Origin of the sequence: Streptomyces sp. NPDC086519, assembly GCF_040686075.1 — a bacterium.
GTDB lineage: Bacteria > Actinomycetota > Actinomycetes > Streptomycetales > Streptomycetaceae > Streptomyces > Streptomyces shenzhenensis.
The window spans coordinates 1-54678 of sequence record NZ_JBFBJL010000008.1 but is presented as its reverse complement, the minus strand read 5'-3'; the positions used below and the strand labels follow the sequence as shown (position 1 = coordinate 54678).

Here is a 54678-nt window from a genome sequence, read left to right as displayed (position 1 = left end):
CACCGATCCGGCGTCGCGCCCCGACGACTCCGATCTCACCGTCACCCTCCCGCCGGCGGAACCGGCCGCGACGCTTCACCTCCCGTCACCGTCTTCGGCGGCGGGAACGGGAACGGGAACGGCAGCGGGAGCGGCCGAGGGGGAGACCCGTTTCGGGCCGGGGGTACCCGGCGCGTCCGGCACGGCCGACGACCGCGCGACGGAGATCTGGCGGGGCACGCTCACCCCGGACGGCTCGTCCGGGGTGCCCGCCCGCCGCCGTCGGCCGTGGTGGCGGCGCGAGCTGCCGTCCCTGCTGGTGGTGGTCGCCGTCGTCGTGGCCGTCGTACTGGGCATGCGCTCCTGCGCGGCGGCCCGGTCACCGCTGCACGTGGTGGGCGCCACGGTCACCGCGCCCGAGGTCGGCCGCTGTGCGAGGACGGTCCTCGTCACCGGCGTCCTCAGGACCGACGGCAACCCCGGCACCGTCGACTACCGCTGGAAGCGCAGTGACGGCACGGCCTCCGCCGTCCTCCACCAGGAGGTCGGCGAGAACGTCAGGAGCTCCGAGGTCGTCCTGCGCTGGAGCTTCGACGGCCACGGCACCATGAAGGCCACCGCCACGCTCGAAGTGCTGTCGCCGGACCCGGTGACGGCGTCGGCCGTCTTCACGTACGACTGCTCCTGATCACCGGCTTCACACGGGGCTGCTACCGGTCGCAGCCGTGCCGTCCGTGCCGTCCGTGCCGTCCGTGCCGTCCGTGCCGTCCGTGCCGTCCATGGCGGCCACCAGGCCCGCCGCCCCGCACTCCCGCGCGATGGACCGGCCCCGGCTCAGCAGGGCGTCGGCCTCCTCCCGGGGCGCGTGGCCGGCGAGCGCGTACAGCGCGCGGGCGTACTCCAGCCGCGCCGGACCGGGCGCCAGCAGGGCGACCGCCGCACGGAGTTCGGGCTCGCCCTCGGGCCCGCGCAGCTGCCCGACGACCCGCAGCACCCGCCCCACCGTGCTGGGCGCCCCCCACCCGCGGGCGACCGTCAGCTGCTCCATGGCCAGGGCCAGCGCCTCGGTCCGCCGGCCGGCGCCCGCGAGCGCCCGCACCCGCAGCAGCGACCAGGGCCACCACGCCGGGTTGGCCACGGCGGGCTGGAGGTGCCGTACGTCGTCGAGGGCGGCCAGCGCCTCCTCGTACCGCTCCTCCGCGTTCAGCACCCGCGCCTCGCTCTCCCCGAGCAGTCGCCGGCCCTCCGCGCCCCGGATCCAGCCGCGCATCCGCTCCAGGCAGGCGCGAGCCCCGGCGGTGTCGCCCAGGTCCAGCAGGACGGCGGTCAGGAAGGTACGGCCCTGGGGGGCGCCCGGGGCGAGGCCCCAGGTCTCCGACTGCCCGACCGCGGTCTCCAGTGACCGCCGTGCCGCGTGAAGGTCTCCGTGGTGCCACTGGGTGAAGCCGCGCCACAGGTGCGTGGCGAGCACGGAGAACAGCGAGCCGCGCTCCACGGCGCGGGCCACCGCCGCGTCCCAGAGCTCGCCGACCTCCTCGTCGGCGAGGTGCAGCACGATGCCCGCGGTGTACCAGAGCATCTCCTCGCCGGCCGCCTGAAGCACGCCGTCGGCGACGGCGAAGCGGGCGAGCGCGACGGCCCGGGGCCGGTCGCTGCCGTCCGAGGCCGCCTCCCGGGCGAGGTTGGCGGCGAGCATCCGGGCGCCGGGCCCCTCGCCCTCGACGACGGGGTCCTCGACGGTCCGCCACAGCTTCTGGTCCAGGCCGTGCATGAACCCGCTGATGCGCTCCAGTGCCAGCAGTCCCTGCCGTTCGTCGCTCAGCCCGGCGGGCAGTTCCGCCGCCGCCCGGCGGGCGAACTCGGTCGCCTGGCCGTGGCCGCCGGCGAAGACCAGGATCCGGGCGAGCAGCAGGGCGGCGGCCGCCCTGCGACTCGGGTCGGCCAGGGTGTCGTACGCCTGGCGCAGGTGCTCCACGGCGGCCGGTCCGTTGCCGAACGTCTCGGCGCGCCCGAGGTCGAGCAGTATCCCGGGGCGGCGTTCGGGGGCGGGCGGTTCGTCGAGCACGCGGGTGAGGTACGTGGCGGCGGCGTCGGGGGCGCCCCGGCCCGCGGCCTCCCGGGCCGCCGCGCAGAGGATGTCCACCACGTCCGGGTCGCCCCGGTGCGGGGCGAGCAGCAGCTGGGCCGCCGTACGCTCGGGCGGCGCGCCGGCGGCGGACAGCGCGCGGGCCGCCCGTTCGTGACGCAACTGCCGCTCTCCAGGGGGCAGTTCGCGGTAGACGGCATCCCCGACGAGGGGGTGCACGAAGGCGTAGGGGTGGCCCTCGCGCAGGATCTCGGCCTGTACGAGCGGCACGATCGCCTGCGCCGCCTCCGCCTCCGGCCGCGCCATGAGCGCCGCCACCTCGGCGAGCGTCGCCGCCCCGTCCCCGAGCACGGCCACGGCCTGCGCAGCCTCCCGTGCCTGCGCGGGCAGCAGCGCCATCCGGCCCAGCACCAGCCCGGACACCGCCCGCGACCCGGCCTGTGCGACCTCGCCGCTGTGCGCGGCGTCGGGCCGGGTCCCGCGCGCGTGCAGCGCCCGCAGCAACTGGCGCAGCAGCAGCGGGTTCCCGGCCGTGGCGCGATGGCAGGCCGCCGTGAACTCCTCCTGCGGCTCCTCGCCGAGCGTCCGGCGTACGAGACCGGCGACCCCGCCCGCCGTCAGCGGGGTGGGCCTGATCCGCACCACCGAGGGGTCCGTCGTCAACGCCTTGGGCAACTCCTCGCCCTGCTGCGGCTCCCCGGTGCGCAGGGTGACGGCGATGAGCACCGGCAGGCCTTCCAGCCGGCCCGCCAGATACGCCAGGTAGCGCACCGAGCCGCTGTCGCACCACTGGAGGTCGTCCACGGCCAGCACCAGCGGTCCCGCCGCCCGCACCAGCTTCCGGGTCAGCTCGTACAACCCGTTCAGCACCGCGAAACTCTGCGGCTGCGGCCCGCGCACCGTTCCGAAGACCGCGCCCGCCGCGACGGCGGCCCCGGCCAGCAGCGACTCCTCGCGGTCGCGCACCACCCGCTCGAACAACTGGCGTACGGCGCCGTAGCCGTAGTCCTTCTCCCGCCGGCTGCCCGTCGCGGTCAGGGTGGTCACCCGTTCGCCGGCCGCCAGCTCGGCCACCTCACCCAGCAGGCGGCTCTTGCCGATGCCGGCCGGGCCCTCGATGAGCACCACGCGGGGCCTGCCGTCCAGGGCCGAGCGCAGGCTGTCGCGCAGCTCGGCGAGCTGGGGCCCGCGGTCCACGAGCACGTCGGCCCGAGGGGCGGGGCGGGGCACCGGACCCGCCGGTCCGCCGGGTCCGTCGGGTTCGCCGGACCCGCCGGGGCTTTCGGGGCGTGCGGGGCTTTCGGGGCCTGAGGGTTCCGATCCGGGGACGGCGGACGCTCCGGCAGGCGTGGGGGAGGCGTGCGGCCCCCGGCGGGCAGGGGCGTCGAGGGCAGGGTCCTGGGCCAGGATCGCGGCCTCCAGATCACGCAGGGCGGCCCCCGGGACGGGACCGGAGCCGGCGGACAGCAGGGGCCTCGCGCGGCGGAGCGCGTCCAGCGCGTCGGCCTGGCGATGGGCACGGTAGAGGGCCAGGGCGAAAAGACGCCAGCGTTCTTCGCGGAGCGGGTCCTCGGAGACCAGGGACTCGAGTTCGGGCACGAGGACGGCGTCCTCGCCCCGGGCGAGGCGGGCCGCGAGCAGCTGTTCGCGGGCGAGTTCGCGCAGTTCGGCGAGGCGGGCCGACTCCCGGTGGGCCCAGGGTTCGGCGGCGTACTCCGCGTAGGCCGGGCCCCGCCACAGCGCGAGCCCGGACTCCAGGACGGCCACGGCCTTCGACGGCCGGCCCTCGTCGGCGTGCGCGGCGGCGGACCGCAGCGCCTCCTCGAACCGCCAGGCGTCCACCGCGTCGGCCGCCAGCCGCAGCGCGTACCCCGCTCCCTCGCTGACGATGACGCCCCCGCGCGCCCTCGCCTCCCGCTCCGGCTCCAGACAGCGCCTCAGGTGGGAGACATGGGAGTGCAGTGCGGCGGTGGCGCGGCGCGGCGGCGTGCCGCCCCAGACCCCTTCGACCAGCCGGTCCCGGGTGACGACCGAGCCCCGGGCGACGACCAGCAGGGCGAGTACGGCCCGTTGCCGTCGTCCGCCCAGCTCCAGAGGCCGGGCCCGGAACGCGGCCCCGACCTCACCGAGCACCGACATGCGCAGTTCGTGTGGCGACACACAACGCATCAAACCAGAACATCCGTTCGCCGATGCCGCACCTGCCGCACGGGGGACCGGCTCTCCGGCGCCGGGAGAGCGCAGCGGGCAGCGTCAACCGGGCCGTTACCGTCCGTCCCCGCCTGAAGAACGGTGGCCGGGGCCGGATCCGCCGACGGTCTCCTTGGTGCCGCCTCGCCGGGAGGCGGCGTGGTGGTTCAGCACCTTCATGATCTCCGAAGCCAGCACATCCGCCAGAGCGGGCGCGAGGGATTCTGCCAGTGCGGTCGCGAGCGTCTGCGCGAGCAGCACCCGTTCCAGTTCCGAGGAACGGGAGGACGGCTGGGAAAGGAATGCCACGGCGGCTTCCATCAGGGCTCCCGCCAGTGGGTCCTTTCCGTGCTTGACGCCCATGCCGGTATGGGTAATTCCGGCATCGCGCACGATTTCCTCGAAGATCTCGTCGACGAAGTTCCCCAAGGGGTCCCGTTCCGATTTGTCGCCGGACTCAGCTGCCATTGTGTTTCCTCAGGTCTTCGGTTGCGTACGGGACCTGCCCCCCGATGCCGGCGACCGCCGGGACCGGGGGGCAGGGTGGCGCTGTCTCCTGTCAGCGGCCCATGAGCGCCGCAAGCAGCAGGGGGTGCTGGATCAGCGACTCGCCGCGCTCCTCGCGGCGGCGGCCCATGAGCGCGGCAAGGAGCAGCGGGTGCTGGATGATCGAGTCCTCGCCCCGCTCTTCACGGCGGCGGCGCATGAGCGCCGCGAGCAGGAGGGGGTGCTGGATGATCGAGTCCTCGCCCCGCTCTTCACGGCGGCGACGCATGAGCGCCGCGAGGAGCAGCGGGTTCTCGATGATCGACTCCTCGCCGCGCTCCTCGCGGCGGCGCCCCATGAGCGCCGCGAGCAGGAGGGGATGCTGGATGATCGACTCCTCACCGCCCTCCTCGCCGCGGCGCGCAAGCGCGGCAAGGAGCAGCGGGTGCTCGATGATCGACTCCTCGCCGCGCTCCTCACGCCGGGCGAGCAACGCTGCCAGCAGAAGCGGACCGAAGGCGGATTCTTCGCCGAACTCTTCCTGGCCTGCTCCGGCCTTTTCACGAGTGGGAGTCTCCGTCGCTGCCGTCATGGTTTCCTCTTTCTTCGACGCATGACTCGGCGAAGCGCTCGGCTGACACAGGCAGCCCAAGTGCTCCGCCCTACAGTGCAATCGTCAAGGGGCGTGAGGCCGACCGCATTTCGATCATGATCCATGCGGCCGCGGAATTCAGGCTCCTCGGGTTCACTGCCGACATGGCTGTCCCGGCTCCCGCGACGTCCTCGCCCACTCGAATCGTGGTGGGCGCCCGAGTGGATGGGTGCGGGGGCTCGTCGTACTCCTTGCGGACGGTGTCCCCCGCCTGAGCAGACGGACCGGCCGGCGACCTGCCGGCCGGCACGCCGTTCGACTGCCCGTGCGTACTTGTGCCGCCATCCGAGTGGTCACCCCTGACGGCCTCCGCGAGGCCGTGAGGATGAACGGCTGAAATGAACGCCGTCCACACAGGGGGGTCGCACGGCCGGTACTGGCCCAGTTCGTCACCCGCGCGGGTGCGGGCCTACGACCGGCCGCAGTTAAGGAGACATTGGATGCGCGTACCGCGCAAGATCGCAGAGAGCGTGCTGCTGTCGCTCCTGCTGATCGGCATCTCGCCCGCCACCGCCCAGGCCGCACAGGCCCAGAGCCGAAGCGGCGCCTCATGCCCGACCCACCATCGGGACACCTCGCAGACCACGGCGCCGTACCCGCAGTTGGAGGCCTACCACGACGGCGACTGGCGGCTCGGCCCCAAGAGACTCCCCAGCACCGGGCCCGTCGGAAGAATGCTGCGCGGCTACCACCCGGCGGGCAGCACATCGCGGTACTGGTTCCTTGGGTGCTACTGGCAGACGAATCCGCAGAACCAGCCGACGCAGCAGGTCGGCGGCTGGTGGTTCCCGGACAACAACGGGTTCGTGCTCCGGAACGGCCGCCCGGTGGAACGGCCGGTGACGCTCCGGAAGGGGCAGCGGGTGGACCTCTTCGGCAGAGGTGACTCGGGCCACTTCCTCGCGCCGGAAGGCACGCCGTACGCCAAGCGCGCGATCCCGCCGAGCAACCTGGATGAGTACAGCTCCGCGAGCCCGCCCTTCAACTACCACCTCTACGAGGTGATCGCGCCGCTCACCATCGAGGCCGGGCCGGCCAGACCCTGGTTCGCCCAGCCCGGGTTGGGCACCCAGTACTACACGAGCGCCACCGTCGGGGCGCTGATCCAGTCCCAGAAGCTGAGAGAGATCACCGTCCCATGACGTCATGAGGCAGTGCCGGTGACGTCCTCGGTGTCCTTGGTGTCCTTGGTGTCCTTGGTGTCCTCGGTGTCCTCGGTGTCGTCCGTGTCCTCGGTGTCCGAGGTGTCTTCGACGAGGTCGTCGATGCGGCTGACCGCCTCGGCCGGACGGCCGGAGGCGCAGCCGCATCTCGGCCTGTACATCGAGGAGTTCCAGGAAGCCGGTTGTGCGGGTCGCCCCTGACGACAGCCGGATCCCGGCGCTGCCGGGCCTCTCCTCCCGGTGCACAGGGCGTCCAAGCCGGGCCCCGCCGGCCATGGGGCGTTTGCGTGGTCTCCCCGGTGCTGTTCACGGGTGACGCACCTCTGTTCTACCGGCGTCGTTCGTTCGACGCGGCGGCGCGACGAAACGGGCAACGCTTCGCCGCCACGAAGGCCGCCACGTGGAGAAGGAGTTCTCGTGCCTCCCCTCTTGCTAGGCACCGACCGGCTGTCGCCACGCTGGCCCTCGTCTCAGGGCGGCGTCTCGTACGCGGACCCGGCCGACAGCGCGCGCCGCTGCTACTCCTTCGACAGCAGCCAGGGCGAGACCAACCTCGGCTGGCTGGTGGCGGACCGGCCCAACCGGCAGCCCACGTACCAGCCCGGCGGCGTCGGGCTCCAGGACCTGTACGCGCAGAGGGCGAACCACCAGTTGTGGACGGTCTCCTCGCGGACCGTCACTGTGCGGTCCAGCCGGAGACCAGATGGACTCCGGCGAGCGCGACGACGAGGCCCGCGCCGAGTGCCAGCGCCAGCAGTGACCAGCGCCCGGCGCGCCGGGGAGCGGGCGTCCCGTGACGGGCCGGGCGGCGGCGCAGGTCGGCGCCGATCAGGCGCGGCAGGCGCCACAGGTAGGCGAGGACGTGCACGGACATCACGGCGATCCAGCAGACGAAGGAGGCCTTGTGCAGCAGGAGCACCGGAACCGGGCCGGTGTCCGGTCCGAGCAGGGCCAGCGCCACCCCCGTACCGAGGACGGCGACGCTCGTGGCGACGACCAGGGGACCCAGCACGCGCAGCAGCGGTGCGGGCGGCCCCTTGCGGCGGTAGGCGGGCGCGCCCGTGTAGTAGCGCAGGAACCGGTAGCCGGTCGAGCCGATCTTCAGGACGACCGGGCCGGTCAGCAGCAGCCCGATGAAGAAGTGCAGGGTGAGGAGCCGGCCGAGGAAGAGGATGGTCACGCCCTCGGCGGCGAACAGGAGCAGCAGCACCGCACCGGTCGCCGCGGTCAGCCGCTCGTTGCCCTCCGGGCCGCCGGCCGCCCGGCCGTCCGGCTCGGTCGTGTCGTGGGCCGGTGTCCTGCCGTCGATCACGGTCACTTGTCCGTCCTCCTGATGATCAGGCCCCGCCCGGCCCGGATGGCGGCGCTGTCCCGCCCGCTCCCACGCTGCGCGCCGGAGCGGCAGGAGTATGTCCGACCTGGGGTTAAGAAATCGTTCACGACCGTGGCGCCGGCCGCCGGTCCGGGGCGGGACCGGGCGGCCGGTCCAGGCGCAGCGCCAGTACCGGGCACGCGGCCACGGCACGCCGCGCGTGCCCGAGGGCCTTTCCGGTGAGAGGGGCCGATCCCATGATCGGGTAGCCCCACTCGTCCAGGTCGACGAGTTCCGGGAGGAGTTCGGCGCACAGGCCGTAGCCGTCGCAGGCGATGCGGTCGATTCCGAGGGAGTGAGCGCCGGCCATGCCGGTCACCTCCATTCCTGGTCGTCCGGTGCCGGTGTGTCCCCCACCGGCAGTACGGGTTCGTCGCCCGCGGCTGCGCACGGGCCGAGGCCCAGGTGGTGCCGTACGTCGCCGGCGAAGACCCGCAGGGCGGTCGCGGCGAAGCGGGACGCGCCGTCCGGGTGCCGGCAGGCACCGCGCCCGGCGAGCAGCGCCGCCCGGCTCTCCAGGCGCCGTACCGCCTCCGGGGTGGGACGCCCCCAGGCGAGGTCCGCGAAGTCCGCGGCGACGGCCGGCAGCCCGAACCGGCACGGTCCGCACTGGCGCGCGCTCTGCGCCGCGAGGTGGCCGAGCACCCTCGCCGCCTCGGCCAGACCGCAGGTCCGGGCGGGCAGCGCCACGATCACCCCGGCGCCGGGTCCCGCGCCGAGCGCGGCCAGGTCCTGTTTGGCGAACGGGACGCGCACCGCCTGCTCGGCCGGCAGCCAGCTGCCGAAGAAGCCGCCCAGCAGCACGGAGCCGAGCGGCTCCGTGGGCCCGCCGGCGATGTCCAGCACCTGGCCGAGCGGCAGGCCCATCTCCACTTCGTAGACGCCCGGCGTGCGCAGCGCACCGGAGAGGGTCACGAGCGTGGTGCCCGCGGCGTCGGGACGTCCGGCGCCGCGGAACCAGCCGGGACCGTAGCGCGCGATCAGTGCGAGGTGGGCGAGGGTCTCGACGTTGTCGATCAGGGTGGGGCGCCGGCCGACACCCTTCTCGAAGGGGCGCGGCGGGGTCGCCAGGGGGCGGGCGTCGCCACCGTTCAGCCAGCTCACCAGCGATGTCTCCTCGCTGGAGACGTAGTGGTGGGGCAGTTCGTGCACCAGCACCGGCACCGGGGCGAGGCCCAGCCGCCGGCGTTCCTCCACGGCCTCGCGCAGCGCCTGTGCCTGGTCCTGCCTGGTGCGGGGCAGACACAGGTGCGCCACGTCGGCGCCGACCGCGGCGGCGGCCAGTGTGATGCCGTCCAGCACCAGGTGCGGGGCGAGGGCCAGCAGGGTCTCGTCCTTGCGGCTGGCCGGTTCGCTCTCCATGCCGTTGGCGACCACCACGGCGGTGCCCCGGCCGCCCGCGACGGTGCGCAGCTTGCGTCCGGTGGGGAAGGCGGCGCCGCCCCGGCCGGTCAGTCCCGCGTCCTCCACCGCCCGCACCAGCCGGTCGGCCGCGTCAGCGGTACGGGGAAAGGGCGGCGGGCCGTACCGGCGCAGGTGCTCGTCCAGCCCGGCCGCGCGGCCGGTGTCGTACCAGCCGTGGAGCAGCCGGGAGCCGTACGGGCCCAGCATGCCGTCCCGGCCGTCACCGGCCTGAAGGGCCGTCAGGGCCGTCAGGTCCATCGGGGTGGTCGTCCCGCCGGTCATCGCGTCGGTCATTCGTCGCCTCCCTCGTCGTCGTCGGCCCTCGGCGCAGGCGCCGGGTGGACGGTGCTCGGGCCCGTGGGCGTGCCGGTGCCCGTGCCGGTACTCGTACTCGTGGCGGTGGTGCCGCCCGCTCGGTGCGCCCAGCCCGGTTGCAGCGGACCTGAGTTCACGAACGCGGCCAGCACCACGGGCATCGCCGCCGCGGCGACCCCTGCCCAGAGCCGTGCCGCGCTCCGGCCGGGCCCTGCCCGGTACAGCCGCCACCAGACGGCGGCGACCACGAGGGCGACGCATCCGGTGTACAGGGCGAGTTGCAGCGTGAGCCGGGTGTCGGTGCCGGTCCCGGCGGCGTGGAAGAGCGCCACCGGCCAGGCCGCGTAGGCCAGCCAGTGCACGGCCTTCCAGCGCCGCTGCCCCATGCGCAGCCGTACCGCGCTGGTGGCCGCGACCGCGAGCAGCAGGTCGAACGCGACCGTGCCCAGCCCCATCCAGAGCGGCCGGTACGACGCGGTGAACGGCACCACCGTCACCAGCCAGCCCAGGTGGACGAAGGTGTCGAGGACCGCGGTGACGATGTGCAGGGCCAGGAAGGCCAGGGTCAGCACCGACAGGTTGCGGTGCAGCGCGCTCACCTCGAAACGGGCGAACCGGCGCGGTGTGTAGCGGCCGCCGACGGCGATGCCGAGCGCGACGGTCGTGGTGAGCAGTACCAGGGCGACGGTGCCGCCCGCCCGGGTCGCGTACCAGAGCGGGCTGGGGCCGGCCGCTGCCAGGGTGGCCAGTCCGGTCACAGGGCACCTCCTTCGGTGTGTTCCGCGAACGGGTCCGCGGGCCAGCCGCAGACCCGTTCGACGGTTCCGTCCACCCGGACCAGCCGCGCCGGCAGCCCCGCCCGGCGCAGTCGGCCGAGGGCTTGTTCGCCGAGCACCACGGCCTCGGTGCTCGCGGTGTTGGCGGCCACGCAGCTGACGGCCGCCACGCTGACGGTCCGCCAGACCGGTGCGGGAACGTCACCGGTGACGGGATCGACGATGTGGTGCACCTGCCGTTCCCCACGGCGCCAGTTCCGCACGGTGGTGCCGGAGGTGGCGAGTCCGCCCCCGGTGATGCTCACCGTGGGCCGGCCCGCCGTGTCGGGGGCCGCGTGGTCGTCGGCGACGGCCACCCGCCAGCCCCCCGGCGGCGGATCACCCGCGGCCGAGAGGTCACCGCCGAGGTTGACCAGGACGCCATGGCCCGTCACCTCGGCCGCGCGGTCGGCGGCCCGGTCGGCGGCGAGGGCCTTGGCCGTCGCACCGAGGTCGAGCGCGATGCCCCGGGGCAGCCGCAGCCGCCGGGAGGCCCGGTCCCACTCCACCGCCCGCCAGCCCGCGGACGGTCCGGCGACGCGCAGGGGGCCCAGGTCCTGCGGGCGCAGCGCGGCGAACGTGACGTCGTAGCCGAGCGCGCGCACCGCGGTTCCGACGGTGGGATCGACGACGCCGTCGGTGACCTCCGCCGCGTACAGCGCCACGTCCAGCGCCTCGGCGAACAGGGCGCTCACGTGCACGGCGGCCCCCGCCGCCGCGTTGGCGCGGGACAGTTCCGAGTCGGGCCGGAAGCGGCTGCACGCCGCGTCGACGGCGGCGAGTTCCGCGTCGAGCACCCGGCGTGCCGCGGTCAGGGCGACAGGGTCGGTGACGAGCAGCGAGGCGGTGGTGCCCAGCGCGCGGAAGGAGACCGAGGCCGGATGCACGGCGGCGGGGGTCATGAGGCACCCGACGTGGTGTGCGCGGGCTGCGGGGCCGGTGCCGGGGGTGTGGTGGGGGCGGTGGAGCGGGCCGCCGGGTGGGTGGCCGAGGCCGTCCGGTGCGGCGCGGTGGTGGCCCGGGAGGCCGATCCGGTGGTCGGCTCGGCGGTTCTGGACGGGGCCGCCGAGTGCGACGGCTCTCGCGAGCCGTCGGGGGTGCCCGGCGCGGGAGCCGACGGGTTCGAGGTGTTCCCGGGCGTGGGCGAGGACTTCCCGGGCAGGGCGTGCGCGTATCCGGTGGCGAGCACGACGGAGCCGGCCGCCGCGGCGGCGGCCACCCACCGGGTGGTGCTGCCGACCCGGCGCAGGCCGCGTTCACGGCGTCGGGCGGCACCGGCCGACGTGGGGTGGTCGGGGTGGGACATGGTTCCTCCTCGGCCGCGGGTGTGCCCCGGGAAGCGCTCGGCACCGTGCGGCCACGCCTGTGACTGTCCGGTCTCCAGCCTGCGCAGGCGTCTGTCGGGATCCGGTTCAGGAATCCTTCACAACCCGCAAAGATCGGCGAACCCGCTGGTCACAGCGGTGAGATCACATGTCCTGGAGGGGAAGGGGCCGGGGGACAGGTCAGGTCCGGTACGACCCGCGAGAGCGCCGGGTGCTGCTCCTCCGGGGGAGTCCCGGCTGCGGCCCTGGAGGGGTTCAGGCGCCGGTCGTCCCGGTACCGCCGGAACCGGGCTCCCCGCTCCGCTCGCGCCGGCGCCGTGCCGCGGGCAGCGACAGCGCCACGGTCAGCCCGCCACCGGGCGAGTCCAGCAACTCGGCGGTGCCGCCGTTGGCGGTGATCAGCCGGTGGACGATGGCCAGGCCCAGCCCGGTACCGCTCGCCTCGGGGTTGCCGAACCTGCGGAACGCGTTCTCCCGTGCGGCGCGGCCCATCCCGGGACCGTTGTCGGCGACCCGCAGCCGGACGGTGCCGCCCTGCCGCTTGCCGGTGATCAGCACCAGGCCGCCCGGCTGGACCACGTCGAGGGCGTTGGCGATCAGGTTGTCGAGCACCTGCTCCAGATCGCCCGCCCCGAGGAAGGCGGTCAGCCCGGGGGCGCAGTCGGCGGCGAGCCGGACCTGGCCCGCGTCGGCGACCGGCTCCCAGGCGGCGACGCGGTCGGCCACCAGGCGGTCCACCCGGACCGCGACCGGCCGCGGTACCGCGTGCTCGGCGCGCGCCACCGCCAGCATGCCGTCCACCAGCCGGGACAGGCGGGCGATCTCGCCCTGCGCGTCGGCCAGCTCGGCGGCGGTTTCCCCGTCGGCGTCGGCGGCGAGCAGGTCGAGGCGCAGCCGGAGCGCCGCGAGCGGGGTGCGCAGCTGGTGCGACACGTCCGCGACCACGGCGCGGTGGCCGTGCACCAGGGCCTCGGTGCGCGCGGCCATCGTGTTGAACGTCGCCGCGAGACGCCGTACCTCCTGCGGGCCCGCCTCGGCCGGCGCCCGCGCGTCCAGCGCTCCCTCGCCCAGCCGCCCCGCCGCCTCGTCCAGCACCCGCAGCGGGCGGCCGACCCAGCGGGCCAGCAGGACCGACATCAGCACGGCCGCGCCGAGGCCGCCGACGGCGATCAGCGTGAGCCAGCCCCACATCACCAGGATCCGGTCGTGCAGCGGATCGGCGGAGCGGCTGAGGACGGCGACCCCGACGGCGTCCGAGGCGTCGCCGATCGGCACGGCGGTGATCAGCCACTGATCGTCCTGGTGCACCCGGGTGGCGGGGTGGGCGAGCACGGCCGAGGCCAGCTCCGCGGAGTCGTCCCCGGCCGCGCCGGAGCACCCGGCCGAGAGCACCACCCGGCCCGCGTTGTCGTAGACGGCCGCGCACTCGCCCTTGCGACGAGCCTCCTCGGCGAGGCGGCGCGCCGGTGCGTCCGACTTGCGGTCGGACAGGTACTCCTCGGCGGCGGAGGCGATCGACCTGGTGTTCGCGGCCGCCTCGGCCCGGAACGAGGTCTGCTCGCGCTGCGTCATCAGCAGTCCGAGCGGCACCACCGCCAGCACCAGGACCGCGGTGATCAGGGCGATGACGCTGAGCGCGATGCGGCGGGTCACGGTGGCTCAGCCGACTTCGCCGAGGCGGAAACCGCGGCCGTAGACGGTCTCGACCAGTCCGGGAACACCCAGTTTGCGGCGCAGCGCGGCCATGTGGACGTCCAGGACCTTCGTGGGCCCGTACCAGTGGGCGTCCCAGGCGCGTTCCAGGATCTCCTGGCGCGTCACGACCCGGCCCGGATCGGCGGCGAGGCACTGGAGGATGTCGAACTCCTTGGGGGTCAGCGCGACTTCCGCCCCGCCGACGGTCACCTTGCGGGTGCGCGGGTCGACGACGAGCGGTCCGTGGGCCAGCAGTTCGGGCCCGGACGGCCGCACGCGCCGCAGTACGGCCCTGATCCGTGCCAGCAGCTCCGCCAGCCCGAAGGGTTTGACCAGGTAGTCGTCGGCGCCCTCGTCGAGCGCGGCGACCCGGTCGCCCTCCTCGCCGCGGGCGGTCACCACGATGATCGCCACGTCCGACCGGCGGCGCAGCGCGCGGCAGACGTCGACACCGTCCATGTCCGGCAGGCCGAGGTCGAGCAGGACCACGTCGGGCGGCGGTACGTGGGTGAGCGCGCCGCGTCCGGTCCCGACGCCGGTCGTCCGGTACCCGGCTCGCTCCAGGCCGCGCACCAGCGACCCGGCGAGCCCGGGGTCGTCCTCGACGACCAGCACGGTGAGCGCTTCGGGCACGGCGTGGGAGCCGGTTTCCTGTTCCACGGCATCCAGCGTAGGGCGACGTGGACGGATCTCGGACCGCCCGCGGACGGCGCAGCGCACAGCGGCCGTTGTGGTGACCGACCGGCTTTGCCGCATCTGAAGCTTTCCCGAACGGCTCTCCGACGCGGCACGGCGCAAGCTGGTGACACGGCGCCCGCGAGCCGACCGACCGCCTCGCGGTACCGCCTTCGCCCGAAGGAGGCCGACCCATGCCCCTGCCCGGACCCGCACAAGACCCCGAACCCGTGCGGCGGCGCGAACGCGGCCTGCGGCGGGTGGGCGCCACGACCCGCCTGACCGCCATCGCCGCGACGGGCGCCGCCCTGCTGCTCGGAACCGGCTATGCCCACGCCCTGCCGGGCATCTCCGCCCTGGCGTCCCGCGCCGTCGAACACTCCGACACCGGCGAGCACCCGCAGCCCTCGACCGGAGCTCCGGTGCCCACCACGCAGCCGGCGCAGACGACGACCGGCGCGTCCTGACCCGCGCCCGCCCGTTGTGGACCAGTGCCCCACCGTCCGGCCGATCCTCGTCGATCCGGCCGGCGGCCACGGCGGCGGCTGCGTCGGCATCTGCGGACACATACCCCCCGCGGTATCTTGTAACCGTGGGCCCCGCCCTCAGGGGCGGGGCATCGAGTGCCCTGCTACCCCCCAGGGGTAATGTGGTGATCGGTCGACACGGCGACAGGTGGAGCGTATGACGATCCGGGCAGCTCGCGGCGGCACAGCCGTCCGCTGGACGTACGGGGTGTTCCTCACCCTCTGCGTCGTGCTGGCCGTGCTCGTCCACCACGAGATGCCCGCGATGGACGCTTCCGCCATGCCGCGCGCGGCGCACCCGGACCACGCGATGGCCCACGCGATGTCCGACAGCACGGCGCCCTCCGTCCCCGGCGCCACCGCGCACAGCCGCTCCGGCGCCACCGCGCACAGCGCCGACAGCGTCTGCGCCATGCCGGGCATGCAGCACTGCGGCGCGGCCGGCGTCGACTCCCTCCAGCTGGCCGCACCCCACCGGACGGCGTTCGACCCGCTGGCGAAGCCGTTGCAGGCCGCGGCCGGGCGGGCACCCGGCGCCGCGGCGACCGACCGCGCCCCGCCCGACCTGTCCGTCCTCTCCCAGCTGCGTATCTAGGCCGCGCCGGACGGCGCGCGATGTGCCGTCCCTCCGCGACCACATCGGCTTTTCGCAGCAGAGGACACAACCCCATGAACACCATCGACCGTCGCTCCGTCCTGCTCGCCGGGCTTGGCGTCGCGGGCGCCGGCGCGCTCGCCGCCTGCCGCAGCGATTCCGGTTCCGGCTCCGGTTCCGGCTCCGGCGACGCCCTCGTCGACCCGTCCGGCCCGGCCGTCGCCGCCGCCGAGAAGAAGCGCCACAGCACCGGACGGGAGCGGAAACTCACGCTGACCGCGGCACCCGCCACGATCGATCTCGGCGCCGGTGTCCGGCCCAGGACCTGGGCCTTCGACGGCCGTACTCCGGGCAGGGAGGTCCGGCTGTCGGTGGGCGACACGCTGGTCGCCGAGCTGTCCAACCAGCTGCCGGGCAAGACCACCACGTCCGTCCACTGGCACGGCATCGCCCTGCGCAACGACATGGACGGCGTGCCGCCCACCACCCAGAGCGCCGTCCGGGCCGGTTCCACGTTCACGTACCGCTTCGTCGCGGACACCCCGGGCACGTACTTCTTCCACCCGCACATCGGCGTCCAGCTCGACCGCGGCCTGTACGCCCCCCTGATCGTCGAGGACCCCAGGGAAACCCTCGCCTACGACGACGAGTGGGTCGTCCTCCTCGACGACTGGGTCGACGGTGTCACCGGAACCCCCGACGAGGTCTACGCCGAACTCGGCCACGGCATGGCCGGCATGGGCATGGGAACCAGCACCGGCTCGGGCTCAGGCGGCACGGACGGTCACGGCATGGGCGGCATGAGCGGGATGGACATGGGCGGCTCCGGTTCCCCGTCCCCCACGGCCGCGGCCTCCGCCGGCGGCGGGTCGGCGACGTTCATGCTCATGGGCGCCACCAGCGAGCTGCTCGGCGGCGACGCCGGGGACGTGAAGTACCCGTACCACCTGATCAACGGCCGGGTGGCCGCCGACCCGGACGTCTACACCGGCAAGCCGGGCAGGAAGGTCCGGCTGCGGATCGTCAACGCGGGCTCGGACACCGCCTACCGCGTGGCCCTCGGCGGCCACACCCTGACCATCACCCACACCGACGGCTTCCCCGTCCGGCACCAGCAGGTGGACGCCCTGCTGGTCGGCATGGGGGAGCGCTACGACGTCCTCGTCACCCTCGGCGACGGCGTCTTCCCGCTCGTCGCCCTGGCCGAGGGCAAGAACGCGAACGGTCTGGCCCTGGTGCGCACGGGCTCGGGGAGCAGGCCGGCGGCGACCGTCCGGCCGAGGGAACTCGACGGCATGATCATGACCGCGTCCCAGCTGCGCGCCGCCGACGAGGTGCGCCTGAAGCCGGCCCGGACCGACATCACGCACCAGATCCGACTGACCGGCGGCATGATGAGGTACGACTGGGCCGTCAACGGCACCCCGTTCGACATGAAGAACCCGGGGGCGAACCCGATCCTCGTCGAGCAGGGCCGGCGCGTACGGTTCGACTTCGTCAACGACACCGACATGTGGCATCCGATGCACCTGCACGGCCACACCTACCAACTCGGCGCCTCGGGACCGCGCAAGGACACCGCGATCGTGCTGCCCAGGAGGAAGCTCTCCGTCTTCTTCGACGCCGACAACCCCGGCCAGTGGATGCTGCACTGCCACAACGCGTACCACGGCCAGGCCGGGATGATGGCCGACGTCGCCTATCGCGCCTGATCCCGCACGGGCACGCCCGGGCCGACCCCGGTCCGGGCGTGCCCGTGCGGCACGAGCCCGGGATGCGACAGGACGGCGGCGACGGCCGGCGGCGGGAAGGATCCCGGGGCGGCGGGCGGCTGCCGCCGGTATGGCGGCAGTCCTCGTGCGCCACGACGCGCCGGGTTCCGCTACCGGGCCCGTGCCGCGCAGTTGCCGGATCGTGCCGCCGAGCTTGTCGCGGAACCCGTCCAGCATCTGCGGCCGGGCGCTGACGATCCACCGGGTGCCGAACAGGTACTTGCCGCCGCACGCGGAGGCGGAGTCCAGCCAGGTCTCCTTGACCGCGTCGCTGGGGAAGACGGTGACGAGCCGCCGTGGCGGCTACCTGACGTGGCGGGCCGGCTGGGTGGCCCTGTGCAGCAGGTACTCCAGGGGCCCGCGCCGGAACAGGCGAGTCCAGACCACGGCCAGCAGCGTCGCCGTGCCGATGAAGCCGAGAAGTACCGGCAGCCCCCCGTGCAGGGACTCGTCGTCGATCGCCGGCACGCGCCAGACGTCGCTGAGGAACCAGAGGGCAAGGATGTGCAGGACGTACACCGTCAGCGCCATCGTGCCGACCGCCGCGACCGGCCTGGCCAGGGCCGTCAGGCGCGGCATCCGTTCGGCGACGGCCAGGCACCCGGCCACCACCGCGAGCGCGACGCCCGTGTTGCCGAGGACGGAGAAGGCCGTCTGACTGTGCGGCGCCGCCACCAGCAGCCAGGCGGACGGGGGGTGGGCCACGGGATCGCCGACGGTGTCCGACCACCAGGCGGACGACGCCGAACCGCCGTCCGTGGCGGCCGCGACGGTGGACAGCGCGTGCGGGACCAGACGCAGGGCCAGCCAGGAACCGCCGTAGCCGAGCACGGCGAGCCCTCCGCCGGCCAGGGCGAGCCGGGACCGGATGCCGGGCCGGGTGAGGTCGAGCCGGGCCACCGCCATGCCCGCGACCATGAACGGCATCCAGGTGAGCACCGGGTACTCACCGGTGAACAGCAGTTCCACGAAGCCGTCCGTGCCGGTGACGCGGGCCAGCGGATCCCGCGCGGTGACGGCGTCCGCCCAGCCCCCTGGCTGGATCGAGCTTCTGATCGCGTAGAGCAGCAGGGGCATGACCAGCGCACCCGTGGCGGCGATCAGCGCGAGCGTGGCCGCCCGCAGCCGGTACAGCGGGAGGACGGTCAGGAAGAGCAGCCCGTAGAAGCTGAGGATCACGGCCACGTCGGTGTCCAGGGCGGTCAGGGCGTAGCCGAGCGCCGCCAGGACCACGGCGCGGATCACGATCCGCGCCACGGCCTGACGGCCGGCGCGCCCGGTCCGCGGACGCGGCCGGCCGGTGATGATGACCAGCGAGAAGCCGGCCAGCAGCGCGAAGAGGGCGGAGGAGCGTCCCCGTGCCGCCTCCAGCAGGAATCCCACCGGGCCGCCCACCGTCACGTCGGGGCCGACGTGCGCGGAGTACATCCCGAAGACCGCGAGGCCGCGGGCGAGATCGATGCCGACGAGTCGTCCCGTGGACGGGGTACCGACCGAGAGGGCGCGGGCCGCGGCGGAGGGGCCGGACGGGTGGGTACGGGCGGCGGGGGAGGAGCGTGCCCCGGCGCGCGCCTCCGGCACCTCCACCGGCACCCCCGACGGTGTTTTCAGCGTCATGCCTTGATGGTTCACCGTCGGGCCTCCCGATCCAGCCCGGCGTGTTTCCTGAGGTACCCCGCCGACCGGCTGATGTCACCCCCGCCAACCGGCGGGAATCGCGACCGGCCAGGCGGCGGGCGGCTCCCCGGTGGTACGGATCCACCGGTGGTGGTGCGATGAGCGGAGCGCGGGTGATCCGGGTCCTGGTGGTCGACGACGAAGCCCTGGTCCGCATGGGCTTCTCGCACATTCTCAACGCGGCGGACGGCATCGAGGTCACGGCGGCGGTACCCGGCGGCGAGGCCGTGCGGACGGTGCGGGAGCTGAAGCCCGACGTGGTGCTGCTGGACATCCGGATGCCGGACGTCGACGGGCTCACCGTCCTGGCACAACTCCGCCGGCTGCCGGACCCGCCGGTGGTGGCCGTCCTCACCACCTTCGACACCGACGAATACGTGGCCACCGCCCTGCGCTCGGGCGCCGCGGGGTTCCTGCTCAAGGACACCGACCCCGAGGAGCTCCCGCACCTGGTGCGCACGCTGGCCGAAGGCGGCACCGCGCTGTCGTCCAAGGTCACCCGCACGGTGGTGGACGGCTACCTGGACGCCGGCGGGCGCGAGCCCTCCGCCGTACGCCTCGCCGGCCGGCTGACCGAGCGGGAGCGCGCCGTTCTCGTGCTCATGGCCGAGGGACTGGCCAACAACGACATCGGCGAACGGCTCCATCTGAGCACCGGCACCGTGAAGGGCCACGTCAGCGCGGTGTTCGGCAAGCTGGAGGTCAGCAGTCGCGTCCAGGCCGCGCTGATCGCCGAGCGCGCGGGCCTGCTCGTGTCACCGGACGACGGGGGCGCCGGATGACCGCCCCGAAACCGTCGGCCGTGGTCCTGGACGTCGCACTGGCCGCGGTGGCACTGGCGGACACCTGGGTGCACGTGGACAGCGGCGACCGGCCCGCCGTGGCCCTGTCGCTGCTCGCCGCCGGAGCACTCACGCTGCGTCGCCGGCTCCCGCTGACGACCTTCCTCCTCACGCTGCCCGCCGCCCTGGTCTCCGACGCGATGTTCGCCATCACGGTCGCGCTGTACACGCTCGCCTCGGTCAGCCGCCATCGTCTCCTGCTGGCCGGGTGCGCGCTGCTCTTCACCGTCGGCGACTACCTCGCCTGGCCGCCGTGGTCGTCCCTGAGGGCGACCCAGCTCACCGGGGCCGACGGCCTCCTCCACCTCACCTACACCCTGGCCACCGCGGCCGCCCCCGTCTTCCTGGGCCAGCTCGTCCAGGCCCGGCGTGACCTGTCCCTCAGGCTCGCCGAGATCTCCGAGGCCCGCGAGTACGAGCGGCTGCTGACCGCGCAGAGCGTCCTCGCGAAGGAACGCGCCCAACTCGCCCGGGAGATGCACGACGTGGTCTCCCACCAGGTCAGTCTCATCGCCGTACAGGCCGGAGCACTCCAGGTCGCCGGCCGGGACACCGAGACCAGACGGGCCGCGGCCACCATCCGGCAGCTCAGCGTGCAGACCCTCGACGAACTCAGACACATGGTCAGCGTGCTGCGCGCCTCCGGCAGCAGCCCCACGGAGCTCACTCCCCAGCCCTCCCTCGCCGACCTGCGCCACCTGGTCGACACCAGCTGCATCAAGACGAAACTCGAGACGGACCTGCCGGAGGACCTCCCGCCCACCGTCCAGCGCGCCGTCTACCGCACCGTGCAGGAAGCCCTCACCAACGTCCGCAAGCACGCCCCCGGTGCCACCGCCAGCATCCACATCCACCACCGGGACGGCACCCTGCGCACCACCGTCACCAACACCGCCCCCACCCACCTCCCGCTCACCCTGCCCAGCGCCCACCACGGCCTCGCCGGTCTGCGGCAACGCGCGGAACTCCTCGGCGGCACGGTCACCTCCGGCCCCACCCCCGACGGCGGCTACGAACTCCTTCTGGAACTGCCCACGGAGCCGACCCGGTGACGGGCAGCGGCTTCCGGAACCGTCCGCGGGTCTGCGAGGATCCCGCGGTGATCAGCACTGACGACACCACCCGCGGCACGCTCGTCCGCCGCGGCTTCGCCCTGGAGTACGCCACCCTCGGCTGGAACGTGATCGGCATCGTGGTGCTCGCCGGCGCCGCGGTCGCGGCGAGATCCGTGGCGCTGGCCGGGTTCGGCCTGGACTCCCTGATCGAGATCGGCGCCTCCGCCGTGGTGATCTGGGAGCTGTCCGGTACCGGCGAGGACCGCAGGCGCCGTGCGCTGCGGCTGATCGGTGCCGGCTTCGCGCTGCTGGCGGTGTACCTCCTGGTGCAGTCCACCTGGGTGCTGGCCGCCGGCTTCCGGCCCCACCACTCGTCGCTGGGCATCGGCTGGACCGCGGTGACGGCCGCGGCGATGTTCGCGCTCGCCGCGGGCAAGGCACGCACGGGCGCCGCGCTGGACAACCCGGTGCTCAGGGCCGAGGGCCGGGTCACCCTGATCGACGGCCTGCTGGCCACCGCCGTGCTGACCGGTCTCCTGCTGAACTCCCTGGCCGGCCTGTGGTGGGCGGACCCGGCCGCGGGGTACGTGCTGGTCTGCTACGCGCTGCGCGAGGCCAGGGAGATCTTCCCCGGCACGCGCTGACACGGGGTCCGGCGGACTCGGCCGGACCCCGCGCACGGGCGGCGGGTTCAGGCGGGGACCCGCGGCGGACGGTCCTCGCCGGCCGTCTCCGTGCCCGCCGGTGCCCGCAGGCTGCCGTAGCGCTCCATGCGCTGCCACCGCAGCCGTGAGCCCGACACGGCGGTGAAGACGGACTGGACGACCACCAGGTACATCAGCTGGCGGTAGACGAACTGCTGTAGCGGCAGGCTCCACAGCGGCCCCGGGCGTTCGCCGTCCAGGCGGAACGCGTACAGGCCCATCAGCAGTTGCAGGAGCAGGAAGGCGAGCCACAGGGCGGTGATCCGCAGGGGGTCGAGGAAGACCAGGCCGTAGAGGGCGAAGACGTCGACCACGGGCGCGAGCAGCGGCAGCAGGACCTGGAAGAGGAGGAGGTAGGCCAGACCGCGGCGGCCGAGCTTGCCGGCGGAACCGCGTTGCGCCAGCGCGCCGCGGTGCTTCCACATCGCCTGGAGGGTGCCGTAGCACCAGCGGTAGCGCTGCCGCCACAGGGCGCCGAGCGACGCGGGCGCCTCGGTCCAGGCGACCGCCCCCTCCTCGTACACCACGCGCCAGCCCGCGCGGCACAGGGCCATGGTGAGGTCGGTGTCCTCGGCGAGGGTGACGTCGCTGACCCCGCCGAGGGCGAGCAGGGCCCGGCGGCGGAACGCCCCGACCGCTCCGGGCACGGTCGGCATGCACTCGGCGAGGTCGAACAGACGGCGGTCGAGGTTGAAGCCGACCACGTACTCGATGTGCTGCCAACGGCCCAGCAGACCGCCGCGGTTGACCACTTTGGCGTTGCCGGACACGGCGCCCGTGCGCGGGTCGGCGAAGGGCTGCACGATCGTGCGGACGGCGTCGGGTTCGAAGACGGTGTCGCCGTCGACCATGACGACCAGCTCGCAGCCGGCCGCGGCCAGGCCGGTGTTGAGCGCGGCGGGCTTGCCGGCGTTGCGCTGCCGGATCACCCGCACACCCGGCAGCCCCAGGGACTCGACGAGATCGGCGGTGCCGTCGGTGGAACCGTCGTCCACCACGATGATCTCCACCGGATGGTCCGAGGCGACCAGGGAGCGTACGGCCGCCTCGATCCCGGCGCTCTCGTTGTACGCCGGGACGATGACGCTGACCCGTTCGGTCACCGGCGGCCCCCAGGGCCTGGCCCGGCGCCCCGTGCGCAGGCGGCGGTGGCGGCGGGCCGCGACCAGCACGACCGCCGCGCGCAGCACGCTGACCGCTCCGGCCGCGTACATCAGCACGCCGAGCAGCCGGATCGCCCAGTCGCCGAGCTGAAGCATCTTGATGAGGGCGATGCCCTGGAGGTGGTCGCCCGCTCCGGCGGGCCGGACGGGACCGGCCATGCCGACCGCGGCGCCGACCGTCGAGAACCGGAAGCCCTGTGCCTTCAGCCGGGGGATCAGGGTGCTCAGGGCGGCGACGGTCTGGGAACGGTCACCGCCGGCGTCGTGCATCAGCAGGATCTGCCCGGCCGTGCCGTGCGGTGTCGCGTTCGCGAGGACACGGGCCGTGCCGGGGCGCTGCCAGTCCTCGGCGTCCAGGGTGGAGAGGACGGTGACGTACCCGGCCGCGTCGGCCTGCTTCAGGACGGACCAGTCGGCGTCGTCCAGCGCGTCGTTCTGCGAGGAGTACGGCGGTCTGAGCAGCCCGGTGGTGACGTCGGCGGCGCCGGCCACCGCCAGCTGGGTCTCGCGCAGTTCCAGGGACCGCTGCCAGGGGGCGAGGCGGGCGAGGTCGGGGTGGGTGAAGGTGTGGATGCCGATCTGGTGGCCCTCGGCGACGATCCGGCGGACCAGTTCCGGGTGGGCCACGACCTGGGTGCCGACGACGAAGAACGTCGCGTGCACGTGGTTGCGGCGCAGCACGTCCAGGATGCGCGGCGTCCAGACCGGGTCGGGGCCGTCGTCGAAGGTGAGGGCGATGGTGCGGGCCTTCGGGCGGGCGGTGTGCGGGGAGCCGGCGGCGCCCGCGATCACCGGGCCGCCGCGGGCCACCTGGCCGGGCACCGTGTCGGCACGGCCGCGGGGGCCGGTCACGTCGTCCGAGGTGATCCCGAACATGTGGTGGGTGTAGCCCTGCAGCAGGAGGGCCGCCGACAGGGTCACCACGAGCACGCACAGCAGCAGCCAGTGGGTGCGGGGGGTCACCTGGCGGGTGCGGCCGCGGCCGCGGCGGCGGCGACCGGTCGGGTCGGCCGGGCTGGTGAGATCGGTCACGTCAGGGCCTTGGATCACTTCACGGGCTTGTGGGAGGCGGCGATGGTGCGTCCCTTGGCGGAGGGCGCGGCGGTGCTGGTGGCGGTGGCGCCGGTGGTGGCCGCGGTGGTGGGACTGGCGGTCGTGGTCGGGCCGGGGGGCGCGGAGGTGGTCGCGGGCTTCGCGGTGGTGGCGGACGGGGCCGCGGGGGTGGCCGCGGCCGTCGGCCGGCCGCTCTGGCCGACGGCGGCCCGCGGGACCGTGGGAAGGGAGTTCGCGTCCGCCGCGCCGGAGGCCGTGCCCCCTGCCGGGTGACCGGTACCGGCGGACGAGCCGGGGGCGGTCGGGTGGGGTGCGGCCGGGTGCGTGGTGTCCGGGAGCGGGACGAACGGAGCGCTGATGGTGGGTCCGCCGAGCAGGGTGCTGACCAGCAGGGCGACATAGGCGCCGGCGGGGATCACCAGCAGCCGTGCGACACGCCGCACGCGGCGCTGGCGGCGCCCCGAGGCGTCCACGAAGACGGGCCGTGCCCGGTCGTGCTCCGGTGTGTCCGGCTCCGGTGCGGGGCGGCCGGAGTCGTCGTGGTGCGTCGGCGGCACGGCGATGACGTCACCGTGCGGAGAGTCCCACTCCGCCGTGGCGTGCTGGTCCGGCGCGGCGGAAAGGAGCGGGGCACCGGCGGCCCAGGGCACCGGCTCCGCCGTGGCCGTGCCGGCGGTGCTGCCGGCGTCCTCGTGGCCGTGGGCGTGCCCGTACCCGATGCGGCCGTACGGCTCCTGGCCGTACGCTGCGCCGCTGTCACCCGTCCGCTGCACGAGTCCTGCCCCTCTCCGTGACGACCGACGTGGTCGTCCGCCTGGAAAGAGCGCAGCGGGCCGAAACTGTTACACCTCCCGCCTCAGACGGTCACGTGTCCTCCTCCGGACACCCACAGACGCCGCCTTGCGGCGGCTCCTCTTCCGCCCGGGACCGACCTCGCGCACGCCTCGGACCGCCACTTCACCACCGCGTCCCCGCACTCGGCGGTGTGCGCGTAGAACGCCCGCAACTCACGGTGCGCCACGGCGAGGGCGCGTGGCGTCCCGGGCCTCGGGGGCACCCCGCCGCAGCGGGGCGGCAGCCCGTCCCGGGCGAAGTCCCACAGCGCCTCGAAGTCGGCGTGCTCCAGGAATCCGGCCACCCGGCGGGCCTGGGCCGCCGTGAGCACCAGCAAGGGCGGCTTGCGCCGGTCGGTGCGGAAGACCGGGCGGCCACCGAGCACCACCTGGGCCTGCGGCCGGTCGCCGGGACCTGTCGGCGCTGCGCCGGTGTAGATGTGCTCCTGATCCAGACAACGCTCGTCCAGACAGCACTCGTCCATCCGGCATTCGTCCATCCGGCACTCGTCCGGACGACGCTGGTCGGGCACCTCCTCGCGGCACCGGCCGGCCGGGCCGCGGGCGGTGTCCGCGTCGCTCGCGAAAAGCCGCTCCAGCCAAGCCGGACTGTTCCGCAGTGCCGGGGCCGGCACCGCTCGCAGACGCAGGTACGTACTCATGACAGGGGGAGCGCACGAGCGCGCCGAAGCGTCACCCGGCTCCGACGGCGCTGCCCGGTACCGCTGGTGCCGCTGATGCCGCTGATACCGCGGTGGCTCCTGTGCCGTTGTGACGTTTCTGTGAGCGCGCACGCTGGTCACCATGGGGACGCCGTGTGACCGGAGCACGGCGGACGAAGTGGGACTCGGCAGTGATCGGTGCGAACGAGGGCAATCTTGGGCCAGGTACGGCAACCCCGGCGTGTACAGGAGTACGACGGGGAACTGGGCGCGGCGGTGGCGCGTGCCCAGGACGGCGACGAGACCGCCTTCGCGATCGTTTACCGGATCGTGCAGCCGGGCCTCCTCGGCTTCCTCCGGGGGATCGTCGGCGACGAAGCGGAGGACGTGGCGTCCGACGCCTGGCTGGAGATAGCACGTGACCTGGGGCGTTTCCGGGGTGACGGCGCCGGGTTCCGCGGCTGGACCGCGACCATCGCCCGGCACCGGGCGCTGGACCACCTGCGCCGTCGGCGGGTACGGCCCCAGGCCGACGGTACCGACCAGGACGTACTGGATCTGGCCGGCCCGCACAACACGCATGAGCAGGCGCTGGAGTCCCTCTCCACCGAGTGGGCTCTGGAGCTGATCCGCGGACTGCCGCGGGACCAGGCCGAGGCCGTGCTCCTGCGGGTCGTGGTCGGTCTGGACGGTCCCGCCGCCGCGCGCGTCCTGGGCAAGCGTCCGGGCGCCGTGCGCACCGCCGCTCACCGGGGCCTGAAGCGCCTCGCCCGTCAGCTGGGCATCGGCGGTGAAGCGGAGGAAGGTGTGACGGATGTGGCTTCCCGCACGCTGGGGGAGTCGAAATGAACGACAACCGCGACAGGATCGACGGGCAGGCGCCGGATCCGGGACAGCGGGCAGAACGAAGCGGTCGGACAGGAACGGAAACGGACATGGGTGAACGGCTGAGCGGCGACGGGCCACGGGGCCGTCGACGCGTGCGGCCCGGCGGCACCCTGTCGGACCCTCGGGCCGCGGGTGACGACGCACTGGACGCCCCGCTGGAGACGGCACTGGCCGCCGCCGTCCGTGCGGGCGATCTCGCACCCCGGGGCGAGCAGCAGGCCCTGGCCGCGTTCCGGGCCGCCCGCGCCTCGGGCGCGCCTCGCGCGCGTACCCGGCGCCGCGACGACTGGCGGCCGGCAGCCGAGCGGCGGGCCCGGCGCCCGGCGAAACTGACGTTCGGTGTGGTCTTCGCCAGCCTCGCCCTGGGCGGTGTGGCGGTCGCGGCCATCGGTTCCGTCGGCTCCTCACCCGAGGGCACCGGATCCGGTTCCGGCCGGGGCACGACGATCCCCTCGGCGGCCGCCTCGAACCGGCCGGGCGGCGCGGCCCCGTCACCGTCCGTCGGCGGTGCCCGGCCGACGGACCGGCCCGCCACCGCCCAGGACACCGAGGCCCACTGCCGTGCCTACGAGCAGGTCAAGGCGGACGGCAAGGCGCTGGCCGCGACGGCCTGGCAGCGACTGGTCGCGGCGGCCGGCGGTGCGGACAAGGTGGCCGCCTACTGCTCCGGGCAACTGGCGGGGACGACGGCCAGGCCGAGCCACTCCACCGGTTCGGGCAACTCCGGCAAGGGTGCCTCGAACTCCGCCAACGCCACGGCGGGCGCCACCGGCGCTTCCGGCAACAGCCAGGCGAACGGCGGGCAGGGGCAGGGGCAGGGCAACGGCAAGAACAAGTAGGGCGGCCGCCGATGTCCTTCCGTCGCCCGGGGTGACAAGGGCGCGGCGCCGGGTCAGTGCCCGCTGACGGCGAGTTCGTAGTCGCCGATCAGGTCGCCGAGCAGCGTGCCCGCCGTGAGGTCGCTGGTGACGTGGCCCGCCATGTAGAGGCGGGAGTAGAGGACCTCGTCCTGCATCCACCGGTAGTCCGCGGCGCGGTGCGGGGAGAGGGCGCTGAGGAAGGTGACGGCCGCGGCGGAACGGGTCGCGTGCCGGGAGGGGTAGGAGTACGGGCCCTTGGCACCGGGCGTGACGCGCTTGTCCGGGCGCAGGGTCGGGTCGAGGACGAATGGGGCCGGCTGCCGGTCCTTGGCCGCCACCTGGTCGCTGATCGTCTTGGCCAGCGTCAGAGCCGCCTTCAGCTCGGCCTTCTCGGTCCTGCCGCGCGCGCCGGAGACCAGTTCGCGCTGGTCGTGGAGGTAGAGCCGCCAGACGTCCTTCTTGCCGTGCAGCTCCAGCCAGGTCGCGGCCTTCCGCCCCGCCGCCGTGCGGGTCCTGGCGAGGGCCTGGTCCTGGCGGAGTTCGGCGGTGCGCTGCTTCACCGACGGCGGGGCCGGGACCTGCCGCGCCGCCCAGGCGGTGAACGCCCGGTCGTCGCGGGTGGTGCCGTGGGCCTTCCGCCACTGCGCGAACAGGGCGTCGGCCTGCGCGCGCCGGGCGTCCGCGGCGGTGCCGATCGCCGCGATCTCGGCGTCGGTGAAGAGCGCGGGCGGCGGGTCCTGCCTGATCCGCTCCGTCGCGCCGGGCTTCTTGGCGGTGACGGCCGTGACCAGCTGGGGTCGCAGGGTGCTGACGGCCACGGCCGCGACGGCGAGCAGGGCGATCAGGGGGTAGCGCCATGTGATGCCACGCAGGACGTTCATGCGGCGGGGGTCCTTTCGGGGAGCGGCGCCGGGAGCTGTCCCGGGCGCGGTGCCGGATGCGCCTCGGTGGTGAAGTGGGCGCGGGCGAGGCGGCGTACGTCGTTGTCGGGCAGGCCCGGGCTGAGCAGGGACTGGCCCACGACGTACTTGCTGAGCGAGACCGGCCGGACCGCCATGCCGAGCAGCAGGCGGTCGGCGAGGGCGGGGCGCGCTCCGCCCTTGGTCTCGACCAGGACGTGCCCGGGGTCGAGCGCGGCGGTCCGGCCGTCCCGGCGGCAGCTCAGGGCGCCGTCGAAGGTGACGCGGCTGCCGTGCCGGAGGTCGGCGAGGGCCGCGCGGACGTAACGGACCTCCACCTCGGCGGTCAGCTCCCCGGCCGTGACGGGGACGCCGGCCCGCTCCAGCACCTGGTCGACGAACTCGGCCGCGTGGGCGGTCAGTTCGCCGTACTCGGCGGCCGGGACCCGCAGCGCGTGCTTGATCGTGGCGCCGCGGCCGTCCTTCGTCTTCACCTCCACCCGGCACAGACCGTCCTCGGCGTACAGGCGGGTGCGTACCTTCCAGCGCCGCCGCCGCTGCTGGACGTGGGCCCGCCAGGCGCCCAGCTCCGGGGTGTCGAAGTACGTACTGAGGTAGTTCGTCGTACGACGGCCGTCGCCCAGGTCGAGAACGTGGTGGCTGTCGGCGAGGCGGGCGACGAGGCGGCGGGCCCGGTCGAGCGGGACCAGGTACTTGCGGTCGACCCGGTGCTGCAGCGCCGCCGCCGCGTCCACCTCGGCGAGGGTCGCACCGCGCGGCTGGGCCAGGCCCAGCCGGGCCGCGAGGGGCGGGCCGAGGGGCGGGCCGAGGGGCGGGGCCGCGGTCACGGCGCCATCACCGGCTCACGAGGCTCGGAGTCCGAGGCGACGGCCGGGCCGGCGGGGTAACGGGCGAGGACCCGGGTGGTCTCACGGACGTAGTCGACCTCGTCCACGACCACCGACAGCGGCGCCTGGCCGAAGCGGAAGGCCACGTCGGCGGCGATCACCGCGGGGTCGGGGTAGATCCGGTCGAGGGTGAGCCGCACCGTGCGGGTCGGCGGCTCGTACGCCGTGGGGTCGTCGACCACGAGGACGGCGAGGAGCACCACCACGTCCAGCGCGACCACGAGCCAGGTCTGCCGCTGCGGCAGCCCCGTGCACAGGGCGATCACCAGGGCGACGAAGGTGTAGGCGACGTCCCGGAGGGTGAAGGCCGCGCTGCGCAGCCGGACCAGGGAGAGGATGCCGAACAGCCCGAACCCGACCCCGGCCGGGAACTTGCCGGCGCTGATCGTGCTCATCGCGGCGAACAGGCCGGTGTTCAGCGCGGCCAGCACCAGCGGCATCGCGGGCACGCTGGGCCGGCGCCGGTAGAGCCAGCCGACCAGGATCAGCAGGGCGATGACGTCGAGACCGCCGCGGGTCATCAGATCGGTGACCGTGAGGTGGTCGGTGATGCCCTTGGCGGCGAGCACCGATGCGTGCATGGGGGTCCCTTCCGTCACGGCACGTCGGACGGGGACCGGTCGCGGTCCGCGGGGCACCGCGACCGGAAGGACGGTAGGGATGTCACATGAACAGACCATGAAGCCTTCCCGGTGGCCGTGGTGTGCCCGGGGCGCGGTTAGCCTGACCGGCATGCACTGCCTGGTCGTCGACGACGAGACCCGCCTGACCGATCTGGTCGTCCGCTACCTGACCGAGTCCGGCCACACCGCCGAGGGCCGCTACGACGGGCCCTCCGGCCTCGCCGCCGCCCGCGATCCGCGCCTGGACGCCGTGCTGCTGGACGTGATGCTGCCCGGCATGGACGGCGTCGAGGTGTGCCGGACGCTGCGCGGCGAGGGCATCGACGTTCCCGTGGTCCTGCTCACCGCGCGTGGCGCGATCAGCGAGCGGGTGGCCGGGCTCGACGCCGGCGCCGACGACTACCTGGTCAAGCCGTTCGCGATGGAGGAACTGCTGGCCCGGCTGCGGGCGATATCCCGGCGGCGTCCCGAGTCCTCCGGGCGCCTGCGGGTCGGCGACCTCGTCCTCGACCCCGAACAGCAGCGGGCCTGGCGGGCCGATGCCGAACTGGAGCTGTCCCGGCGGGAGTTCGACGTACTGCGGGTCCTCATGGAGAACGCCGGGCGCGTGGTCACCCGCCTCCGGCTGCTGGACGAGGTCTGGGACGGCGAGACCGACCTGCGCAGCAACGCCATCGACGTGCACGTCTCCAGGGTGCGCGGCAAGGTCGACCGGGCCTTCGGCCGTACGACGATCACGACCCTGCGCGGACGCGGCTACCGCCTGGAGACCGCCCGGTGAAGCGCCTTCCCGGGCGGCTGCGGCCGTGGCCGTGGTTCCGGCGGCTGCCCGTCGTCGCCCGTCTGGTGCTGGCCGTCGCCGTCACCATGTCCCTGGTGCTGGCGGGCACGGCGGGACTGGTCTACTGGCGGGTCCAGGCCGCCCTGGACCGGCAGCTGAACGACGACCTGACCACGTACCGACGCAGCCTCGACCAGGCCGTACGGGACGAGGGACAGCTCCCGCCCGGCCCCAGCGGCAGCCTCCGGCAGGTCCTCGACGCACAGGGCCGGGTCCTGCTCTCCAGCGACGCCCTGCGCGGCCGGTCCCTGCTGACCCCGGCCGAGCTGGACGCCGCCGCGCACGGGGCCACCGTCCGGCGGGACGTCGGCTCCCTCCTGCCGATCACCTCGGACACCCTGCGTCTGCAGGCCGGCCGGGTCACGGCCGGCGGCCAGGGCCGGATCGTGGTCGCCGCCGTCCGGCGCGGACACCGCGACGAGGCGCTGCGCGAACTCCTCGCCCAGCTGGCCCTCGCCTCCGGCCTCACCCTGATCGCCGCCTCCGGCGTCGGCTACCGCACCGCGCGCGCCGCCCTGCGCCCCGTCGAGCGCTACCGCGGCGGTGCCGCCGGTCTCGCGGACGGCGCCCAGAACCTGCGCCTGGACGTGCCCGCCGACCGCGACGACGAGATCACCCGGCTCGGCCACACCCTCAACCACATGCTCGACCGCCTGGCGGCGTCCGCCGAACGCGAGCGCCGGTTCGTCGCGGACGCCAGTCACGAACTGCGCACCCCGCTCACCCTGATGCGCGCCGAACTCGACGTCGCCCTGCACCGCCCCCGCTCCGCCGGCGAACTCACCGAGACCCTGCGCTCGGTGGACACCGAGGTGCAGCGCCTGATCGAGCTCTCCAACGCACTGCTGGACCTGGAGGAACTGGGCACCGCCCAGCACCTCAGCCGGGCTCCGACCGACCTCGCCGACCTCGTCGGCGCCGCCGTCGCGCCCCATCTGCGCACCGCCGAGCGGGAGGGGCGGACCGTGACCGTGGACACCGCCCGCGCGAGCGTGGACGTCGACGCCCAGTGGCTGCGGCCCGCCATCGGCAACCTGCTCGACAACGCCCTTCGGCACGGCGCCGGGACCGTCCGCCTCACGGCCACCGTCCACGAGGACGTGCTGCGGCTGTGCGTCACGGACGAGGGGACCGGCTTCCCGCCGGAGTTTTTGCCCCGGGCGTTCGACCGTTTCGCCCGCGCCGAGGCCAGCCGCACCGGCGGCGGATCCGGCCTGGGGCTCGCCTTCGTCCAGGCGGTGGCCGCCGCCCACGGCGGCACCGCCCGCGCCGAGGACACCGGGCGCGGGGCCTCGGTCGTCCTCGTCCTGCCCTGCTGACCGCCTCCCGGACCCGGCCGCCGCGTGCGGTGGGACCACGGCATGCCCGCGGTCTCCGCGCCGTGCCCCGGAGGCATTTCTGTCGCGGCGGGACCACATGTCCGTGCCTGGCGGAGTTACGCTTCTCGTACGGGGCAGGTGGCGCTGAAGTCCTCCGAGTGCGGGTGCCGCGCACGTCCGGGTCCCTCTCCGCGTCCCCGAAACGAAGGTCATATGCCCGCTGAGAAAGCCCCCGTCACCGGCAACCTCGACGACGACGACTACCCCGCCTACACCATGGGGCGCGCCGCCGACATCCTCGGTACCACCCCCGCCTTCCTCCGGGCCGTCGGCGCGGCCGAGCTGATCACTCCCCTGCGGTCGGAGGGCGGTCATCGCCGGTACTCCCGCCGCCAGTTGCGCATCGCCGCCCGCGCCCGTGAGCTGGTCGGCCAGGGCACGCCCGTCGAGGCCGCGTGCCGCATCGTCTCCCTGGAGGACCAGCTCGACGACGCCCTGCGCCTGAACCGGGAAATGTGCCGGAAGCTGGACGAGCAGGGTGCGAATATCTAGTACCGCTGACACAGATATCAGTAATCCGGCCGGATGAGGATGACCGGAGGGTGCCGAAAACGCAGGCCCGCTCCGCCCCGACCTGTGTTAGCGTGACAGCAGTTGCAGTTTTGGTTGCCAGAGATTTTGTCTTTGCAGAGCTTTCCGGATTTTTCCGGAGGGGTGATCATAGCGGCGACCCGGCCCCGTAAAGTGCGGGTCCGACACTGCCCCCCGAGGGAGATTCAATATGGCATCTGGCACCGTGAAGTGGTTCAACGCGGAAAAGGGCTTCGGCTTCATCGAGCAGGACGGTGGCGGCGCTGACGTGTTCGCCCACTACTCGAACATCGCCACCAGCGGCTTCCGCGAGCTTCAGGAAGGCCAGAAGGTTACCTTCGACGTCACGCAGGGCCAGAAGGGCCCGCAGGCCGAGAACATCGTTCCCGCCTGACGCCGACGCACACGTCGCGAGCCACGGGTTCGCGCATCGTATGGCTGGGGCCCGCACCCTCTGGGTGCGGGCCCCAGCCATTGTGTTTCCTGTGATTCCCCACGGCGGTCCGGCGTTGCGCGGAAATTTCTCGGCACGCCGCACCGAGGAAAGGCTCGTCCCCCGAACGGCGGACCCCTCGCCGTTACCGGAGCCATTGGGCCGTTCGAAGGAGCCGAGGCGGGCACGGGCCGGTGTCCAGGCCTCTCCCGGTGTCCATGGCCCATACAAGGGACAGTTACGAATATATCTGCAGTTTGTAACGCGAATCCGTACCGTGCTCCGGTGCGGTCGTGCAGCGCCACAGTGTGGGGCCTCGGCATCGAGCCGGGAATCCCGGACTGCTCGCCCGGCCCCGACCAGGGCCGGTCCGCACGAACGTGAGGTGACGGATTCATGTCTGTTTCCCGTACGACGCTCCGCCTGATCGCCACCTGTGTGGCTTCGGGCGCACTCGTCGGCGCGGCCGCTCTGCCGGCCCTGGCCGCCGGACCCGGCCATGACCGTGACAACGGAAGGGGCTACTCGCACAGCTACCGGAGCGACCGCGACGGCCGCTTCGACGACCGGGACCGCGACCGGGACCGCGACCGGGACCGCGACCGGGACCGCGACCGGGACCGCGACCGGGCAGGGCGCGACGGCTGGGACCGGGACTGGAATCACGACCGCGACCGCGACCGCGACCGCTACCGGGACCGCGACTGGCGTGGGCACCGAGGCTGGGACCACGACCGGATCGGGCGCCCCGGCTGGTACGGCCACCGGCACGCGGATCACGATCGCTACCAAGGCCGCCGCTAGGGGCCGGACGGCCCTCAGCCGCTCGTGGCGGCGGTGCTGTGCCACGGCGGCTCATGCACTCGCCGCCGTCCGCCGGCACAGCCGGCACGGCCACCGCACCCCGGCCGGAGGGCCGAAGACCGCTTCTCCCGGTCTTCGGCCCTCCGGCCATGGTGTGGGGCGACGGTCCGCGGGTAGTCGACGCGCGCCGGCGGGGGAGCGGCGCATCACCTGGGGAGGTCGAGCGCCGCGCCCTGCCGGCAGTGCGCCGAACCGTCGTGACCGGGCGGCGGTGACTCGGCCCAGGATGGCCTCGCGCTTCGGGGGCATCCGGTAGGGCATGGTTACTGGATCGGCAACGGCACGCGGACGCGGTCAGGTTCACCGTGCGGCGAACGGCAGAGCGGTCGCGGCGGCGGCCCGTGCGGGCTTCGTCGGCCGCGGGGTCATCTACGTGTTGATCGGCGTTCTCTCACTGCGGATCGCGTTCACCGGCGGGGGCGGGCAGGCCGACCGGGGTGGCGCGGTCGCCGAAATCGCCCAAAAACCCTTCGGCACCCTGCTGTTGTGGCTGCTGGGAATCGCCCTGGCCGGGATGGCCCTGTGGCGGCTGTCCGAGGCCGCCTTCGGGCAGGCGGGTCCCGGCGGCGAGAAGCCGGGCAGGAGGGCGATGGCCGCGGGCCGTTTCTGCTTCTACGGATTCGTCGCGTACTCCGTGCTCTCCTACGCGGCCGGGGACAGGGGCAGCGGCAGTGGCAGTTCCGACAAGAGCTCCCGGGACGTCACGGCGAAGGCGCTGGCCTGGCCCGGCGGGCAGTGGATCGTCGGCGTCGCGGGCGCCGCGGTGGTCGCCGCCGGCCTGTGGATCGCCGCCCGGGCTCTCCTGCGCAAGTTCGAGAAGCATCTGAGGATGTCGGCGATGTCGCGGAGGGTGCGTGAAGTCGTGTCCTTCCTCGGCATGTTCGGCGGTGCCGCCCGGGGCATCGTCTTCGCCACCGCAGGCGGCTTCGCCATCGCCGCGGCCGTCCACCACAAGCCCGGCAGGGCCAAGGGGATGGACGACACCCTGCGCACGTTCGCCGACACCCCCGCGGGTCCCTGGCTGCTGGCGCTGATAGCGGTCGGCCTCATGGCCTTCGGGGCCTTCTCCTGGGCCAACGCGCGCTGGCGCAGGGTCTGACAGGCGCCGGAACGCGGCCCGCCTGACGCCGCGACAGGTGCCCGCGTCCGGGCACGTCCGCAGGGGCCGGCCGTCATGACGGCCGGCCCCTGCGGACGGATGTGCGCGAAGTCAGCTCACCATCGATACCAACGTCCCCGGCCACCGCCGGCGCTGGTGGAGCGCGCCACGAATCCGAGCAGCCACAGCACCAGGACGGCGAGGGCCACCCACCACAGAATCTTGACGGCGAAGCCGGCACCGAAGAGGATCACCGCGAGAAGCAGGACAAGAAGAAGCGGAACCATAATTATCGACCTCCTGCCGCTCCGGGTGCCCCGCTCTTGCACGGTCATTCACGATCGGTGCCTTGTTTGTGAAGGGAAAGTACGGGCACCGGTGGGGTTACCGCGACAGCGGCCCCATTACCACGAGAAGGCATGTTCCACGACTGGCGAAGGGTCTTCCCGGAAACAATCCGGGAAGACCCTTTCTCGTTTGTGTCGTCATTGCGCCGATGTGCCGGATCTCCTCATGAACATGGAGGCGGGGGGTACGCGGAATTACACGACGGCGAAAAGAACAGACCGACCCACGGGAAGAGTTCTATGGTCACCCCGCTGAAGAATCGGGCTTCGGACGAACAGGAACCGGGGGCGCCCCTGCGCTACAGCGCCACCTGGGAGACCACGGACACAGCGATCGCTGACGCTCGAACGGCCGTACGCGCCCTGCTGGCCCGGGCCGGCCACCCCCCGGACCAGTTGCCCAGTCAGGACGCCCAGCTCATCGTCAGTGAACTGGTCACCAACGCGGTACGCCACGCACCCGGCCCGGTCGGCCTGGTGCTGTGGGTGTCGCCCGACGCCGGCCTGCTGCGCGTCACCGTGAGTGACACGTCCCCCTGTCTGCCCGAACTGCTCGCACCCGACCCCCGCCGCGTCGGCGGACACGGCCTGCGCCTGGTCGTCCGGCTGTGCGGCCGGCTGCACACCGTTTCACGTGAAACCGGCAAACAGGTCGTCGTGCACCTTCGCCTGCGCGGGCCCGCCACCCGCTAGGAGTCAGGTGAGCATGCCTTCGCGCAGGCGGGCGAGGGTACGGGACAGGAGCCGGGAAACGTGCATCTGGGAGACGCCCAGGCGCTCGCCGATCTGGGCCTGGGTGAGCTCCTCCACGAACCGCAGGTGGATGATCTGCCGGTCACGCTCGGGGAGTTCGGCGATCAGCGGGGCCAGGGTGTGGAAGTCCTCCACCAGTTCCAGCGCGGTGTCCTCGGCGCCGATGAAATCCTGGAGGGCGCTCTCGCCGTCCTCGCTGTTGTTGATCGTGGCGTCGAGCGAGGAGGAGTTGTAGCCGTTGGCGGCCAGGCGCGCCTCGCGCACCTCGTCCTCGGGCAGGCTCATCAGGTCGGACAGTTCCTTGACCGTGGGGGTACGGCCGAGGCGGCTGCGGAGTTCGTCGGTGGCGCGGGCGAGCTGGACACGGGCTTCCTGGAGCCGCCGCGGGACGTGCACGGCCCAGGTGGTGTCGCGGAAGAACCGCTTGATCTCGCCGACGATGTACGGCACGGCGAAGGAGGTGAACTCGACCTCGCGGGAGAGCTCGAAACGGTCGATCGCCTTGATGAGTCCGATCATGCCGACCTGGACGATGTCCTCCATCTCGGCCGGTTCGCGGCTGCGGAACCGGCCGGCCGCGAAGCGGACCAGGGACATGTTCATCTCGATCAGCGTGTTGCGCGCGTACTGGAATTCGGGCGTGCCCTCCTCCAGAACCGCCAGCTGGTCGAAGAACGCCTTCGACAGCTCGCGCGCGTCCCTCGGCGCGACCTTGGCGGGGTCCGCGATCTCCGGAACGCCCAGCGTCTGCCCGGCAGTCTGAACGGTCGTCGTCGGCACGATGCCCCTCCCAGTCACTCGCCCTCGTCCTCGCCGGTTCGTCGTCCGGCAAGCACGCGCCTACCCCGGCCGACGGGCCGCATTCCCCCAGCCGTCGTCATTCTTCGCCGGGCTCGCCGTTTCCGGCCGCGGCTGTGTACGGGTTTCGGCGGGGGAAACGGCCGGTCGGTCCCCCCGCGGGGTGTGCGCACGGTCGGACGGGGGACTCGGAGGCCAAGCCGGGTTCAGCAGCGATCCCCTGGGGACTGGCCCGGCCCAGGCTTCTCTGGTTCAGCCGAAGTGCCGGAGGAGCCGCTCCTCCGGGGTCACGTCAGGGTGCCCTCGTCGCGGACCCGGCGGGCGACCTCGCGGAGTTTGATGTTGTTCGCCTGGGAGTAGCGGCGCAGCACGTTGAACGCCTCCTCCTCGGTGAGGCGGTGGCTGCCCATGATGATGCCCATGGCCTCGCCGATAGTGTGGCGGGTGGCAAGGGCCTGTTCCAGCTGGGCATGGGTGCGGGCGCTGGAGATCGCGACCGCCGCGTGCGAGGCCAGCAGCCGGCCGGCCAGCTCGTCGGCCTCGGTGAACGCTCCCGGCTTGTGGGAGTAGAGGTTCAGCGCGCCGAAGTCCTCGTCCCCGGTGTACAGCGGGAAGCCCATGATGCCGCCGATGCCGAGCCGGTGGGCCTCGGGAGCGAAGGCGGGCCAGCGCCGCTGCTCGCCGGTGAGGTCGGCGATGCGGAAGACCCGCTCGTCCCGCGAACGGTGAGCCGTGTCGAGGCACGGCCCTTCCCCCAGCCGCTGCTGGAGCCGGTCGCTGTCCGTGACCAGCTGGTGGGTGGGGGCGAGTGTCTCCACCCGCGCTTCGTGCAGCACGAGGATGCCCGCCGCGTCACAGCCTTCGACCAGTTCGGTGGCCGAGGCGGTGATCCGTGCCAGCGTGGTGTCGACCGAGTCCTGTGCCAGGAGTTCCCGGGCCATCCATGCCAACTGCTCCGCGAACCGACCCCAGTCCACGTCGTCCTCCGTTACTCGTCCCGTCCGGACAAGCCTCGTCGTCAGCTTCGCACGCGAGGCTCACGCCTACCACACGGGCGGATACCCGTGGCGGGCCGGGAGATGACTGCGGGGGCCGCGGCATCCGGCGGTGTTCAAGCTCCGGGAGACGGTGGCGGCGGAGGGGCCGACAGGGGTCCGCGGGGAGCCCCGTCGGCGCCGGGAATCAGCCGCTCAGACGACTGCGCAGCAGGGCCTTGCCCAGATCTGCGCCCTTGCGGCTGTCAGCCTGTGCCTTGGTGAACAGCTCGACCAGTTGTCCGTCCTTCGCCCGCTCGGCGTCCTTGATGTACGTGTCCAGCCGGAGGGCGTTGTCCAGGCAGCTCTCGACGTACCAGAGAAGGTTGTAGTCCTTGTCGGAGGTTCCGGTGATGTGTCCGGTCTCGGTGGCGCTGGCCATCGTCGCATCACTCCGTCGCGTTGTGTCGAAGCGGGCTCGGCCCGCCGGTCTGGCCCGCCGAGTACCCAGGCCAGGCGGTGCGCACCGGGAAAAGAGCGATTGCGGGAGCCGCCCGGTCGGCCCGCGTCCGCCGCGGGGTACGCGCGGTCGGCACCGTACCTTTGTTCGCGCGGCCTGGGCGGTCTGGTCTCCGCCGGGCCGCTGTGACAGGCTGGAGGAGTAACCAGCCTGGTCCGGTGGGAGACCCCGCGCTGCCGAACGGTCACCGAGGAGAAGGCGGCCGGTGGTGGGTACGGGTGGTCTCGCCCGGCTGGGAGCGGCGCCCCGTTGTGCGCCCTGGACGGCCTTCTTCCGGCAGTGGGAGCCGACCGTGATGGTCTTCGACCCCGAACGGTGGTTTGCTCCATGCCGGTTTTCGATGTACGGATCAGCGACTCTCCCACCCGGATCGTGCTCGCGCTGATCGGCGAACTGGACTTTCCCGCGCGGGCGCGGGCGGCGGCGGTCACCGGTCCGTTGGCGCTCGGCGGCCGTGACCTCACGGTGGACCTGACGCGGGTGGGCTTCATGGACGCCGGGGGGCTGGGGATGCTGCTGTGCCTGCGACAGCGGGTCGTCGCGGGCGGTGGCGTGATGGAGCTGCGCGGCATGCGGCCGCAGGTGCGGCGGGTACTCGAACTGACCGGAACAGACGCCCAGTTCGGTTCGGTCCCGGCCGACGCCGCCGGGGGTGGGGTGGCACTCCCGTACTCCGGCGGCTGACGGGGTCCTGGTACGCGCCGGGGAAGCGGGGAGCCGCCGGTGCCTCCATCGCGGTGCCCGCTGACCTGTCCGATCAGTGCGGCCACCATCGCGATGAGGCCGATCACCACCAGCAGACCACTGCCATGATCAGGACGAGGGGCATGGCCGCCCAGCCCTTGCGCAGCTCGGGCGGCTCCGGACGGGAGATACCGGAGACGCTCCCCTCCGCGGGTGGAGTGTCACCGGGCGCTGCCCCCGCCGCCCGGTTCGAGTCCCGGGGTTCGGCCCGGCTCAGGATCAGGAGTCGTCATGGCACGGACTCCTCTCGGTTCTCGGTCGGCCGCGGCCTGTGGGCCTTCGTCCGCCCGGCCGGCGGCGCGGTGAAGTGGCTGATCTCGGGTTTCCCGTCCCCGTGCCGCCGAACGGGGGACGGCTCGGCACGCCGCGATCACGGCTTGTGACCGTGGTGCCGCACCCGGCACAGGGGTGCCCCCGGAGGCCGGGGGCACCCCTGTCATGCCGTTGCGTCAGCGCAGGTCGCGCACCTTGATCGTGTAGATGCCGCGGCCGTGGGTGGCCGCGTACAGGGTGCTGCCGTCGGGGCCGAGCTTCAGCTGGAGCACGGCGACGGCCGGGAGCGAGCCGACGCGCTGCCACTGCGTGCGGCCCGGCGCGCGGTAGACGACGCCGAGGTCGGTGGCGACGGCGAGGCCGCCGTTCTGCGTGACCACGGCGGAGTCGGCCGGCACGTCGGGGAGGTTCGCCGAGACGTCGGTCCAGGTGGTGCCGCCGTCGGTGGACTCGAAGACGTGGCCGACACCCGCGCCCGGTCCCTCGGTCCAGTGCCGGGAGAAGCCGTTGACCGCGAGGAAGACGTGGTCGGCGTTCTTCGGGTCGACGGCGAAGCCGCTGAGGTAGCGGTTGGGCACGGTCCCGGCCACGGGCAGGGTGATGTCGTGCCAGCCGGTGCCGTCCGCGTTGCCGACGGCGATGCCGCGGGCGAAGCCCTGGTTGTTGCAGGGGCCGCACCAGCCGACGTACACCTTGCCGCCGGAGGCGGCGACGGCGGTCGCGGTGCGGCCGGCGCCGAGGTCGTACACGCTGGTCCACTCCGAACCGCTGCGGATGGCGTAGCCGTGGGTCTGCACCCACACGTGCCGGCCGCCCGCGATCCACGTCGAGCTGTTCTTGGCGTCGGCCGCGAGCGGGGCGATGAAGCGGGCCTCGCCGGTGGCGTTGTCGGCCGGTGCGACCTGGTACGACGTGACCTTGCTGGCGTCGGTGGTCCAACTGCCGTCGTTGACGGCGCAGTTCTGGGTCACCTGGATGGCGAGGTAGACGTATTCCTCCGCCATGTCGCAGCCGTTGGCGGGGTCGGTGAGGGTGTCGCCGCCGTCACCGCCGAAGTTCGAGCCCATGACCGTGTCATTGCTGCGGAGGATCGACTGGCCGTTGTCCTGGAGGCCGCCGGTGACGGACACGCCGCCGTGGTCCAGGTCCTTGCCGATGCCCACCGAGTAGTACTGGAGGGTGTCGATGGTGCCGTCGTTGAGTGAGGTCCAGTCGGTGGCGTGACCGGAGGCGTCCTGGGATCCGTCGACGGGGCGCTTGTAGACGCCGCCGTCGTTGCCGACGTACACGAAGCTCTTGCCGTGGTAGCTGCCGATCGCGACGGCGTGCTGGTCGGAGTGGGTGGTCTGGTTGCAGCCGCCGGTCTGCTTCGCCGGGTCGATGGACCAGCAGGAGAAGCCGAAGTTCCAGTACGGGCCGACGGTGGACCAGGTGCTGCCGCCGTCCTTGGTCTCGTTGACCTCCTCCAGGCCCGCGTAGACGTGCTCCGCGTTCGCCGGGTCGACGGTGAGGAACTGGTTGTACCAGGCCTGCACGCCCGGCATGTAACCGCTGGACGTCAGCGCCGAGCCGCCGGCGGCCAGGCCCTGGTAGTCGGCGATCTTCGTCCAGGGACCGGTGGGAGAGCCGGACTTGGAGACGTAGATGCCCTCCAGGCCGCTGTCCGGGTTGGTGTTCAGCTGCTCTGGCGACTGGTCGATGGCGTAGTAGCGGGAGCCGTCGGCGGAGCGGGCGAAGGTGACGTTGCCGACGTTGTCGGCGTCGGTCGGTAGGTCGCCGAAGCCGCTGCTGATCCGCTGCCAGCTGCCACCGGACCTGGTGTAGAAGCCGTTGTAGTCGTCGCCGCTGCGCCAGCCGACCGCGAGGACCACCTTGCTCGGGTCCTTCGGGTCGATCGCGATGTCGTTGGCGATGTTCTTGTACGCGGCCGAGTCGTCGTCAGCTTTCGAACCGCCCGGCAGATAGTCGGGGTTGGGCGCGAACTCCAGCTTCCAGGCACCGGTGAGCTTCTTCGTGGAGTGGCTCCACACGCCCTCGCTGGTGGCCGCCCACACCCTGCCGCCGCCGAAGCGCAGTTCGTGGATGGTGGTGGACTCCAGTTCGTCACCGCCGACCCGGCTGCGGGCGGAGAACGTGCCGTGGTGCGGGTCGGACAGGACGTAGACGCCGCTGCCGAGATAGGCGTCCGCGTTGGTGGTGGCCTCGCCGGTGCCCAGCCACAGCCGCCCCGCGCCGTCCAGCGCCAGCGCGCCGGTGGACTGCGAGGGCAGCTTGTCGCTGATCGGCTTCCAGTGCCCGCCGCCCCGCCTGGACCGCCATACACCGCCGCCCGCGCTGCCCGCGTACACGTACCCGTCGTCATCGGCCGCCATCGCCGCCATCCGGCCGGTGACCTCGCCCGAGCCGCCGCTGGAGTTGGAGTCGATGTCGCGGTAGCGGGAGTCGTCGGAGTTGTACGGAAGGTCGGTGATGTTGCGCCAACTGCCGCCCGTGGCGGGCAGGTTGCGCAGACTGGTCCAGGCGGCGCCGTACGCGCCGGGGGCCACGACGCCGGGCGAGGTGCGGGCCTCGGCGTACTGGTCCGCGCCCTCGGCGATCTCGTCGGCCTCGTTGCCGCCGTCGTTGTCCGCCGTCGCCCTGGGGGTGATGGCCCCCACCGCGTGCTCCCGCTCGGCGGCCAGCCGGGCGAGCGCGCGGACTCCGAAGGGGCTGCCGGCTCCGCCGGGCGCGGCACCCGCGGGTATCGCGACGAGCCCGGCGGACGCGGTGATGGCACAGATCGTGAGCCATCGTCTCTTACGGGTTGGTGCTGACACCAGATCCTCCCAAACGGGCAGTTCCACAGCCGTTGCAGAGCACCCGATCACCGGCGGCAGCGGGTGTCCGGGATTTGGCCAGCTATTGACCAGAACCTGTCACCTCGGGCGGCCCGGGGCCGCGGCATCGACCCGGAGCCGACGACCAGGCGGTCACGGCGTCTGCGGGGCACCGAGCTTCCCGGCGCGGGGAGCGGCATGCGGGGCGAGTCACCCGCTGAGCCTCGCGGAGTCTCAACTTTCTATAGTTTCAAGGAGGTTGAGGGCAACGTCGGCCGGCCGGGCGCCCTCGGGTGGAACCGCGGACTCTTCGCTGTCATCTCTTCAAGTCGACGGAGAACGGAGCAGCATGACCTTGTACAGACGGAACTCCCCACGGTGGCTGGCGTCGGCCGTCGTCGGAAGTGTCGTGGCGGCCGGGGCGTTGGCGCTCCTGCCGTCGGCGGCGCAGGCGCAGACCAAAACCTCCCAGCAGTCCGGCGCGCAGGCCGACTTCGCGGCCGCGGCGGCGAAGTACGACGTCCCCGTGTCCGTGCTCATGGGGGTCACCCGCGAGGAGTCCGGCTGGCAGTCCCACCCGGGCTACAGCGACAGGGGCGGTTACGGCCTCGGCAACCTCACCGACGTGACGACGGCCATGCTGGTCGACGGCGCGGCCGGCGCCGGTGGCCGCTCGGACCTGTCCTCGCTGGTGAACCGTCCCGGCATGCACACCCTGCGGACGGCGTCGAAGCTGACCGGCATACCCGAGGCCCGGCTGAGGACCGACCGCGGGGCCAACCTGGAGGGGACGGCCGCGCTGCTGGCGTCCTATCAGAAGACCCTCACCGGCAGCCTGCCGCGGAACCCGTCCGAGTGGACCGCGGCCGTGGCCGAGTACAGCCACTTCACGGACAAGAAGGCCGCCACCCGGTACGTCCACGGCGTCTTCAAGGCCATCGCCTCGGGCGCCGAGCAGAAGACCGCCCAGGGAACGCTGCGCCTGGCCGCGGACCAGGACGCGCGGCCCGACCTGTCCCAGCTGGACGAGCTCAGGCTGACGAGCGCGGACACCACCACCGGCGCCGAGTGCCCGGCCACCATGGACTGCACCTACGCGCCGGTCGCCGTCACGGGCAGCAACGGCCAGGTGTCGAACCGGCCCGCGAACGGCATCCAGATCGACCGGATCGTCATCCACACCGCCGAGGGCACCTTCGCCTCCGCGCTGTCGACCCTGTCGGCCCCCGGCGCGGTCGTGTCCGCCCACTACCTGATGGACACGGACGGCAGCACCACGCAGCTGATGCCGGTCGAGGACATCGCGTACGCCGTCGGCAACTACCACTACAACCTGCACTCGGTCTCGATCGAGCACGCGGGCTTCACCGCGCAGGGCGCGCAGTGGTACACCGACGCCACCTACCAGCAGACCGCCGAGCTGGTGAAATACCTCGCCCAGCAGTACGACGTGCCGCTGGACCGGCAGCACATCATGGGCCATGACAACGTTCCCGGCTCGCTCGACTCGAACCTCGCCAAGCAGCACTGGGACCCGGGCACGGCCTGGGACTGGAACCGCTTCATGACGCTGCTCGGCGCGCCCGCGGCCACGGGCCCGCACGGGGTCGGCCCGGCCGGCTCGGTGGTGACCATCGCTCCGGGGTTCGAGAAGAACATCCAGTCCTACACGGTCTGCCCGGCCGACGACCCGTCCGGCGTGACGACGGCCTGCGGCGAGGTCGCGCAGCCGTCGAACTCGCTGTTCGTGCGTCAGGCGCCCGCCGCCGACGCGCCGCTGCTCCTCGACCCGGACGTGCACCCCGGCCTGACGGCGGGCACCGACCAGATCAGCGACTGGAGCGACCGCGTCCAGGCCGGTCAGCAGTTCGTGGTGGCCGACCGCCAGGGCGACTGGACCGCGATCTGGTACGACGGCCAGGAGGGCTGGATCTACAACCCGTGCGGGCGCAACACCGTCCCGACCACGGGCGTGACGGTCATCAGCGCCGTGGGCCCCGACGCCGCGCCGCTGTACGGCCAGGCGTACCCGGCGGCGTCCGAATACCCCGCCGGCCTGTCGCCGTCGCGGCAGGTCGCGCTCACGGCACCCGGCTACCGGATCCCGGTCGGCCAGGCCTACGTCGTGGACCAGCCGGCCGCGGCCGCCGACGACTACTTCACCTCGGGCGCCGTGGTGAAGGGCGCACAGAAGTACTACCAGGCCCAGTTCAACAACCGGACCATCTACGTGAACGCGGCCGACGTGACGGCCACCGAGGCCCGGTGATCCCGGACCCCGCACCCGGCAGAACCTGAACGACCGGACGTGCCCGGAGCCGAACGGCTCCGGGCACGTCTTCGTCCGGCTCGGTCGGCCCGCCGGGCGGGCCGTGGGCCGTGGCGGCGGCCGGTGCGCGGCCTCACAACTCCGGCGTGGCAGCGGTCCGGCGCAGGGGCAGGCGGCTGACGGCCGCCGCGTCGAGGAGCCGTCCGCCGGTGTGCGCTCCCGTCTCGATGTCGGCCCACCAGTCGGCGCCGTCCTCCAGGTAGCGCAGCAGGATGCCCTCGCGCAGCGCCCAGGGGCAGACGGCGACGGCCTTCACGCCGCTCAGCTTCATCGCGGTGTGCCCGACGACCGCGCCCGCGAGGCTCTGCCGGGCCCGGGGCGCGGAGATGCCGGGCAGCCCGGAGCGTTCGGCCGCCGGCAGGGCGGCCAGCCGGTGGATCGCACGGCGCAGGTCGCCGCGGCGCAGGACACGTTCGGCGAACGGCCCGTGCCGTCCGGGCGCGGCGCCGCACAGCCGGGCCAGCTGCTGGAAGGTGCGGGAGGTGGCGACGGCGGTGTGCGGATGCTCCCAGCGGATACGGGCGGTGGCGTCCCGCAGCTGGTGGCGCACCGCGCGGCGCAGGGCCTGGAGCTCGGCCTCCGAGGGCGGGCCGTCCTGGTCGAGGTACTCCCTGGTCAGCCTGCCCGCGCCGAGCGGCAGGGAGGCGGCGAACTCCGGCATCCGGCCGCGTCCGAAGGCGACCTCCAGGGAGCCCCCGCCGATGTCGAAGACGGCCAGCGGCCCGGCGCGCCAGCCCATCCAGCGCCGGACGCCGAGGAAGGTGAGTTCGGCCTCCGTCTCACCCGGCAGCACACACAGCCGTACGCCCGTCTCCTCGCGCACGGTCCGCAGGACGGCGGCACGGTCGGGGGCGTTGCGCACGACGGCGGTCGCGAACGCCAACGGTTCCGGCGCACCCCACCGGGCGGCGATCTCCGTGGCCTTGCGTAACGCCTTGACCAGGTGGTCCGTGGCCTGCTCCCCCAGCCGGCCGTCGGACGCGACCTGCTCGGACAGCCGCAGCTTCCATTTGGCGGTGTGCACCGGCAGCGGCACACCGTTCGTCACATCCGTCACTACCAGCCGGACCGTGTTCGAACCGGCGTCCACCATGCTCAGCCTCATTCAGGGCCGAATACCCACCGTCGCGGGAATGATGCGGACCGTACACAACGCGGTACGGCCATCACGCCAGTCGGCCAGCAGCCGGGCCGCCAGCCGGTCCTCCAGGTGACCGGTCGCGCGGATCCCGAAGACCACGTCGGCCTCCAGCCACGGCTCGTCCGCCAGCAGTCCGGCGACCACGTCGTGCCGTACGACCTGTTCGTGCACCGCGTCCGCCTCGACGTGCTCGGTGTAGAAGCGGACGGCCGCCGGTCCCGCGCCCATCCGGCGCAGCGCCTCGGCCAGGCGGCGGGAGGCCGGGGAGGACGTCACCTCGACGGTCGCGAAATGGCCGACGAGCGCGCCGCGCAGGGCCCGGTGCAGGCCGAACAGGGACATCATGTTGACGGTGGCCAGGGCCTCGGCCGGTGCGGCGTCGACGTAGCGGCCGTACGCGGTGTCCAGGTCCAGGTCCGTCATCAGGTCGGCGAACAGCCGTGCGTGGATCTGGTCGGCGCGGCCGGCGCCGAACTCGTCGAACTCCACCGCGACCATGGCGGCCTTGGCCCGTCCGCGCAGCCGGGGGATCACCCAGGCGTGCGGGTCTGCCTCCTTGAGGTGGTAGAGCGAGCGCAGGGCGGCGTACTCCCGGAACTGTTCCAGGGTGCCGTGGTCGCGCAGGAAGTACGAGAGGCTGCCGCCGTCGTCGCCGACGGGTTCCAGCTGGAGCGCGTCCAGGGCCTGACCGGCGGTGTCGGACGCGTCGACCGGCACGTTCGCGCGCAACGCGCCCAGGAAGCGGTCCTCCAGTGCGGCGCGCAGGGCGAGCAGCCGGGGGTCCCACTCGCGGTCGTCGGGCACCCCGGCGAAGCCGAGATAGTGGAGTTCGTAGAGCACGTACAGGGCGAGCTGGAGGTCGTCGCCGTAGGCGTCGGCGGGCGCCGGCGGCGCGGTGGACTCCGAGCCGCGCATCAAGTCGATCAGCGCGGCCGAGAACGGGCCGCGCGGCTCGGGCAGGCGCACATCGGTCATGAGGTCTCGTCCCGTTTCGTACGGCGGCGGTGGCTGGTGTCGCACCAGGGCGGGGTCCGGGTACGGCGGCAGGTGCAGACGGCGACCACGAACCGGTGGGACACCGTGATCCGGCCGTCCTCGTCCACGACTTCGACGGGGCCCTCCACCAGGAGCGGCCCGTCGCGCTGGACGCGGATGCGGCGGGGGCGTTCAGGAGTGTGCGGCACGGATCACCACCAGTTCCTCCGTGGTCCGGTCGGCCACCAGGCCGCACTCGCGCAGCCAGGTGAGCCGGGAGTGCAGGACGCGTCCGAACGGCAGCCGGACGCGGTCGACGACCTCGGCGCGCAGACCGGCGGCACCGAGCCGGTCCAGGGTCTTCTCGACGCCGCTCAGATGCGAGTGCACCATCAGCAGCGTCCCGGCCGGGCGCAGCACCGCGGGGGCCAGCGCGCAGATGCGGTCGATCAGCAGCCGGCCGTCCGGGCCCGCGTCCCAGGCCCGGGCGGGGCCCCGGGGCGGGCCGTCGGCGGGCGGGGCGGGGACGTACGGCGGGTTGGTGATCACGAGGTCGAACCGGTGGCCGGGGACCGCGCCCGCCAGGTCACCGTGGCGGATCCGCACCGTCTGCCCGTTCAGCAGGGCGTTGCACCAGGCGGTGGCGAGGGCCCGCCAGGAGATGTCCACCGCCGTGACGCGGGCGCCGTGCCGGGCCGCTTCGACCGCGAGCGCGCCGCTGCCGGTGCCGAGGTCCAGGACCTCGGTGCGGCTGGTGATCCGCTCCCGGCGCAGCGCCCGGCTCAGCAGCGCGGTGTCGGTCTGCGGCCGGTAGACGCCCGGCGGGGTCCAGCAGCGGAACCGGGGAGCGGAGACGAGGGAGTCGACGGTCATCGTGGCACCTCGCCTCAGCTCGACGCCTTCGACGGCCGCTCGGCGCCGCCGCTGGTGCCGGTGCCGGTGACCGCACCGGGGGCGACGGGCAGGCCCACGGCGCGCACGAACTCGGCCGGCCGAGCGACGACCACCGAGGCCGGCGCCGCCGTGCCGGAGGGCGCGGGGGACTCCTTGAGCGTGCAGTTGACGACGAGGGCTTTCACAGGTCTGCTCCACGGGCCGGGGACGGATGAGTGCGCGGACCGAACGCGCCACACGGGTACCCCTGGCAAGCAGACGTAACGGGGGAGGCCGCTGCGGGCGGTGCCGCGCCACGGACGGCGGAGCCGCACACGACCGACGGCCCGCCAGGCCGGCCGGCTGCCTGGCCGCACGGCTGCCATACCGGACGGCTGCCTTGTCGGCCGGCGGTCGTGCGGGCCGGTCCGGTGGTCCGGTGGTCCTGCGGTCCGGTGGCCGGGTGGCCCGGTGGTTGCGCGCTTCCGCGTGCCTGTGCTTCCGCGTGGCGGCGTTCCTGCGTTCCTGCGTTCCTGCGTTCCTGCGTTCCTGCGTTCCTGCGTTCCCGCGTGGCGGCGTGCCCGCGTTCCTGCGCTCCCGCGTTCCCGCGTGGCCGCGCTTCTGCGCTCCCGCGTGGCCGCGTTCCCGCGCTTCTGCGCTCCCGCGTGGCGGCGTTCCCGCGCCCCCGCGTGGCCGCGCTTCCGCGTGCCTGCGCTTCCGCGTGCCTGCGCTTCCGCGTGCCCGCGTGCCCGCGTGCCCGCGTTCCGGGGTCCGGTCCTTCGGAGCCGATCGCCTATATGTCGCGCTTCTCCAGCGGTCGTACGGCCGGGCCCTGGAGGATGCGGCCGTCGGGGGCGAAGCGGGAGCCGTGGCAGGGGCATTCCCAGGCCTGTTCCGCGCGGTTGAAGGCGACGAGGCAGCCGAGGTGGGTGCAGTGGGCCGAGACGGCGTGGAGCTGACCGCTGTCGTCCCGGTGGACGGCGCACGGGTGACCGCCCACCCGGACGACGGCTCCGTCTCCCGGGGCGAGGTCCTCGGGGGCGGGTGCCATGACGGACGCCAGCCGGTCGCCGACGAAGTGCCTGGCCACCTGCGCCTGGTGCTTGAGGAACGCCCCTCCCTCGCGGACCACGGAGGCCAGCCGGCGCGGGTCGTACAGCCCCGCCCACTCGCTCTCGCGGCCCTCGACGAGGTCGCTGATCAGGCCGCCGGCCATGATGCCGCCGCTCAGGCCCCAGCCGCCGAAGCCGGTGGCCACGTAGGTGTGGCGGCTGCCGGGGTGCAGCGGGCCGACCAGGGGCACGGAGTCGGTGGAGTCGTTGTCCTGGGCGGCCCAGCGGTGGGTGACCGTCAGCCCCGCGAAGCGACTGTCGGCCCAGGCGGTCAGCCGGGCGAAGCCCTCCTCGACGTCGGCGGTGCCGGGGGTGAAGTGCTCCCCGGTGACGATCAGCAGCCGGGTGCCGTCGGCCTGCGGAGCGCTGCGCACCGACCGGGTGTTCTGTTCGGTCGTGATGTACATGTCGCGCGGGGCCCGGCCCGCGTCGACGGACCCCGCGACGACCAGCTCACGGCGCGGCGAGAGCCGGGTGAACAGCAGCGCCCGGTCGAAGACGGGGTAGTGCGTGGCGACCACGACCTCGCGCGCCCGCACCGTCGCGCCCACGTCGGTCGACAGGACGCAGGGCTCGCCCTCGGAGAGGCCGGTGACGCGCGTCCCCTCGTACACGGCACCGCCGTGTACGCGCAGGTCGGCGGCGAGGGCGCGCAGGTACTTCACGGGATGGAACTGCGCCTGGCCGGTGACCCGCACCGCGCCGGCCACCGGGTAGGGCAGCTCGGTCCCGGTGACGAACTCGGCCGGCAGGCCCGCCTCGCGCGCCGCCTCGGCCTCCGCCCGCAGCTGCCCGACGTGCTCCGGACGCTCGGCGTACGTGCAGGCCGCCGCCTCCTCCCACTCGCAGTCGATACCGAGGTCGGCGACGATCTCGGCGGCCCGGCGGATCGCCGCCGACTGCGACTCGGCGTACAGCCGCGCGCCCTCCCGGCCGCGCGTGCGGCGCAGGTGGTCGTAGACGAGGGTGTGCAGCGCCGTCAGCTTCGCCGTGGTGTGGCCGGTGACCCCGGCGGCGAGCCGGCCCGCCTCCAGCACGGCCACCTCGCGGCCCCGCCGGACCAGCTCCCACGCCGTGCTGAGCCCGGCGATCCCGCCGCCGACCACCGCGACATCGACGGAGACGTCTCCGTCCGGCGGGGGAGCGGGCGCCCCGTCCGGCGCGGTCTCGATCCAGTACGACCCCCGCAGTTCCTGAGCGTTCATGACGGCCGGGTTCCCGCCCTGCGCGGGCGACACGCACGACCGCGCGGGGCAGGGGTTTGCGCGGGCCGGACCGGGCAACTCGGGCGCTGTTCGAGCCCGGTCAGCCGCGCAGCGCGTCGGCGGGGCCGGTGGCGTACTCGGCCCGGTAGAGGGCCGCGAAGCGGCCGGGGTGGGCGAATCCCCAGCGAGCGGCGATGCCGGCGACGGTGGCACCGCTGTGGGGGGCGGCCGCGAGCAGGTCGTGGTGCGCCTGCGCCAGGCGGACCCGCCGGAGATACGCCATCGGCGTGGTGTCGAGATGCCGGCGGAAGGCGTACTGGAGCGTGCGGATCGTGACGTGGACGGCGCCCGCGATGTCGGCGACGGTGATCGGCTGGTCGGCATGGTCGTCGATGTAGGCGACGGCCCGTCTCAGGGTGGCGGGGTGGGCGTCGCCCCGGTCCTGCCCGGTGGGGTCGGTCTGGGCGGTGTTGGGGAAGGCGGCCAGGACGCTCGCGGCCAGCAGCTGGCCGCCGGCCGAGACGAGCAGCGGCTCGGCCGCCGTTTCCGGGTCGGCCAGGACCTGGTCGCGCAGGTAGAAGATGGTGGCCCGCAGCCGGTCGCCGGCGGCCTGGGACCGCGGCCGGTGCCCGGTCAGCCGTACCGGCTCGTCCGGCCGTGCTCCGGTGGAGGCCGCCACCTGGTCCAGCAGACCGGGATCGAGCATCGTGATGTTGTAGCGGGCGTTGCAGATCCGGCCCGTGTACGGCAGGTCGTGGGGTGCGAACAGCACGGTGTCACCGGCGACGAAGGAGTCCCGCACGCCGTGGAAGACGTGGTCCTGGACGGTTCCCTCGTGGACGACGCAGAGACAGATCCTGCCGAGCGGGGTGACCGAGTACGACATCTCGAAGTCCAGGTCGATCTCGTCCACGCTGAACGACGTCGTCGCGTCGCGGCGTACGCGTGCGGTACCGGCGGCGGGGGTGGTGCTCCCGATGCGCATGCGCGCGTAGGCGTGGGAGAGGAAATCCTCCGTCATGCCGAGGTCGTCGCTTTCGAATACGAGCGAGTCCATTCACTTCTCCTTCCCCCGGCCTCGGCGCTTCAACAGGGAGACGGTCGTCACGGCGCTCACGCACGTCGCGAGCGGCGTTTTCGTTTTGTGGACGGCGAGGGCGTCGACCATGCGTTTCCGGTACCCCTACGTGGGCCGGGCGCGGGCAGCAGTAAGGGAGACCGGCATGACAGCCCGACCAGAAAGCTCTCCTCACGATGCCCGAAGACGTGGACACCGTCGCCCGGATCACAGCCCTTGAGACAGAGATCGCCCAGCTCCGCCACGCCGTCACCGCCCGTGCGACGGTCGATCAGGCCATGGGCGTGGTGATCGCCTATGCCGGGGTGACCCCGGAGACGGCCTGGGAGATCCTCAGGGACGTCTCGCAGCACACCAACACCAAGCTGCGGGAGATCGCCGAGCAGATCAGACAGTGGCCGCACTGCGAATGGCTTCCGGACGAGGTACGGCACGCCCTGGGCGCGGCGGTGCTGGCACGGTCCGCGCAGACCCCCGCGACCGGGGCCGTGCCGGACCGGTGACCGCAGGCCGGACGCTTTCGCCGTGGCAGGGCCGCCCGCGCGTCCGCCGGACGGGCCGAGGCGTGCGCCGGGGCTCCGCCGCCTACGGGGGAGCGGCCCCCCGGGAGCGCGGCCGCCGCACGGTCACAGCACGGCGATCGGTTCACCGGCAGCCGGTCGCCGTCGGGAGCCGCAGCGGGGCGATCACGCACAGGAGTGCCGGCGTCCCGTCCCCGGACTGTCCGGAGCACTCCGCGTCTCGACGGCCGCCCCCAACGACACGATGCGCGGCCGCCCCCAACGACACGATGCGCCCGCACCCGCCCTCGGCGGCGGCCGCCGGGAACCGCTCCGGCCTCGGCCGCTCAGCCCACCGCGCCGCCTCGGCCCACCGTCCCGGGCCCGGTCCGGCAGCCTGCGGTACAGCTCGCGGAAGGCCGCCTCCTGCCGCGATCCTGTTCCGATTCCTGCTCCGGCCTTGTTCCGGTCGGCACTCCCGGTGACACCGAGCCCAACCAGGCGGCCGGGCCACCCGCCGGACGCGGGCCGCGGGCGCCCCCGACGCGGTTGCTTCCGGCCCCCGGCCCCCGGCCCCCGGCCCCCGGCCCCCGGCCCCCGGATTCCCGGCGTGCGGGCGATATGGGCGGGGCATAGGCTGATCGGGTGAAGTCGCGGAATTCCTAGGCGGTCTCACCGTGGCCGGTCGCCCTGGCGCGCCGGCCGATTCTTGCCCGCGTTCTTTCTCGCGATCACCAAAATCCTTCTGCGGAGACCCGACGAGCGCGGCGCGCCGCCTCCCGGTACGGGTCCGCAGCCTGCAGCCCCTGTGGAGGCCGGGATGCGAGTCGTCGTTGATCTCTCCCGATGTGAAGGCTATGCGCAGTGCGCGTTCCTGGCTCCGGACGCGTTCCGGTTGCACGGCGAGGAAGCGCTGATGTACGACCCGGAGCCCGATGACGCCGTGCGCGACCGGGTGCTGCGCGCGGCGGCGGCCTGCCCGGTCCAGGCGATTCTCGTCGACCGGCTGGAGAGCCGGCGTACCCCGGTGGAGGCGGCGAGGTCATGACCAGTGCCGACAACCTGCGCGCGTTCAGGCGCGACGGCCGCATCGTGATCGTCGGGGCGTCCCTGGCGGGACTGCGGGCCGCGGAAACCCTGCGCGAGGAGGGGTTCACCGGATCGCTGACGATGATCGGCGACGAGCTCGGCGAGCCCTACGACCGTCCCCCCTTGTCGAAGCAGGTCCTGACCGGGTGGGTGCCCGCCGGGGGCACCGCGCTGCCGCGCCGGCGTGACATCGACGCGGAGTGGCTGCTCGGCGTGCCCGCGAGCGGGCTGGACCTGGCCACCGACCAGGTACGGCTCGCCGACGGCCGCGAGGTCCCCTTCGACCGCGTGCTGATCGCCACCGGCGTACGGGCCCGGCCCTGGTTCGTGGAGAGCGAGGCGGAGCTGGACGGCGTGTTCGTCGTACGGACCCGCGAGCACGCCGAGGGCCTGCGGCGCGCCCTCGCCGCCGGACCCTCCCGGGTGCTGGTCATCGGCGCGGGATTCACCGGCTCCGAGATCGCCTCCGTCTGCCGGGAGCGGGACATCCCGGTGACGGTCGCCGAACGCGCGCCGTATCCGCTGGTCGGGGCGCTCGGCGCCATGATCGGCGAGGTGGCGGCGGACATGCAGCGCGCCCACGGTGTCGACCTGCGGTGCGGGGTCAAGGTCACCCGGCTGGAGGGCGACGCCCAGGGGCGGCTGCGCCGGGCCCACTTCGACGACGGCAGCACGATCGACGCCGACGTGGCCGTGGTCGCGCTCGGGGGCATCCGCAACACCGAGTGGCTGCGGGGCTCCGGACTGGCGGCGGGAGTCTGGGGCGTCGCCTGCGACACGGGCTGCCGTGCCATGGACCTCAACGGCCTGATCACCGACGACGTGTTCGTCGCCGGGGACGTGGCGCGCTGCCCGAACCCGGTCTACGAGTACCGGCTGATCTCGCTGGAGCACTGGGCCAACGCGGTGGAGCAGGCCGAGATCGCCGCCCACAACATGCTCCACGGCCAGGCGGACCGCTGGCCCCACCTGTCCATCCCGCGGTTCTGGTCGATCCAGTTCGGCGTGAACATCAAGTCCGTCGGCGTGCCGACCTTCGCCGACGAGGTGGTCGTCACCCAGGGCTCGGTCTCCGACCACCGCTTCGTGGCCGCGTACGGCTACCAGGGCCGGGTCACCGCGGCGGTGACGTTCAACAACGCGAAGTGGCTGGACCACTACCGGCAGCTCATCGAGACGGCCGCGCCCTTCCCGCCGCCCTGCCCCACGCCCGACCAGCCCGTCGACACGAAGCCGGTACCCGTCGACTTCCCCGGCCCCCTCCTGCTCGCCCAGGGCGCCACCGTGGTCGTCACCGGTCACGACCCGGGTGAGCGCCGCGTCACGGCCGCGCACCAGCACCACCGCTAGGCCGCCGGCAGGAGTCCGCCGGCAGAAGGCCCCTGCCAGAAGCGCCCTGCCAGAAGCGCCCTGCCAGAAGCCCCCTGCCAGAGCCCCTGTCAGGAGCCCACCGTCAGGAGGAAAGGACAGCGAGATGACCACGACCGAGGCGCCCGACATCCTGCACCGGATCCTCGACTACTCCTCCCGGCCCGACCCGTACCCGCTCTACGCGGAGCTGCGCAAGACGCCGGTGGCCCGGCAGGAGGACGGCAGTTACGTCATCAGCACCTATCGCGAGCTCGCGGAGATCCTGCACAACCCGCACCTGAGCTCCGACGTCCGCAACCTGGCGCATCCGATGCCCTCGGCCGAGGGCGCGCCCACCCCGGCGTTCATCAACATGGACCCGCCCGAGCACGACCGGCTGCGGCGGATGGCGATGCGCCACTTCGGCCCCCCGCACACCCCGGGGCTGGTGACCGGCCTGGAACCCACCCTGTCCGACACCGTCGGCGGTCTCGTCGACGACCTCGCGGACAAGGAACGGATCGACATCGTCGACGACCTCGCCTACCCGTTCCCCGTCACGGTGATCTGCCACCTGCTCGGCGTGCCGCGCGAGGACGAACCGCGGTTCCGTGTGTGGGTCAACGACATCATCAACTCGATCGACTACGACCCGAAGACCGACCCGAAGGAGAAACTCGACGACGGCGTGCGAGCCCGCCAGAACCTGCGCGAGTACCTCGGCGGACTGGTGGAACAACGCCATGGCCACCCGAGCGACGACCTGCTGTCACGGCTGGCCAACGACGACGGGCCGGACGGGCGGATGACCGACGAGGAGATCATCAGCACCGCCAACCTGCTGCTGATCGCCGGCCACGAGACCACCGTCAACCTCATCACCAACGGCATGCTGACGCTGCTGCGCCACCCCCACGTGCTGCGACGGCTGCGCGACGAACCGGACCTGGTCGTGCCGCTGGTCGAGGAACTGCTGCGCTACGAGCCGCCGGTGCACATCATTCCCTGGCGGGCGGCGTACAGCGACGTCACCGTCGCGGACACCGTCATCCCCAAGGGCTCGCAGATCATGCTGATGCTGGCCTCGGGCAGCCGCGATCCGAACCGCTTCCACGATCCCGACCGCTTCGACCCCGACCGGCAGGACAACCAGCACCTCGGCTTCGGCAGCGGCATCCACCTGTGCTTCGGCGGCCCGCTGGCCCGGCGGGAGGCCCATATCGCGCTGGGCGAGCTGGTACGCCGCCTCGACGGTCCCCGGCTGGTCGCCGACCCGCCCCCCTACCGGCGCAGCCCCGTGCTGCGCGGGCCGATCCATCTACAGGTCGAGCAGAACGGCGGTTACTGACGAGGGCGTTTTGATGTCGTCTCGCTGAGGTTCGCTGACGGACGGCCCTGACGGCGCTATGTCGTTGGTGTGAGATACGCGCAAGGCG

At 73.4% G+C, this 54678-nt stretch carries 56 protein-coding genes (1 of these 56 only partly in view); 23 read left to right on the top strand and 33 right to left on the bottom strand.

The features are described 5' to 3' along the window. Positions 1 to 667: the 3' portion of a hypothetical protein gene (locus AB0P24_RS10360; RefSeq protein WP_365792215.1), read on the top strand. 41 nt of this gene lie to the left of the window's left edge; the window shows 667 of its 708 coding nt (coding positions 42-708); its start codon lies beyond the left edge, outside the window; its stop codon occupies positions 665 to 667. A gap of 9 nt (positions 668 to 676) precedes the next feature. Here the strand turns inward: AB0P24_RS10360 and AB0P24_RS10355 are convergent, their stop codons facing one another. The 3 genes from AB0P24_RS10355 to AB0P24_RS10345 all read right to left on the bottom strand — a co-directional run bounded on the left by AB0P24_RS10355 (position 677) and on the right by AB0P24_RS10345 (position 5333). Continuing rightward, on the bottom strand, positions 677 to 4225 hold the full coding sequence (locus AB0P24_RS10355; protein ID WP_365792213.1) for a BTAD domain-containing putative transcriptional regulator: 3549 nt from the start codon (positions 4223 to 4225) through the stop codon (positions 677 to 679). 105 nt (positions 4226 to 4330) lie between these two features. Then, entirely contained in the window at positions 4331 to 4723 is a 393-nt protein-coding gene (locus AB0P24_RS10350) for a hypothetical protein (protein WP_365792211.1), read from the bottom strand. Between the two features lie 91 nt (positions 4724 to 4814). Further along, a complete protein-coding gene (locus tag AB0P24_RS10345; RefSeq protein WP_365792209.1) occupies positions 4815 to 5333 on the bottom strand; it encodes a hypothetical protein in 519 nt (172 codons plus the stop codon). 500 nt (positions 5334 to 5833) lie between these two features. On the opposite strand from AB0P24_RS10345, the gene AB0P24_RS10340 reads away from it, so the two are divergent. Then, a complete protein-coding gene (locus AB0P24_RS10340; RefSeq protein WP_365792207.1) occupies positions 5834 to 6535 on the top strand; it encodes a TNT domain-containing protein in 702 nt (233 codons plus the stop codon). A gap of 2 nt (positions 6536 to 6537) precedes the next feature. Here AB0P24_RS10340 and AB0P24_RS10335 read toward each other — a convergent pair whose 3' ends face one another. From AB0P24_RS10335 to AB0P24_RS10290, 10 genes are all read right to left on the bottom strand, one after another. Continuing rightward, positions 6538 to 6717, bottom strand: coding sequence for a hypothetical protein (locus tag AB0P24_RS10335; RefSeq protein WP_365792205.1), 180 nt, complete (start codon positions 6715 to 6717; stop codon positions 6538 to 6540). A gap of 357 nt (positions 6718 to 7074) precedes the next feature. Then, on the bottom strand, positions 7075 to 7236 hold the full coding sequence (locus tag AB0P24_RS10330; RefSeq protein ID WP_365792203.1) for a hypothetical protein: 162 nt from the start codon (positions 7234 to 7236) through the stop codon (positions 7075 to 7077). Then, positions 7233 to 7874: a hypothetical protein gene (locus tag AB0P24_RS10325; protein WP_365792201.1), complete on the bottom strand. Its 642-nt coding sequence runs from the start codon at positions 7872 to 7874 to the stop codon at positions 7233 to 7235. The genes AB0P24_RS10330 and AB0P24_RS10325 overlap by 4 nt, the downstream gene beginning before the upstream one ends. 118 nt (positions 7875 to 7992) lie before the next feature. Then, positions 7993 to 8238 (bottom strand): ferredoxin, encoded by a 246-nt coding sequence (locus tag AB0P24_RS10320; protein WP_365792199.1) that lies wholly within the window; start codon positions 8236 to 8238, stop codon positions 7993 to 7995. Between the two features lie 5 nt (positions 8239 to 8243). Next, complete coding sequence (locus AB0P24_RS10315; RefSeq protein ID WP_365792197.1) at positions 8244 to 9626, bottom strand: NADH-ubiquinone oxidoreductase-F iron-sulfur binding region domain-containing protein; 1383 nt, start codon at positions 9624 to 9626, stop codon at positions 8244 to 8246. After that, positions 9623 to 10405 (bottom strand): ferric reductase-like transmembrane domain-containing protein, encoded by a 783-nt coding sequence (locus tag AB0P24_RS10310; RefSeq protein ID WP_365792196.1) that lies wholly within the window; start codon positions 10403 to 10405, stop codon positions 9623 to 9625. The genes AB0P24_RS10315 and AB0P24_RS10310 overlap by 4 nt, the downstream gene beginning before the upstream one ends. Then, entirely contained in the window at positions 10402 to 11364 is a 963-nt protein-coding gene (locus tag AB0P24_RS10305; RefSeq protein ID WP_365792194.1) for an FAD:protein FMN transferase, read from the bottom strand. The genes AB0P24_RS10310 and AB0P24_RS10305 overlap by 4 nt, the downstream gene beginning before the upstream one ends. Further along, positions 11361 to 11768 (bottom strand): hypothetical protein, encoded by a 408-nt coding sequence (locus tag AB0P24_RS10300; RefSeq protein WP_365792192.1) that lies wholly within the window; start codon positions 11766 to 11768, stop codon positions 11361 to 11363. The genes AB0P24_RS10305 and AB0P24_RS10300 overlap by 4 nt, the downstream gene beginning before the upstream one ends. Before the next feature lie 274 nt (positions 11769 to 12042). Continuing rightward, positions 12043 to 13440, bottom strand: coding sequence for a HAMP domain-containing sensor histidine kinase (locus AB0P24_RS10295; protein WP_365792190.1), 1398 nt, complete (start codon positions 13438 to 13440; stop codon positions 12043 to 12045). A gap of 6 nt (positions 13441 to 13446) precedes the next feature. Next, positions 13447 to 14142: a response regulator transcription factor gene (locus AB0P24_RS10290; protein WP_365792188.1), complete on the bottom strand. Its 696-nt coding sequence runs from the start codon at positions 14140 to 14142 to the stop codon at positions 13447 to 13449. 209 nt (positions 14143 to 14351) lie between these two features. Here AB0P24_RS10290 and AB0P24_RS10285 point away from each other — a divergent pair, with 209 nt between their 5' ends. From AB0P24_RS10285 to AB0P24_RS10275, 3 genes are all read left to right on the top strand, one after another. Next, entirely contained in the window at positions 14352 to 14624 is a 273-nt protein-coding gene (locus AB0P24_RS10285) for a hypothetical protein (RefSeq protein ID WP_365792186.1), read from the top strand. Between the two features lie 217 nt (positions 14625 to 14841). Next, positions 14842 to 15279, top strand: coding sequence for a DUF6153 family protein (locus AB0P24_RS10280; RefSeq protein ID WP_365792184.1), 438 nt, complete (start codon positions 14842 to 14844; stop codon positions 15277 to 15279). Positions 15280 to 15353: 74 nt separating this feature from the next. Next, on the top strand, positions 15354 to 16991 hold the full coding sequence (locus AB0P24_RS10275) for a multicopper oxidase family protein (RefSeq protein ID WP_365792182.1): 1638 nt from the start codon (positions 15354 to 15356) through the stop codon (positions 16989 to 16991). A gap of 363 nt (positions 16992 to 17354) precedes the next feature. Here the strand turns inward: AB0P24_RS10275 and AB0P24_RS10270 are convergent, their stop codons facing one another. Next, positions 17355 to 18668, bottom strand: a complete 1314-nt coding sequence (locus AB0P24_RS10270; protein ID WP_365792180.1) for a DUF418 domain-containing protein — start codon at positions 18666 to 18668, stop codon at positions 17355 to 17357. Between the two features lie 173 nt (positions 18669 to 18841). Here AB0P24_RS10270 and AB0P24_RS10265 point away from each other — a divergent pair, with 173 nt between their 5' ends. Genes AB0P24_RS10265 through AB0P24_RS10255 form a run of 3 tightly spaced genes read left to right on the top strand, consistent with a single transcriptional unit; the run spans position 18842 to position 21269 of the window. After that, positions 18842 to 19510, top strand: coding sequence for a response regulator transcription factor (locus AB0P24_RS10265; RefSeq protein ID WP_365792456.1), 669 nt, complete (start codon positions 18842 to 18844; stop codon positions 19508 to 19510). Continuing rightward, on the top strand, positions 19507 to 20622 hold the full coding sequence (locus AB0P24_RS10260) for a histidine kinase (RefSeq protein ID WP_365792178.1): 1116 nt from the start codon (positions 19507 to 19509) through the stop codon (positions 20620 to 20622). Before AB0P24_RS10265 ends, AB0P24_RS10260 begins: the two co-directional genes overlap by 4 nt. A gap of 47 nt (positions 20623 to 20669) precedes the next feature. Further along, complete coding sequence (locus AB0P24_RS10255; RefSeq protein WP_365792176.1) at positions 20670 to 21269, top strand: cation transporter; 600 nt, start codon at positions 20670 to 20672, stop codon at positions 21267 to 21269. 47 nt (positions 21270 to 21316) lie between these two features. Here the strand turns inward: AB0P24_RS10255 and AB0P24_RS10250 are convergent, their stop codons facing one another. From AB0P24_RS10250 to AB0P24_RS10240, 3 genes are all read right to left on the bottom strand, one after another. Continuing rightward, positions 21317 to 23524: a bifunctional polysaccharide deacetylase/glycosyltransferase family 2 protein gene (locus tag AB0P24_RS10250; protein ID WP_365792174.1), complete on the bottom strand. Its 2208-nt coding sequence runs from the start codon at positions 23522 to 23524 to the stop codon at positions 21317 to 21319. Positions 23525 to 23538: 14 nt separating this feature from the next. After that, positions 23539 to 24318, bottom strand: a complete 780-nt coding sequence (locus AB0P24_RS10245) for a hypothetical protein (protein WP_365792172.1) — start codon at positions 24316 to 24318, stop codon at positions 23539 to 23541. Between the two features lie 83 nt (positions 24319 to 24401). Next, a complete protein-coding gene (locus AB0P24_RS10240; RefSeq protein ID WP_365792170.1) occupies positions 24402 to 25040 on the bottom strand; it encodes a DUF1877 domain-containing protein in 639 nt (212 codons plus the stop codon). A gap of 216 nt (positions 25041 to 25256) precedes the next feature. Here AB0P24_RS10240 and AB0P24_RS10235 point away from each other — a divergent pair, with 216 nt between their 5' ends. Both AB0P24_RS10235 and AB0P24_RS10230 read left to right on the top strand, forming a co-directional pair. Further along, positions 25257 to 25889 carry an RNA polymerase sigma factor gene (locus AB0P24_RS10235; RefSeq protein WP_365792168.1) on the top strand — a complete coding sequence of 211 codons (633 nt, stop codon included), beginning with the start codon at positions 25257 to 25259 and terminating at the stop codon, positions 25887 to 25889. Positions 25890 to 25975: 86 nt separating this feature from the next. Continuing rightward, entirely contained in the window at positions 25976 to 26767 is a 792-nt protein-coding gene (locus tag AB0P24_RS10230) for a hypothetical protein (RefSeq protein WP_365792166.1), read from the top strand. A gap of 53 nt (positions 26768 to 26820) precedes the next feature. Here AB0P24_RS10230 and AB0P24_RS10225 read toward each other — a convergent pair whose 3' ends face one another. The 3 genes from AB0P24_RS10225 to AB0P24_RS10215 are packed head-to-tail and all read right to left on the bottom strand — an operon-like array spanning position 26821 to position 29176. Next, complete coding sequence (locus tag AB0P24_RS10225; protein WP_365792164.1) at positions 26821 to 27669, bottom strand: phosphatase PAP2 family protein; 849 nt, start codon at positions 27667 to 27669, stop codon at positions 26821 to 26823. Beyond that, positions 27666 to 28535 carry a polyphosphate polymerase domain-containing protein gene (locus AB0P24_RS10220; protein WP_365792162.1) on the bottom strand — a complete coding sequence of 290 codons (870 nt, stop codon included), beginning with the start codon at positions 28533 to 28535 and terminating at the stop codon, positions 27666 to 27668. The genes AB0P24_RS10225 and AB0P24_RS10220 overlap by 4 nt, the downstream gene beginning before the upstream one ends. Further along, the gene (locus tag AB0P24_RS10215; RefSeq protein WP_365792160.1) at positions 28532 to 29176 is read right to left on the bottom strand and encodes a DUF4956 domain-containing protein; all 645 of its coding nucleotides are present in this window, start codon (positions 29174 to 29176) and stop codon (positions 28532 to 28534) included. The genes AB0P24_RS10220 and AB0P24_RS10215 overlap by 4 nt, the downstream gene beginning before the upstream one ends. Before the next feature lie 151 nt (positions 29177 to 29327). Between AB0P24_RS10215 and AB0P24_RS10210 the strand changes: the two genes are divergently transcribed. From AB0P24_RS10210 to AB0P24_RS10185, 6 genes are all read left to right on the top strand, one after another. Continuing rightward, the gene (locus tag AB0P24_RS10210) at positions 29328 to 29999 is read left to right on the top strand and encodes a response regulator transcription factor (protein WP_365792158.1); all 672 of its coding nucleotides are present in this window, start codon (positions 29328 to 29330) and stop codon (positions 29997 to 29999) included. Beyond that, positions 29996 to 31378: an ATP-binding protein gene (locus tag AB0P24_RS10205; protein ID WP_365792156.1), complete on the top strand. Its 1383-nt coding sequence runs from the start codon at positions 29996 to 29998 to the stop codon at positions 31376 to 31378. Before AB0P24_RS10210 ends, AB0P24_RS10205 begins: the two co-directional genes overlap by 4 nt. A 213-nt stretch (positions 31379 to 31591) precedes the next feature. Then, positions 31592 to 31930, top strand: a complete 339-nt coding sequence (locus tag AB0P24_RS10200; RefSeq protein WP_365792154.1) for a MerR family transcriptional regulator — start codon at positions 31592 to 31594, stop codon at positions 31928 to 31930. A 229-nt stretch (positions 31931 to 32159) separates the two neighbouring features. Further along, positions 32160 to 32363 (top strand): cold-shock protein, encoded by a 204-nt coding sequence (locus AB0P24_RS10195; RefSeq protein WP_007383480.1) that lies wholly within the window; start codon positions 32160 to 32162, stop codon positions 32361 to 32363. A gap of 435 nt (positions 32364 to 32798) precedes the next feature. Then, positions 32799 to 33206, top strand: coding sequence for a hypothetical protein (locus AB0P24_RS10190; protein WP_365792152.1), 408 nt, complete (start codon positions 32799 to 32801; stop codon positions 33204 to 33206). 319 nt (positions 33207 to 33525) lie between these two features. After that, complete coding sequence (locus AB0P24_RS10185) at positions 33526 to 34365, top strand: DUF1206 domain-containing protein (RefSeq protein WP_365792150.1); 840 nt, start codon at positions 33526 to 33528, stop codon at positions 34363 to 34365. Between the two features lie 116 nt (positions 34366 to 34481). On the opposite strand, the gene AB0P24_RS10180 is transcribed toward AB0P24_RS10185, so the two are convergent. Further along, on the bottom strand, positions 34482 to 34652 hold the full coding sequence (locus AB0P24_RS10180) for a hydrophobic protein (protein WP_365792148.1): 171 nt from the start codon (positions 34650 to 34652) through the stop codon (positions 34482 to 34484). Between the two features lie 300 nt (positions 34653 to 34952). On the opposite strand from AB0P24_RS10180, the gene AB0P24_RS10175 reads away from it, so the two are divergent. Continuing rightward, entirely contained in the window at positions 34953 to 35405 is a 453-nt protein-coding gene (locus tag AB0P24_RS10175) for an ATP-binding protein (protein ID WP_365792146.1), read from the top strand. Between the two features lie 3 nt (positions 35406 to 35408). On the opposite strand, the gene AB0P24_RS10170 is transcribed toward AB0P24_RS10175, so the two are convergent. The 3 genes from AB0P24_RS10170 to AB0P24_RS10160 form a co-directional block, all read right to left on the bottom strand. Then, the gene (locus AB0P24_RS10170; RefSeq protein WP_365792144.1) at positions 35409 to 36245 is read right to left on the bottom strand and encodes an RNA polymerase sigma factor SigF; all 837 of its coding nucleotides are present in this window, start codon (positions 36243 to 36245) and stop codon (positions 35409 to 35411) included. Positions 36246 to 36550: 305 nt separating this feature from the next. Next, a complete protein-coding gene (locus tag AB0P24_RS10165) occupies positions 36551 to 37240 on the bottom strand; it encodes a GAF and ANTAR domain-containing protein (RefSeq protein ID WP_365792142.1) in 690 nt (229 codons plus the stop codon). Between the two features lie 205 nt (positions 37241 to 37445). After that, the gene (locus AB0P24_RS10160) at positions 37446 to 37679 is read right to left on the bottom strand and encodes a hypothetical protein (protein ID WP_365792140.1); all 234 of its coding nucleotides are present in this window, start codon (positions 37677 to 37679) and stop codon (positions 37446 to 37448) included. Between the two features lie 405 nt (positions 37680 to 38084). Here AB0P24_RS10160 and AB0P24_RS10155 point away from each other — a divergent pair, with 405 nt between their 5' ends. After that, positions 38085 to 38441, top strand: coding sequence for an STAS domain-containing protein (locus AB0P24_RS10155; RefSeq protein WP_365792139.1), 357 nt, complete (start codon positions 38085 to 38087; stop codon positions 38439 to 38441). 103 nt (positions 38442 to 38544) lie between these two features. Here AB0P24_RS10155 and AB0P24_RS10150 read toward each other — a convergent pair whose 3' ends face one another. Together AB0P24_RS10150 and AB0P24_RS10145 are read right to left on the bottom strand one after the other, a co-directional pair. Then, complete coding sequence (locus AB0P24_RS10150; protein WP_365792454.1) at positions 38545 to 38631, bottom strand: hypothetical protein; 87 nt, start codon at positions 38629 to 38631, stop codon at positions 38545 to 38547. A gap of 319 nt (positions 38632 to 38950) precedes the next feature. After that, positions 38951 to 41590, bottom strand: a complete 2640-nt coding sequence (locus AB0P24_RS10145; protein ID WP_365792137.1) for a glycosyl hydrolase — start codon at positions 41588 to 41590, stop codon at positions 38951 to 38953. Positions 41591 to 41939: 349 nt separating this feature from the next. Here AB0P24_RS10145 and AB0P24_RS10140 point away from each other — a divergent pair, with 349 nt between their 5' ends. Then, a complete protein-coding gene (locus AB0P24_RS10140; RefSeq protein ID WP_365792135.1) occupies positions 41940 to 43859 on the top strand; it encodes an N-acetylmuramoyl-L-alanine amidase in 1920 nt (639 codons plus the stop codon). Between the two features lie 133 nt (positions 43860 to 43992). Here AB0P24_RS10140 and AB0P24_RS10135 read toward each other — a convergent pair whose 3' ends face one another. The 7 genes from AB0P24_RS10135 to AB0P24_RS10105 all read right to left on the bottom strand — a co-directional run bounded on the left by AB0P24_RS10135 (position 43993) and on the right by AB0P24_RS10105 (position 50282). Continuing rightward, positions 43993 to 45024 (bottom strand): Ppx/GppA family phosphatase, encoded by a 1032-nt coding sequence (locus AB0P24_RS10135; RefSeq protein WP_365792133.1) that lies wholly within the window; start codon positions 45022 to 45024, stop codon positions 43993 to 43995. After that, the gene (locus AB0P24_RS10130; protein ID WP_365792131.1) at positions 45025 to 46035 is read right to left on the bottom strand and encodes an iron-containing redox enzyme family protein; all 1011 of its coding nucleotides are present in this window, start codon (positions 46033 to 46035) and stop codon (positions 45025 to 45027) included. After that, on the bottom strand, positions 46032 to 46244 hold the full coding sequence (locus AB0P24_RS10125; RefSeq protein WP_365792129.1) for a CDGSH iron-sulfur domain-containing protein: 213 nt from the start codon (positions 46242 to 46244) through the stop codon (positions 46032 to 46034). The genes AB0P24_RS10130 and AB0P24_RS10125 overlap by 4 nt, the downstream gene beginning before the upstream one ends. Further along, a complete protein-coding gene (locus tag AB0P24_RS10120) occupies positions 46228 to 46908 on the bottom strand; it encodes a HemK2/MTQ2 family protein methyltransferase (RefSeq protein WP_365792127.1) in 681 nt (226 codons plus the stop codon). The genes AB0P24_RS10125 and AB0P24_RS10120 overlap by 17 nt, the downstream gene beginning before the upstream one ends. A gap of 14 nt (positions 46909 to 46922) precedes the next feature. Then, positions 46923 to 47114: a hypothetical protein gene (locus tag AB0P24_RS10115; RefSeq protein WP_365792126.1), complete on the bottom strand. Its 192-nt coding sequence runs from the start codon at positions 47112 to 47114 to the stop codon at positions 46923 to 46925. A gap of 587 nt (positions 47115 to 47701) precedes the next feature. Beyond that, positions 47702 to 49225 (bottom strand): FAD-dependent oxidoreductase, encoded by a 1524-nt coding sequence (locus AB0P24_RS10110; protein ID WP_365792124.1) that lies wholly within the window; start codon positions 49223 to 49225, stop codon positions 47702 to 47704. Positions 49226 to 49325: 100 nt separating this feature from the next. After that, on the bottom strand, positions 49326 to 50282 hold the full coding sequence (locus tag AB0P24_RS10105) for an AraC family transcriptional regulator (protein WP_365792122.1): 957 nt from the start codon (positions 50280 to 50282) through the stop codon (positions 49326 to 49328). 197 nt (positions 50283 to 50479) lie between these two features. Between AB0P24_RS10105 and AB0P24_RS10100 the strand changes: the two genes are divergently transcribed. From AB0P24_RS10100 to AB0P24_RS10085, 4 genes are all read left to right on the top strand, one after another. Next, positions 50480 to 50806 carry an ANTAR domain-containing protein gene (locus tag AB0P24_RS10100; RefSeq protein WP_365792120.1) on the top strand — a complete coding sequence of 109 codons (327 nt, stop codon included), beginning with the start codon at positions 50480 to 50482 and terminating at the stop codon, positions 50804 to 50806. 817 nt (positions 50807 to 51623) lie between these two features. Then, positions 51624 to 51851, top strand: coding sequence for a ferredoxin (locus AB0P24_RS10095; RefSeq protein ID WP_365792118.1), 228 nt, complete (start codon positions 51624 to 51626; stop codon positions 51849 to 51851). Continuing rightward, positions 51848 to 53242, top strand: coding sequence for an FAD/NAD(P)-binding oxidoreductase (locus AB0P24_RS10090; RefSeq protein ID WP_365792116.1), 1395 nt, complete (start codon positions 51848 to 51850; stop codon positions 53240 to 53242). Before AB0P24_RS10095 ends, AB0P24_RS10090 begins: the two co-directional genes overlap by 4 nt. A gap of 124 nt (positions 53243 to 53366) precedes the next feature. Further along, positions 53367 to 54590 (top strand): cytochrome P450, encoded by a 1224-nt coding sequence (locus tag AB0P24_RS10085; RefSeq protein ID WP_365792114.1) that lies wholly within the window; start codon positions 53367 to 53369, stop codon positions 54588 to 54590. Positions 54591 to 54678: the final 88 nt, after the last annotated feature.

What these genes read in the sequence shown, in the direction of transcription:
- AB0P24_RS10285 (WP_365792186.1), top strand. Translation starts at nt 14,352, where the DNA reads ATGCCCCTGCCCGGACCCGCACAAGACCCCGAACCCGTGCGGCGGCGC.
- AB0P24_RS10120 (WP_365792127.1), bottom strand. Translation starts at nt 46,908, where the DNA reads ATGACCGTCGACTCCCTCGTCTCCGCTCCCCGGTTCCGCTGCTGGACC.
- AB0P24_RS10090 (WP_365792116.1), top strand. Translation starts at nt 51,848, where the DNA reads ATGACCAGTGCCGACAACCTGCGCGCGTTCAGGCGCGACGGCCGCATC.
- AB0P24_RS10275 (WP_365792182.1), top strand. Translation starts at nt 15,354, where the DNA reads ATGAACACCATCGACCGTCGCTCCGTCCTGCTCGCCGGGCTTGGCGTC.
- AB0P24_RS10315 (WP_365792197.1), bottom strand. Translation starts at nt 9,626, where the DNA reads ATGACCGACGCGATGACCGGCGGGACGACCACCCCGATGGACCTGACG.
- AB0P24_RS10335 (WP_365792205.1), bottom strand. Translation starts at nt 6,717, where the DNA reads ATGTACAGGCCGAGATGCGGCTGCGCCTCCGGCCGTCCGGCCGAGGCG.
- AB0P24_RS10190 (WP_365792152.1), top strand. Translation starts at nt 32,799, where the DNA reads ATGTCTGTTTCCCGTACGACGCTCCGCCTGATCGCCACCTGTGTGGCT.
- AB0P24_RS10140 (WP_365792135.1), top strand. Translation starts at nt 41,940, where the DNA reads ATGACCTTGTACAGACGGAACTCCCCACGGTGGCTGGCGTCGGCCGTC.
- AB0P24_RS10300 (WP_365792192.1), bottom strand. Translation starts at nt 11,768, where the DNA reads ATGTCCCACCCCGACCACCCCACGTCGGCCGGTGCCGCCCGACGCCGT.
- AB0P24_RS10230 (WP_365792166.1), top strand. Translation starts at nt 25,976, where the DNA reads ATGGGTGAACGGCTGAGCGGCGACGGGCCACGGGGCCGTCGACGCGTG.
- AB0P24_RS10280 (WP_365792184.1), top strand. Translation starts at nt 14,842, where the DNA reads ATGACGATCCGGGCAGCTCGCGGCGGCACAGCCGTCCGCTGGACGTAC.
- AB0P24_RS10135 (WP_365792133.1), bottom strand. Translation starts at nt 45,024, where the DNA reads ATGAGGCTGAGCATGGTGGACGCCGGTTCGAACACGGTCCGGCTGGTA.
- AB0P24_RS10110 (WP_365792124.1), bottom strand. Translation starts at nt 49,225, where the DNA reads ATGAACGCTCAGGAACTGCGGGGGTCGTACTGGATCGAGACCGCGCCG.
- AB0P24_RS10180 (WP_365792148.1), bottom strand. Translation starts at nt 34,652, where the DNA reads ATGGTTCCGCTTCTTCTTGTCCTGCTTCTCGCGGTGATCCTCTTCGGT.
- AB0P24_RS10345 (WP_365792209.1), bottom strand. Translation starts at nt 5,333, where the DNA reads ATGACGGCAGCGACGGAGACTCCCACTCGTGAAAAGGCCGGAGCAGGC.
- AB0P24_RS10225 (WP_365792164.1), bottom strand. Translation starts at nt 27,669, where the DNA reads ATGAACGTCCTGCGTGGCATCACATGGCGCTACCCCCTGATCGCCCTG.
- AB0P24_RS10195 (WP_007383480.1), top strand. Translation starts at nt 32,160, where the DNA reads ATGGCATCTGGCACCGTGAAGTGGTTCAACGCGGAAAAGGGCTTCGGC.
- AB0P24_RS10350 (WP_365792211.1), bottom strand. Translation starts at nt 4,723, where the DNA reads ATGGCAGCTGAGTCCGGCGACAAATCGGAACGGGACCCCTTGGGGAAC.
- AB0P24_RS10270 (WP_365792180.1), bottom strand. Translation starts at nt 18,668, where the DNA reads ATGACGCTGAAAACACCGTCGGGGGTGCCGGTGGAGGTGCCGGAGGCG.
- AB0P24_RS10260 (WP_365792178.1), top strand. Translation starts at nt 19,507, where the DNA reads ATGACCGCCCCGAAACCGTCGGCCGTGGTCCTGGACGTCGCACTGGCC.
- AB0P24_RS10305 (WP_365792194.1), bottom strand. Translation starts at nt 11,364, where the DNA reads ATGACCCCCGCCGCCGTGCATCCGGCCTCGGTCTCCTTCCGCGCGCTG.
- AB0P24_RS10210 (WP_365792158.1), top strand. Translation starts at nt 29,328, where the DNA reads ATGCACTGCCTGGTCGTCGACGACGAGACCCGCCTGACCGATCTGGTC.
- AB0P24_RS10095 (WP_365792118.1), top strand. Translation starts at nt 51,624, where the DNA reads ATGCGAGTCGTCGTTGATCTCTCCCGATGTGAAGGCTATGCGCAGTGC.
- AB0P24_RS10185 (WP_365792150.1), top strand. Translation starts at nt 33,526, where the DNA reads ATGGTTACTGGATCGGCAACGGCACGCGGACGCGGTCAGGTTCACCGT.
- AB0P24_RS10215 (WP_365792160.1), bottom strand. Translation starts at nt 29,176, where the DNA reads ATGCACGCATCGGTGCTCGCCGCCAAGGGCATCACCGACCACCTCACG.
- AB0P24_RS10085 (WP_365792114.1), top strand. Translation starts at nt 53,367, where the DNA reads ATGACCACGACCGAGGCGCCCGACATCCTGCACCGGATCCTCGACTAC.
- AB0P24_RS10200 (WP_365792154.1), top strand. Translation starts at nt 31,592, where the DNA reads ATGCCCGCTGAGAAAGCCCCCGTCACCGGCAACCTCGACGACGACGAC.
- AB0P24_RS10320 (WP_365792199.1), bottom strand. Translation starts at nt 8,238, where the DNA reads ATGGCCGGCGCTCACTCCCTCGGAATCGACCGCATCGCCTGCGACGGC.
- AB0P24_RS10240 (WP_365792170.1), bottom strand. Translation starts at nt 25,040, where the DNA reads ATGAGTACGTACCTGCGTCTGCGAGCGGTGCCGGCCCCGGCACTGCGG.
- AB0P24_RS10175 (WP_365792146.1), top strand. Translation starts at nt 34,953, where the DNA reads ATGGTCACCCCGCTGAAGAATCGGGCTTCGGACGAACAGGAACCGGGG.
- AB0P24_RS10100 (WP_365792120.1), top strand. Translation starts at nt 50,480, where the DNA reads ATGCCCGAAGACGTGGACACCGTCGCCCGGATCACAGCCCTTGAGACA.
- AB0P24_RS10130 (WP_365792131.1), bottom strand. Translation starts at nt 46,035, where the DNA reads ATGACCGATGTGCGCCTGCCCGAGCCGCGCGGCCCGTTCTCGGCCGCG.
- AB0P24_RS10105 (WP_365792122.1), bottom strand. Translation starts at nt 50,282, where the DNA reads ATGGACTCGCTCGTATTCGAAAGCGACGACCTCGGCATGACGGAGGAT.
- AB0P24_RS10160 (WP_365792140.1), bottom strand. Translation starts at nt 37,679, where the DNA reads ATGGCCAGCGCCACCGAGACCGGACACATCACCGGAACCTCCGACAAG.
- AB0P24_RS10155 (WP_365792139.1), top strand. Translation starts at nt 38,085, where the DNA reads ATGCCGGTTTTCGATGTACGGATCAGCGACTCTCCCACCCGGATCGTG.
- AB0P24_RS10340 (WP_365792207.1), top strand. Translation starts at nt 5,834, where the DNA reads ATGCGCGTACCGCGCAAGATCGCAGAGAGCGTGCTGCTGTCGCTCCTG.